Consider the following 56,005-nt stretch of genomic DNA (forward strand, 5'->3'; position numbering starts at 1 on the left):
TCCCCCTCCAGTCCCCACCCAACCTGCCGATAACCCTACTAACCGTATGCCTACCCCCCTGCATCACCACTCGATCGAGTCCACCACATGAACCCACTCTCCCTTCTAAAAAAAGCCCGGGCCGATCGTCAAGGCACCGCCACGCTCACCAGCACTGCCAACGACCTGGACGCCTCACTCACTGCCCTGCGTATCACCCCCACCCTGATCACCGGCTTTATCTCGCCGCATCTGGACATCGACGCCATCGCGGCCAAGCTCAAACGCCGTTTCCCCCAGTCCACCATCAGCCTATGCACCACCTCCGGCGAGCTGTGCAACGCGCCCGGTTCGCTGTATTGCGCCACTGGCGAGCGCTGGGACCGGGTCGTGTTGCAGTTGTTCGACGACAGTCTGATCGCCTCGGCCGAGGTGGTGATGGTGCCGTTGGAGTGTGAGGACATTCGCGGTGGCGGTAAGCGGTTGGGAATGCAGGAGCGGATTGCCAAGTTGGTGGCCAATATCAAGCGGGTGCAGGTGCGTACGTCGATCGATCATCGCGATACGTTGGCGTATGTGGTGTTCGATGGGTTGTCGGCGTCGGAGTCGTTTTTTATGGAGGCGCTGTATGAGTCGGGGCGGTTTCCGTGTTTGTTTGTAGGGGGATCGGCCGGGGGTAAGTCGGATTTCCAGAAGACGCTGATTCATGACGGCCAGCGCAGTTATCAGAACCATGCGCAGATCGTGTTTCTGAAGACGGCGGCCCATGTGCGATTTGGGGTGTTCAAGAGCCAGAACTTTAAACCGGCGGATTTGACCTTCAGTGTGCTGACGGCGTCGGTGGAGGACCGCACGATTGACCAAGTGATCGACAGCAGCGGCAATATCAAGAGCATGGTGCAGGCGCTGTGTGATGCGTTCAGTTGCGCGCCCCAGGCGCTGGAGTCGAAGCTGGCGGACTATTCGTTTGCGATTCGGGTGGGCAGTGAGTTGTTTGTGCGGTCCATCGCGCGTATCGACTTCGAACAGCAGATCGTGCAGTTGTTTTGCGACGTGGCGCCGGGCGAGGAGTTGGTGATGGTGCGGCGTACGCCGCTGCGGGAGGCGACGCGCCTGGACTATGAGCAGTTCCTGCGCGGCAAGGGAGGCCAGCCGGTGGCGGGGATTTTGAATGACTGCATCTTGCGCCGGCTGAACAACAGCGCCGAGCTGGGCAGCATGGCCGGCATTTTTGGGGATGTGCCGTTGGCGGGGTTTTCGACCTTCGGGGAGATTTTGGGCTTGAACCTGAACCAGACGCTGACGGCGATTTTCTTCTTCCGGGTGGCCAAGGGCGCGAGTTTCAGTGACGAATACGTGGACAATTTCATCGCCCATTACGGCGAGTTCAAGGCATTTTTCCTACGGCGCCAGGTGAAGAAGTTGGCAGGGTTGAACCATGTGGTGGTCAAGCAGATTACCGCATACAAGAACAATGACTTCAGCAATACCCTGAATACCCGCGGCCTGGACCGCAATATCCTGCCAGTCTTCGAAGGCCTGGCCGACTTGGGCCTGGTGTTGGCCCATGCCCAGCGTCAGCATGAGGACATCGCGTCGCAGCTCAAGCATTACTCCGGTGAGTTGCACGCCTCGATGGATGAACTGGTGGGCACGATTGGCCAGCAGAACACGGTGTCTGCCCAGGCCGGGGCCACGGTGGAGGGGCTGTCGAGCCAGGCGGATGTCGCGGTGGAGGGCGCGCGCACGCTGGCGGGGTCGAGTTTGCGTATCCAGTCGATTGTGCAGGTGATCCAGCAGATCGCCGGGCAGACCAACTTGCTGGCGCTCAACGCCGCAATTGAAGCCGCGCGCGCGGGCGACTTGGGCCGGGGCTTTGCGGTGGTGGCCGACGAGGTGCGCAAGCTGGCGGAAATCACACGCAAGAATGCGGCGGAAATTGGTGTGGATATCGACTTGTTGTCGAGTGAGATCCAGCGGGTGGCCCAGCAGATTGAAGACCAGTCCACCGGGGTGGGAGCGCTGCGGGAGATGTTGGATGTGCTGGAGGCGTCGAGCCGTGCAACGGAGGGTACGGCGCAACGGACCAAGACCATTGCGGATACGTTGACGGGGTTGACCCATGGGTAGGCGTTAACGGCAGGTAAAAATGGCGCGGGGCTCATGGCACTGAACGGGGATTCAGTGCATGATGCGTCGCTCATATCAAGGACGATAACAACAGTGAAAAACGCCCTCGCCTCCCTGCTATTGCTGTGCCTGACGGCTCCCGCCGTCGCCGCCGAAAACCCGGTCGGTTTCAAGACCGTCACCCTGCCCGATGCGCAAAACAACCGACCACTCGAACTGGTCGTCTGGTACCCCGCTACCACCACCGCCAAAGCCACGCTGATCGCCGACAGCGCGGTGTTCATCGGTGCCCTCGCCGTGCCCGACGCGCCGCCGGCTGCCGGTGAGCATCCGCTGGTGGTGCTCTCCCACGGTTATGGTGGTAACTGGGGCAAGCAGGTGTGGCTGGCCAGTGCGTTGGCGCATCAGGGCTACATCGTCGCGGCGGTCAACCACCCCGGCACCACCACAAAAGACCGCAACCCACAAACCGCCGCGCGGTTATGGCAACGTCCGGCCGACCTGAGCCGCGCGATTGACGCGGTGTTGGCCCAGCCGAAGCCATTTGGCGCGGTCGCGAATGGCCAGATTGCCGCCGTGGGCCATTCCCTTGGCGGCTGGACCGTGCTGGAAATCGCCGGGGCGCGCTTCGACCCCGATCTATTCAGCCGCGACTGCAGCGCCCACCCCAAGCTTGGCGGTTGCATGGGTTACCAGAAGATGAACCCCGCCGGCACGCCAGCCGGCAAGGCCCGGTTGGCCGCCGATTTAAGCGACAAACGCGTCACCGCCATCGTGTCCTTGGACCTGGGCCTGTCGCGCGGCTTCACCGACGCCAGCCTGGCTGCATTGCCGGTACCGACGCTGGTGATTGCGGGGGGCGTGCCGTCGGAGGATATGGACCCGCAGTTGGAGTCCGCCGACATGGTCAAGCGGCTGCCTGAAGCAACGACGAAGTACGTGGAGATCGCCGATGCCACGCACTTCAGCTTCATGTCGATCTGCAAGCCGGGGGGCATGGCGCTGATTGAGGAGAGTTCGCCAGGCGACGGCATGATTTGCCGCGATGGCGAGGGGGCTCGGCCGAGGGCGGTGATTCAGCAGCAGGTGGTGGGGCTGATCAGTGAGTTTTTACACCGATCGTTTCGACAGTAAAGCCGCCGTCGACCTTAGAGCCCGTGGCGCGACACGCGCTGACTATTTATGGTGTCCACCTCTATCTGGGTCCCCTACATACTGTTCTCTAAAAGGGTCCAGGCAACGTTTGTACAACACCGACCGGTTGAGGCAGAAACGCCTGACCCCGTCAGCCTTTGACGCGGTAAGCATCGAGCGCCTGCCGGATGACCGGCAGGCTGCCCGAAGCGATGCCGCTGAAATACGCAGCCCAACCCCGTCACATCGATAGCACTGATGATTACTATCGAACCGCTCGCCTATGGGGTGGTCAAGCCCGATTCCTATAATCGCCTCCCAGTTCTTCCCCTTCGCCTGGCCTCAGGCGACATCCCCCCTTGGAATCCAGCATCATGCCAAGCGCCCTCCAGGCCCCCAGCGGCCGTCCTGAACATAATCAACAAAGCGTGAAACAGCAGTGGCTGGCGATTCTCTCGGTCGCGGTGGGCGCCTTCGCCCTGGTGACCAGTGAGTTTCTGCCGGTGGGCGTGCTCAACGACGTCGCTGCCGACCTCGGTATCAGTGCCGGCCACGCCGGCCTGATGGTGACCCTACCCGGCATCATGGCCGCCCTCGCCGCGCCGTTTCTGTCGGTGAGCATCGGTGCCATGGACCGTCGCTACCTGCTGATCGGCCTGACGTTGATCATGATCATTGCCAACTCAGTCGTAGCCTTTGCCAGTGACTTCAACCTGCTACTGCTCGGACGCGTATTGCTGGGCATCAGCATCGGCGGGTTCTGGGCCACGGCCATTGCCCTCAGTGGGCGCTTGGCGCCCAAGGGTGTGGACGTCGCGAAGGCCACCTCGATCATCATGATGGGCGTGACCCTGGCCACCGTGCTCGGCGTGCCCGTGGGCACCTGGCTCAGCGGCTTGATGGGCTGGCGCATGACGTTCCTGGTCACCGCGCTGCTGGGCGTGCCGGTGCTACTGGCGCAGGTGTTCCTGCTGCCTCGGCTCACCCCGGAGAAGGCCATTCGCGTCAGCGACCTGCCGGCGTTGTTTATCAACCCACAGGCGCGGGTCGGGTTGATCGCGGTGCTGTTGATCGGCCTGGCGCACTTTGCGGCCTACACCTATGTCGCGCCCTTCTTCAAATACAGTTCCGGCTTCGACGGGCCGACGATTGGCTCGCTGCTGCTGCTCTTCGGCGTAGCCGGGGTGTTCGGTAATATCTTTGCCGGTTTCGCCGCCAACCGCAGCGTGCGTCACACCCTGTTGCTGGTGGCGCTGATGATCGGCACCAGCACCGCGCTGTTCCCTCACTTCGCCACGGGGATGACCGGCGCAGCGATGCTGATCGGGCTGTGGGGCTTCGCCTTCGGCGCCTTCCCGGCCTGTGCCAGTATCTGGATGTTTGTGGTGGCGCCCAAGGATGTCGAACGCGGCATGCCGCTGTTCGTCGCCTTGTTCCAAGTGATCATTGCCTTGGGCTCGTTCTTCGGCGGGCGCATCGTCGACCAACTGGGCAGCTCGGTTCTGTTGAGCCTGGCCACGGCACTGGTGGGCTGCGGTTTTGTTACAGTGCTGGTACTGGGGCGCAACATCAGTAATAGCCTCGCGGCCCAGCCTGGCTAAACCGAGGGACCATGAATACCGCCAACGCCGCTTCTTTCGCCTATCAGGCGGTGTACCGCTACCTTGTCGAGTTGATCGAGGCGAGCCCTTCGGCAGGCGAACGCCAACTGCCGTCCCTGCGCCACTTGGCCCGGCGCCTGGGCGTGTCGGTGTCGACCACCAAGTACGCCTATGCGCTGCTGGAGGATGAGGGGCGTGTCCAGGCCAGGCCCAAGCGTGGCTATTTCACCCGGGCCGTGCCGGCGCCGCTGTTGAGCGAAGGTTCGCCTGATTTGCTCGACCAGGTGTTCGCCAACGCCCGCCAGCCGGGCATGCTGGCCCTGAGCAGCGACGCCCCGGCGATGCTGCTGTCATTGGAAAACCCGCTGTTGATGATGGAGCGCGAACTGGCCCGCCAGTATCCGCGCTCCCCGACGCCGCTGTACCTGCCGTTCGGCGAGCCCGAGCTGCGTGCGGCGCTGGCCGCGCGCTACACCCAATCCACCCACCACTATTGGCAGGCCGAACAGGTGTATATCGGCTCGGACCTGCACAGCGTGCTGGACCTGTCGCTCAGCGCCCTGGCGTTGCGTGGCACGCTGGCGCTGGTGGAGTCGCCGTGTTCGTGGGCGGTACTGCGTCAGTTGCAGGCGGCGAATATCCGCGTGATTGAAATGCCCCTCGGCGCGGACGGGCGCTTCGACCTGCCCGCCTTCCAGGCACTGCTCGAGCGGGAGCCGATCCGCCTGGCGGTGCTGTCATCCAGTGTGAACGTGCCCCAGGGCGGCGTGATGCCGGCGCAGGATAAACAGCAGATCTGCCGCTGGCTGGCAGAGCGGGACATCTGGCTGTTCGAAAACGACACCTACGGCGAGCTGTGTTTCGAGCCGCCCGCCGCCCGCTATCGCGACTTTGCCGACCCGCAGAAACTGCTGGTGTTCTCGACCTTCGACAAGGTGATCGGCGCGGAGGCGCCCTACGCTTATGTGCTGTGTCGCGGGCAAGGGCCGCAGTTGCAGCGGGTGTTCCTGGAGCGTGGGTTTCGCCTGTCGCCGACCCGCCAGAAAGCGATCGCCAAGCTGTTCACCTCCGGGCGCATCGACCAGCACCTGCTGATGCTGCGCGCGGCCTTGCGGGAACGGATGACGCGCATGAAAGCCCTGCTGGAAACGCACGGCGAGTGGGACGTGGTCGAACCCCATGGCGGCGCGAGTTTCTGGCTGGAGGCCAGGCGCCCGGTCGACATGGGACAGGTGTTCGAACGCCTGCTGGCCCAGCGCGTCGTGATCGCTCCGGGGCAGTTGTTCAGCCCGCACGGCAGCTGGGCGCAGCATGTGCGCCTGAGCTACACCCTCGACTGGAGCAAGGATATCGCCCAGGCCGTGCAACTGTTGGCCCAGGCGATCCGTCAAAGCCCGTAGCAGTGCCGCGCTTCGGGGAAGCGGCCGTGACGCACGTCGTCGGCAAACCGCTCGCACGCGTCGCGGATCACCGCGCCGACATCGGCGTACTGTTTGACGAAACGCGGCAGGTGCTCGCCACCCAGGCCCAACAGGTCTTCGGTGACCAGCACCTGGCCGTCGCAGGCCGGTGAGGCGCCGATGCCGATGGTGGGCCTGTCCGAGTTCTGGGTAATCTGCCGCGCCACGCCTTCGGCCACCCCTTCCAGCAGCAGGCTGAAAGCGCCCGCCTCCAGGTTGGCGCGGGCGTCTTCGGTAATTACGGCGCCGGTTTCAGCCGTGAGGCCCTGGGCCTTGAACCCACCCATCACGTTGACGAACTGCGGCATCAGCCCCACGTGCGCCATTACCGGAATACCACGCGCCACCAGGAACGCCACGGTGCCCGCCAGCGCCTGGTTGGCTTCCAGCTTGACCGCATCGCAGCCGGTGCGCGCCAACACCTGGGCGCAATTGCGGAACGCCTGTTCATGGGATTCCTGATAGCTGCCAAATGGCATGTCGGCAATCACACAGGCCAGGCGCGTGCTGTCGACCACGGCGCGGGTGTGGCCGATGATTTCTTCGAGCTGCATGCTCAAGGTCGACGGCCGGCCATAGCCGACCATGGCCGTGGAGTCACCGACCAGAATGAAGTCCACCAGCGGATCGATCAGCTTGGCGATGGAACTGGTGTACGCCGTGAGGGAGACGATTTTCTGCTGGCCTTTCATGGCGACCAGTTGAGGCACGGTCATGCGTTTGGTACGGGTGTGGAGGCTCATGGTGTCTTCCCTATAGCGTTCGATACTCGGGGGTTGCGGGGCCCGAGTATTGGCGAAAGACACGGCGATTCAATGCACAGATCGGCGCTAAAAAGCGACCCAGGCAGCAGTCGCGGTTTTTTAAGCTGGTATCATCCGCGCACGTACACGCCAGGTAACAACCCATGAATCGCCAGAAAAAACTGCAACAGCTGTTCAAGGCCAAAGCCAAAAAGGCCAGCGCCAAATTGGCACCGAAATCCAAGGATAAGTACATCAGCAAGGCCGAGCGGGAAAAGCTGGCGACTGAGGCCGCTCAGGCGCCAGACATTTCCCCTGAGGATTAACTCAGCAACCGCTCAGCGCTTCGGGCCGGCGCTCACCGGCGAAGAAGAACGGCCGCAGGCGCACGCCCACGCCGTTGCCGATAAACGCCGCCACCAGCCACACCCAGCCATGCAGGCTGCCCGAGGCGATGCCGCTGAAGTACGCGCCGATGTTGCAGCCGTAGGCCAGGCGCGAGCCGTAGCCGAGCAGCAGACCGCCGATCACCGCCGCCACCAGCGAACGCGCCGGGATCTTCAGGCTGGGGGCAAAACGCCCGGCCAGGCCGGCGGCCAACAGCGCACCGAGGACGATGCCGATGTCCATGACGCTGGTGATGTCTTCCCACACCGGCGCAGCCAGGGCCTTGGCGTTGCCCGGCATTTGCCAGAACGCCCAGCTGGCCACGTCCACACCCAACCCGCTTGCCACCTTGGCACCCCACAGCGCGAACGCCGAGGTAATCCCCCACGGCCGCCCGGCGAGTGCCAGGGTGGCGTAGTTGAGCAGCGCCAGGCCAATCGCGCCCCACACCAAGGGCCACGGCCCGCGCAGGAAGCGGCGCAGGCCTTGGTGTTCGCTGGTGACACCTTCCTCAAGCTGGCCGTGGCGGCGTTTTTCCAGGCGCACGGTGACGGCCGCGATAAGCGCAAACATGGCCAGGCTGGCGAGCAACGCTGGCACCACGCCAAAGCTCTTGACGATGGACACCGCCGGGAATGCCGGCAACGCAAACCACCAGTCCACATGGTGGGTGGCGATCAGCGAACCGCAGATAAAGAACAACAAGGTCACCAGCATGCGCGCATTACCGCCGCCCACCGTGAACAGCGTGCCCGAGGCACACCCGCCACCCAACTGCATGCCGATGCCGAAAATAAACGCGCCGAACACCACCGACACCCCGGCCGGCGCCACCAGCCCGACCACCGGCTGCCCGAACAACGTGCCCGCCCCCAGCGCCGGGAAAAACAGCAGCACCGCCAGCGCGAGCATTACCATCTGCGCCCGCAAGCCAGCGCCGCGGCGATCATTGATGAACACGCGCCAGGCGGAGGTAAAGCCGAAGGCGGCGTGGTAAAGGGTCAAGCCCAGTGCAGCGCCGACCACCAGCAACAGCACCTGGCGCGAACCGACGCTGCTTTGCAGGAACAAGGCGCCCAGCACAAGAATGACAAAGGCCACCAGCGGCGCGACAGGCCTGCGCGCGGGGGTGAAAGGGAGAGAGGTGCTCATGGGGTATCTCGGTTTGTTTGAAGGGGGATTGCGAACGGGCGAGTATAGCCTGTGGGAGTTGTCGGGCTTAAGTGAGGCTGCGATAGCGATGTGTCAGGCAACATAGAGGTTGGCACTGCCGCCGTCATCGCAGCCTCGCCAGGGTTCGACAACGCCCACATTGGGCGTCACTGTGGCTGAGCACTGCGCCGGCCGCGCCATGTCAGTCATCGTCCCCCTGGCAACGACCACAACCTGGAATCAGCCTATGTGCATATACTCGCGGGCAGGGTGCGCCCCTTTACCCCATCTCCAGGTGACCTCTTGGCTAAAGACATCGAAAACCCCTGCGTCTCCACCTGCCAGCTCAGCGGCGACCTGTGCGTCAGCTGTGGGCGCAGCAAGGACGAGATCCGCAAGTGGAAACGCATGAAACGCCCCGAGAAAATGGCCGTCGTGCAACGCGCGACCCAACGCTTGAAAGCGTTGAAAAAAACCAAGTAAGCCGCTTGATCAGGAGCGCCCAACCGCCCCTGACACCGGAAGATTGCCCAGCAATTTGAGCCCGGTGCTTTTCACGAAGGTGGCGTAGTCCATCGGCTTCTGGATGCGCGTTTCGGCGTTGGGCAGCACGTAGGCCCAGGCGCGCTGGCTGGAGGCGTCGTACACCAGCTTGAACAGGCGCGTCGGCACCCAGACCTTGTTGTCGCCGATGGTGCTGTAGCCTGGGTCGAACAGCGGCCCGGTGAACACATACACGTCACCGCCCGCGCGCACCGCGAACTTGCGTACGTCGGCCTCGACCTTGCTCCAGATCTTGCGGTTGTTGGTGGGGTCTTGGGGCACCATGTTCGACAGCGCAAAGGACTGGGCCATGGCCCGGGCATTGGGTGCGTCGGCGGCCGGGGCCTGGTGGCCACGGTCCATGGCCGGGTGCTGGCTGCGGTAGTCGCTCAGCTCCGCGCGGCCGCTTTTGGGAATGCGCGGGTCGGCGTAGAACTGGTTGGTGCGCTCCTCGCCTTTGGCATTTTTCAACTGCGCGGTGTTCAGGCGTTCGACCACCACCAGTGGGGTCTTGCTGGTTTGTGAGTAAAGCACCGCAAACGTCTCGGAACACAGCGCCAACGGCTTCATCGACGCCGGGACGGTGGCCGTCTTGATCGGGGCAGCGCCAGGGAAGAGATCGGCGCAGCCATCGAATGAGGCACGTTGCTCGGTGGGGGTGTAAGGGTTGGCCAGACTGCGGGCGTCTACAGCGCTGGAAAACAAAACAAGGGCCGACAGCCCGACTGCGATGGTGCGTAGGTACATGCTTTAAATCTTATGGTGAGGGTAACGGATGAGCGCGAATGTTCGTGCGGGGCTTATGGACCCTGATTCGTGTGTTTGGTGCCGCGAGCCTCACGGATAAGGTTGAACCTCTCCTACACCCAGGGGCTCAGAACCCTACATCCTCGGGAGAAACCTATGACCCAGACCGCACTCGTCGTGGGCGCCAGCGGCATCGTTGGCAGCGCCATCACCCAGTTACTGCTCGAACACCAGTGGCACGTTGCAGCCCTGTCCCGTCAGCCCTCGCAGGTGCCAGGCGTGATTCCGGTCGCCGCCGACTTGCAGGACCCGGCATCGCTGCAACAGGCCCTGGCCGATCTAAAACCCACCCATGTGTTCATCACCACCTGGTCGCGCCAGGCCACCGAAGCCGAGAACATCCGCGTCAACGCCGCCATGGTGCGCAACGTGCTGGACGCCGTGCGCCCCGCCGGGAGCGTGCAGCATGTGGCGCTGGTCACCGGCTTGAAGCACTACCTCGGGCCGTTCGAAAACTATGGCAAGGGCAGCCTGCCGCACACCCCGTTCCGCGAAGAGCAAGGCCGCCTGGATGTGGAAAACTTCTACTACGCCCAGGAAGACGAAGTGTTCGCCGCCGCAAAAAAGGACGGCTTCACCTGGAGCGTGCATCGCCCGCACACCGTCACCGGCGTGGCGGTGGGCAATGCGATGAACATGGCGACCACCCTCGCCGTCTACGCCAGTGTCTGCAAACACACAGGTCGCGCGTTTGTATTCCCAGGCTCCCGCGTGCAATGGGACAGCCTCACGGACATGACCGATGCGCGGCAGTTGGCCCAGCAACAGTTATGGGCGGCCACCACGCCCGCTGCCGCCAACCAGGCCTTCAACGTCACCAATGGCGATGTGTTCCGCTGGAAGTGGATGTGGGGCCGGATTGCCGATTACTTCGGCGTGGCAGCGGCCGACTTCCCGGCCTCGCCCTCGCCGCTTGAGACGCAAATGGCCAATGACCAGGCCGCCTGGCGCCAGATCGCTGCGAAGCATGGACTGAAGGAGGCCGAGATGGATCGGCTGGTGTCGCCGTGGCACACCGACGCCGACCTGGGCCGGCCCATCGAGGTGGTCACGGACATGTCCAAGAGCCGGAAGATGGGCTTTACCGCTTACCAGGCCAGCGACCAGGCGTTCTTCGAGGTGTTCGACCAACTGCGCGCAGCGCGTTTGATCCCTTAATCCATCAGGGGCAGCGTCACCACAAATTCGCTGCCCTTGCCATGCCCCTCGCTCATGCCCGTCACGCTGCCGCCGTGTGCCTCGACCAGTTCACGCACCACCGTCAAGCCGATGCCCAGGCCGGCGCCGTTGAAACCGACGGCGTGAACATCCTGCACATAAGGGTCGAAAATAAACGGCAGGGCCTGGGCGGTGACGCCGATGCCGTTGTCGCTGATGCTTATCCTCAGCATCCCGGCCTGCGCGGTACAGAACACCTTGATGCGCCCGCCGATGGGCGTGTACTTGGCCGCGTTGGCCAGCAGGTTATGCAGAATCTGCGCGAGCCGCCCAGGGTCGCCGTTGATGCTCAAACTGGCGTCGGGAAGCTCGACATCCAATTGCTGCTGACGCTTGACCATCGCAGGGCTGCAGGCGTCGATTGCGGCGTTGAGGATGCGCAGCATATCCACCTGACGGCGGTTGATACGCAACTTGCCGGTGCTGGCGCGGGACACATCCAGCAGGTCGTCGACCAGTTGGGAAATATGCTGGACCTGCCCCTCGATCAGCTCACGCATGCGCGGCAACTGGTCGCTCGGCAACCTGACCATACGCTCGGCGATCAGGCTGATCGGCGTCAGCGGGTTGCGCAGCTCATGGGCGACCATGGCGAGAATGTTTTTCTGCTGGCCCAACGCTCGCTCGGCTGTTGCCTGCAGGTCCTGGGCGCTGAGCGCCGCGATCACCAGTTGCGCGTTGGCCTCGCGCAGTTCCTGGTAGAGGTGCTGCTCCTCCTGAGGAGGTCCCGCGACGGCGTCCGATTGCGCCAGCAGTATCGCCAGCACCAACTGCTGGTTGGCCTCGATCAGTTGCTCGACGTGCTGGGAGTCCACCAGGCGGCTGCTGGCGTCACTCAGTTGTTGCTGTAATGCCGCCAGTACCGCGCGGGCCTCAACCGTTTTCTGGCCGAGCAGGAAGAGTTCATGAGCGGCACTGGCCACTTCACGCTCGTCCTGTCCTTCGCCTTTACTCATGGCTCAGCTCAACCATTTTCGTCTCCCGCGCCCTGCGCGTGCGGATGCAATGCGGTTGGCCGCCCGCCGAGCAACCCTTCCTGGTCCGCAAGCCTTTCACCGATCTGCAGGCCATCGTCATTGATGTGGTATTGGCGCAGCTCATCGGAGTGCGCGCTGGCACGCACCTTGACCACGGCCATGATCCTCAGCAAGCGGCTGCGCACCTCAATGTAGCGCTGCACAATGATCGCATCGGTAAGGAACGCGGTGCCGTAAGGGCTGAAACGCAGGTCGGTGTAGCGGTCTTCAAGCTCCGAGGTCATCAATACGCTGACCCCGGCACTGGTCAGCGCCGTGACCATGCGCGACAGCGACTCACGGAAGTCCGCGCGAAAGGTCGGCGCCAGGGCCAGCTCGAAGCCCGACAGCGAATCGATGACCACGCGCGTGGCGTTCAGGCGGCGAACCTCGCTGAGCAGCAGGTGGACGATTTCATCAATGGACAAGTCAGGTGCGCGGCTGTCTACCAGACCGACTTGCCCACTGTGAATCAGGTTGGCCAGGGTGGCGTTCTGGGAGTGGTGGGGGCGCTGCTCGAACACTGCGATAACGCCGGTTTCACCCTGGCGCGCGCCTTCGGCGAGGAAGGTCGCCGCCAGGATGCTTTTGCCCGACCCCGAGGGCCCGGCCACCAGCAGCGAATAGCCCCTGGGCAGCCCGCCACCGAGCATTTCGTCGAGGCGTAGCACGCCCATTTTCAGGCGTTGGATAGGCCGCGCCATCGGCGCCTCGACCGGATTGAACGCGGCAGGCGCGAACACCTTGATGCCCGAGCTGGCGATACGAAAGGTGTGCAGCCCCGGCAATGTCGGCTGACCGCGCATCTTCATGATTTCCATCTTGCGCACCATCGAATTGCGCTCGACGCTCTGGCGCAGCCAGATCAAGCCATCGGCCACGGTGAAGATAGGGTTGGTGTCGGTTTCGGTGAAGTACTCACCGATCAGGAAGGTCGTCGCCTGCCACGTCGTCATCAACATGCCCAGTTGCTGGACGAACTGCGGCAAGTTGTTGTTGGGATTGTGCTGCGTCTGGCTGGCCAGCACCACCGAGCGGAAGGAGTCGACAAACACCAGCGACGGCGAATGCGCCTCCACCTCGCTGACAATGCGCCGCAGCACTTCGTCCAGGTTGCCGGCCAGTGTGTCGTCGGCCAGGTTGATATAGCGGATCGACTGGTTGATCGCCTCGCTGTCGAAAAAATCGAACTGCTGCTGATAACGCAGCATCTTCAGCGGCGGCTCGCCCAGTACGGTGAAAAACAGCGCCGGCCGCTCCGGCGTCGCAAGGGCAAACATCATTTGATGCGCCAGCGTGGTCTTGCCGCAGCCAGGCGGGCCCGCGATCAGGTTGAACGAAAACTCCGGCAATCCTCCGCCCAGCACCTCGTCCAGTCCTGGCACGCCGGTGGCCAGGCGGTTGATAGTTACTTTGGTGCTCATGGCGATTGTTCCTGGGAAGGGGTGTCGCTCGAGGAGGGCTCCCACACGTCGCGCAGCAAACGGGCGGTCAGCGAAGGCCCGATCAGCGTGGTCAGCAACGTGTAGAAAGTGGTCAGCAGTACTTCACCGAAGAACAGCGCATCGGCTTCAGTCTGCTCGATCAATAGGGCTTTGAGATCGCTCAGGTCGGGCGCCGCCTGCACGCGGTCGTAGGTGGCGGACAGGCGCGAATGGGTCTGGACGCTCAAGCGCAGGCTGCGACGCAGCAGCGCCACAGCACCTTGCTGCCCGATAATGGGCGTGAGTACTGCGTCGATATCCTGCAGGATCGAAACAATCGCCTCAGCGATGCTTGCAGGGTCAGCGGTAGGGCCAACACGGTGCGCCAGAGAAGCTACGATCTGGCGGCTCTCTTCGCTTAGCGTGGACATGACGGGCTTATATCCGATGAGTTGACACTGATCGTACACCCTATCGTGCCAGCCCGACGTTTTAATGGCCCACTGCCGCCTGCGTCGTGCGCCGACCTGGTCGGAAGCCATGGCCACGCGCCGCCCAGGCAATCACCAGCGCCACCGCGATCAACCCCAGCATTGCCCAGGGAAACGCCGCCACGCCCCAGCGGTCCAGCAACACGCCGCCTGCGACGCCGCTGCCGGCTATCGCGCTGTTCCATGCCACCACGTTCAGCGACAGCGCCACATCCGCGCCGTCCCCCGCCGCATCCGCCAGGGCGGTTTGCAGCAAGGTCGCGGCGCCGCCGAAGCTCAGGCCCCAGACCGCCACGCCGAGGTAGATCACCAGTGGCACATTCCCCAGCACGCCGAATAGCACGCTTACCGCCGCAAACGTCGCCAGGCTCACCAGCACGGTGTTGCGCAATAACGGTTCGACCAGTCTGGCCGTGAGCCAAATCCCCGCCAACGCAGCGATCCCGAAGACCAGCAACACCAGGTCCACACGCTCGGCCAAACCGGCCGGCGCCACGAACGGGGCAATGTAGGTGTACAGAATGTTGTGGGCCAGCATCCAACTGATCACCACCGCCAGCACAGGGCGCACGCCCGGCGTGGTCAGCACCTTGCGCAGCGACAGGCGTTGATGGGCGGGCTGCGGCGCGTAGTCAGGGACTTTCACCAGCACCCAGGCGATCAGCACCAGGCTCACGGCGGACATCAGGCCGAACGTGGTACGCCAGCCCACCAGGCCACCGAGCCAGGTGCCCAACGGCACCCCCAACGACAGCGCAATCGGCGTGCCGACCATCGCCAGCGCCAGTGCCTTGCCCTGTTGATGGGGCGCAACCATGCGCCGCGCGTAACCGGCCAGCAGGCTCCAGGCCAACCCCGCCGCCACCCCGGCAAAGAAGCGCGCCACCAGGGTCACGCCATAGTGGGACGACAACGCGGTGATGGAGTTGAACAGAAGGAAACCGACGATGGTCAGCAGCAGCACATTGCGCCGGCGCCAGCCGCGAGTGGCGATGGTCATGGGAATCACCGCCAGCACTGAGCCCAGTGCGTAGGCAGTGACCATCTGCCCGGCCATCGACGGGGAAATCCTCAGGCCGTCGCTGATCAAGGGCAACAGGCCGGCGGGCAGGGTTTCGGTGACGATGCAGATGAAGCCGGTCATCGCCAGGGCGAGCAACGCGCCGATGGGCAGGCGCTCGGATGCGGCCGATAAAGTGAGTGAGGGGGTCACGGTAAACTCCTTGGGCGAGACTTAGGTACTGATCGATATAAATGTTGCGGGCGATCGGTGCGCGTTGTCAACGACTTATGTATCGACTAGTATTTATCTCGTTTTCCCACCGGAGACCTGACATGGCACAAATGGGCCGCCCCCGCACCTTCGACCGCGAACACGCCGTGGAACAGGCCATGCACCTGTTCTGGCAGCATGGCTACGACGCCACCTCCCTGGCCCAGCTCAAGGCGGGTTTGGGTGGCGGGATCTCCGCGCCGAGTTTCTACGCGGCGTTCGGTTCCAAGGAGGCGTTGTTCGACGAGTGCGTAAAGCGCTACCTGGCGACCTACGCCCAGGTCACCGAATGCCTGTGGGACGAAACCCTGCCCCCGCGCCAGGCCGTCGAAACTGCGCTGCGCCAATCGGCGCGCATGCAGTGCGAAGACGGCCACCCCAAGGGCTGCATGGTCGCGCTGGGCGTGATGAGTGCGCCCAGCCCGGAAAACGCGCGGGTGGCCGACGGGTTGACCCAGTCGCGCCTGCGCACGCGGGCGGGAATTGTGGCGTGCGTGGAGCGCGCGGTTCGGTTGGGCCAGTTGCCGCAGCAGACCCAGCCCGCCGTGATGGCGAGTGTGTTTGACAGTTTTTTGCAGGGGGTGTCGATATTGGCGCGGGACAACGTGCCCCATGCCACCCTCGACGCCGCGATCAGCCAGCTCATGATGACTTGGGACATAGCTGCGTCCACCACGCCGCCTGTGGCGAGGGAGCTTGCTCTTATCAAAGGGGCCTGCTCGAATCCTGCGGGTTAACGTGCGTCCGCAGCCAGGCTGAGCGCGTGGATCTTGTCGACAATCTGCCGTGAAGCCTTACGGATCGCCGTCGTCGTGTTGCCTGCGATATGCGGTGTCAGTTGGGCATTGCCGATGCCTGCCAGTGGCGAGTCAAAACGGTCTTTTTCGTGGACAAAGGTATCGATGGCAACCGCTTTTATATGCCCGGGAAACGCGGTCATGAAGCTTGCCAACTGGGCTTCGTCGACGATGCCGCCGCGAGCGGTATTGATCAGTATCGAGCCTTGACGCATCTGCCTGAACTGGGCAAGGCCGAACAGGCCTTGGGTGAGCGGTGTCAGCGGTACGTGAATAGAAACCACGTCGGCCTCCCCCAGCAATTGCTCGAGGTTTTGCCGCCGCTCAAGCCCAAGGCTGTGCGCGACCTGCTGCGTAAAACGCTCTGAACCGCTGGCGATGACCTTGATACCGAGCGATCCCGCTTTGCGTGCGACGGCTTGGGCAATACTGCCGGTGCCCACCACCCCCAGCGTGAGTTCGCCGAATTCGGGGCCGGGCGCCAAGGTGCCCTTGGACCAGCGGCCGCGGTGCGTTTCGGCGTTGTAGTGGTCCAGGTCCCTGGATAAAAACAACGCCTGGGCGACGACGTATTCAGCGACCGCCGCCGCGTTGGAGCCCGGCGTGCTCAGTACGCTCACGCCACACCGCTCAGCCTCTTGCCGGTCGATATGGTTAACGCCTGTACCCGCTTGGGCGATGGCGCACAGCGGCGTTGGCAGGGCCGATGATGCCGCGGCGCGAATCAGTTCGCTCTCAATGGGAATATTCAGGCGCGTCTTGAACACGCTATACCCCCCGGCCTGAGTCACGGCGTCGATAAAAGCTTGCCTGTCGTGGCCATTGATCTCGGTGTACCGGATGCGCTCGCCATAGTGCTCGCGGATACTGTGTTTATCGGTGAAATAGTAGAGATTCAGGGTGACGACCAGGCCCAACTCAAGGAATCGGTCGACTTCCTCGAATAGCAACGGCGGGCCGGGAGCATCCAGTATCAGGGTGGTGAATGCCATACCTGTGAGCCTCTTTAAAGGGTGTTCAACCGCACCGATACACTAGCATCGCGCCACACTTGCTCTAAAACAACAACCGCGAAAAATCACAGCAGGCCTGCGCCAGCCGCGCCACGTCCTGGTTCAAGCCGAATTGGCGGTCCACCCGGTGCAATGCCACGTACTGGATACTCGGCAACTCCGGCTGCGTGACCAACGCGCGTAATGCGCCGTGCTCGATCAGGTGCGACAAACACGCCTTGGGCAGATAGCTCACGCCGATCCCCGACAGCGCCAACCCCACCTGCACCAGCAGGTTATGGCTGGTGAGCGTGCGCGGCATCTGCACGTTGTGCGCGGCCAGCCAACGCTCGTAGATCAAGCCGGTGCCCGACTGCGAACCCTGGGTCAGGACGGTGTAATCGGCCAGCACTTCCAGGCTTACGGGGTCGGGTTGGGGGATCAGGCCCGGCGCGCAGATCCAGGCGTTTTCCACGCTTTGCAGCGCAGTGCTGTGGAAGCGCGGGTCGCTGTAGACGTCCGGCACAATCACCAGGTCGAGTTGATCGCTTTCCAGCTTGCGAAACAGTTCGCTGCTCAGTTCCACTGACGGTTCGATCTGCACCTTGGGGTAGGCCTGACGCAACGCTTCCACCAGCGCCGGCAGCCAGGTCAATGCGGTGAGTTCGGTGACGCCGAGGCGAAAACGGCGCACCAGCACTTCGCGGGCGCTGACCCGTTCGAGCAGTTGGTCGCGGCTGTTGAGCAGGTCGCGGGCGTAGTCGAGCAGCTCACCGCCCTTCTCCGTCAGCCGGGCGTTGCGCTTGCTGCGGTCGAAAATCTCGACGTCGAAGGTGTCTTCCAACTCCTGGATGCGCTTGGAGATGGCCGACTGAGACATGTTCAGCTTGTTCGCCGCCGCTTCAAAGCTGCCGAGTTCGGCAATCCAGTACAGCGCTTCGATTTGCTTGAAGGTGATCATGGCGGCCAATTCATGAGAAAAAGCGATGCTATCACATCATAAAATATCGCTAAAACTCTTCGTTCATCACTCCTAAGATCCGGCCATAGCCCATCGCTATCTAACAATTCTGGAGATTTGCCATGTCCTTGCCCGGTTCACGCATCCTTCCCAACGCGCCCATGGCCCCCGCCGAACTGGTCGAGGCGTTTGCTCAGGTGGTCACGCCGCATATCAGCGACAACCTCGGCCGCCATATCGGCGCCCGTGGCCTGACGCGCTACAACCGCAGCGGCAAGCTGGTGGGCACGGCGATCACGGTCAAGACCCGCCCCGGCGACAACCTGCTGATCTACAAGGCCATGAGCATGCTGCAACCCGGCCATGTGCTGGTGGTGGACGGCCAGGGCGACACCAATAACGCGGTGATCGGTGAGCTGGTCAAGCTCTACGCCCAACAGCGTGGTTGCGTGGGGTTTGTGATCGACGGCGCGATTCGCGATGTCGCCAGCTTTGAGGATACCCCTTGCTACGCCCGCGCCGTGGTGCACACGGGCCCGTACAAAACCGGCCCCGGCGAAGTGAACGTGCCGGTGTCCATCGGCGGCATGGTGATCAACCCCGGCGACCTGCTGGTGGGTGATGAAGACGGCCTGGTCGCGTTCTCCCAGGCCGACGCCACCGAAGTGCTGCGCCGCGCCGCGCAACATGCCGAGCATGAAGAAGCGGTCAAGGCAGAGATCGCCAGCGGTGCGGTGCGCCAGAGCTGGATCGACAAGGCCCTCAACAATGCCGGCCTGGTGTGAAGGAGTCCGAGATGAGCACTGCATTTTTGTCGGACCGTGTCCTGGGCATCGCGCCCTCCCCCAGCATCGCCGCCAACGCCTTGGTCACCGAGTTGCGCGCCCAGGGCCGCGACATCGTCAACTTCACCGTGGGCGAGCCGGACTTCGACACTCCGGCGCATATTCTTGAAGCCGCCAGCCTGGCGATGCACAGCGGTGATACCCATTACACCGCCACCACCGGCACCCTCGCGCTGCGCCAGGCCATCTGCCTGAAACTGCAGCGCGACAATGATCTGGTGTACGGCCTGGATGAGGTGGTTGCCGGTTGCGGTGGCAAGCACATCATTTATCACGCGTTGGCCGCCACCTTGAATCGCGGCGATGAAGTCATCGTGCACACGCCGTATTGGGTCTCGTACCCGGACATCGCGCGGCTTAACGATGCCACACCGGTGATCATTCCCGGCGATGAAACCCTGGGTTTCAAGCTGTCGCCCGCCGCGCTCGAAGAAGCGATCACCCCACGCACCAAATGGGTGATCCTCAACAGCCCGAACAACCCCAGCGGCGCGGTGTACAGCGAAGCCGAGCTGTTGGCCCTGGCGCAGGTGTTGCGTCGTCATCCCCATGTGCTGGTGATGGCCGACGAGATCTACGAACACTTCGTCTACGGCGACGCCCGGCATGTGCCGCTGACACGCCTGGCGCCCGACCTCAAGCCGCGCACGCTGATCGTCAACGGCGCGTCCAAGGGCTATGCGATGACCGGTTGGCGCCTGGGCTTTGGTGCCGGGCCGGCGTGGTTGATCGCGGCCATCGCCAAGTTGCTGTCACAGACCACCACCTGCCCCAGCTCGTTGAGCCAGGCGGCAGCGGTGGCCGCGTTTGCGGGTGATCAGGCACCTATCGCCGCGATGCGCGGGGAATACCGGCAGCGCCGCGCACTGATGCTGGAGCGACTGGCGGGTATTCCCGACCTGAGCATCATCCCGCCCGATGGCGCGTTCTATGTGTTCGCCAACGTCAGCGGTCTGATGGGCAAGCTCACCCCCCAAGGTGATCGCCTCGACAGCGACACGCAACTGGTGGACTACCTGCTGCGCGACTACGGCCTGGCCACCGTCAGTGGCGCGGCCTACGGCATGTCGCCGTATGTGCGGCTGTCCTTCGCAAGCTCCCTGGACGTGATCGAAGAAGGGTGCCGTCGCCTCAAAGACGCATGCCACGACCTGCGCTGACGGCCACCCGTAACACCCGGCGACCAGCGGACGGCCGCCTTTTGACTGCCTAGAACAACAACTTAAAAATCATTGATCTCAAATGAGGCACTCCCATGCACACGCCCCGTATCGCGCTGGTCTGGCAAATCATGATCGGCTTGCTCGCCGGTATCGCCATTGGTGCCCTGCTGCACCGCTTTCCCGAATCCCGGCCGTGGCTGGTGGACAATGTCCTGCAACCGGCGGGCGACATCTTTATCAAGCTGATGAAAATGATCGTAGTGCCCATCGTGTTTTCCTGCATGGTGGTGGGCATTGCCGGGCACGGTGACGGAAAATCCCTGGGCCGTATCGGGGTCAAATCCCTGAGCTATTTTTTCTGCATCACCACCCTGGCGATCATCATCGGCCTGGTCATGGGCAACCTGCTCAAGCCCGGCGCCGGCACTGAACTGTCCAGCCTGCACGCGGCGAATATCACCCTGCCCACCAGTACCGGCGCCGGTCATAGCCTGGGGCAGATCATCGTCGGCATCATCCCCGACAACGTGGTCAACGCCATGGCCCAGGGCAGCCTGTTGTCGGTGCTGTTTTTTGCGGTGATGTTCGGCCTGGGCGTGGCGCGCTTGCCCGCCGAGCGCAAAGACCCGGTCATCGCGCTGTTGCGTGGCGTCAGCGACGCGATGTTCAAGGTCACTTCGATGATCATGGCCTACTCGCCCATCGGCGTGTTCGGCATGATCGCCGTGACCGTGGCCAACTTCGGCTTCAGCTCGTTGCTGCCGCTGGCCAAGCTGATCATGGTCAGCTATGTGGCCATCGCCTTCTTTGTGCTGGTGGTGCTCAACCTGGTGGCGCGTGTATGCGGGATCAACCTGTTCGCACTGATGCGCCATATCAAGGATGAACTGGTGCTGGCCTTCTCCACCGCCAGCTCGGCGGCGGTGATGCCGCAACTGATGAAAAAACTCGAGACCTACGGCGTACCCCCTTCGCTGGTGAGCTTTGTGGTGCCGGTGGGTTACTCGTTCAACCTCGACGGCGCCTCACTGTTCCTCGGCATCGGCACCCTGTTCGTCGCGCAGTTGTACGGCATTGATTTGAGCCTGGGCGATCAGGCCTTGCTGGTGGTGACCATGGTGCTCACTTCCAAAGGGGCGGCCGGGGTGCCGGGGTTCATGTTCGTGATTCTCTCGGCCACCCTCGCCAGCGCCGGTCTGCCGTTGGAAGGCATCGCGTTTATCGCCGGGGTGTATCGCTTGATGGAGATGCCGACCACCGCACTGAATGTGCTGGGCAATGCGTTGGCGCCGTTGGTGATTGCCAAGTGGGAGGGGCGTGAGGTGCGGGCTGGGCATGAGTCGAGTGGGAGAAATGTTCCCTCGCTGTAATGTGAACGCTACGAATAAAGGCGCTCCGGAGAGCGCCTTTATTCATTCCAGCCTTACTGCTCGCTGATGGATTTCACCTCAGCCTTGGCAGCACCGCCAATCGCAATGCGCTTAGGCTTGGCTTCCTCCGGAACCACCCTGAGCAGGTCGATGCTCAGCAACCCGTTGGCGAGTTGCGCGCCCTGCACTTCAATGTGGTCGACCAGGCGGAACGACAAACGGAACGCGCGCTGGGCGATGCCTTGGTGCAGGTAGGTGATGCCCTCGTTGTGTTCGCGCTTGCCACCGGCGACGGTCAACACGCCTTTTTCCACCTGGATCTCCAGGTCATCCTCCACCAGGCCTGCGGCCGCGATGACGATCCGGTAGTGATCTTCACCGTGCTTTTCGACGTTGTGAGGTGGGTAGGTGGTACCGGCCTCGCTGCGAAGCGCCGATTCAAAAAGGTCGTTGAAACGGTCAAAACCGACGGAATGACGGAACAGTGGGGCCAACGAAAGAGTAGTAGCCATTGCAAAATCTCCTGAGTTTTCTCCAAGTGATTTGAGACGCGACCCGTATTCGGCATCGCGTAAAACCTAAGTAGGTTCAGGGGGGGAAATTTCAAGCACGGCCACAAAAAAAATTTTATCCGGCGCTGCGATCATTTCAAACAGGCTGACGCACCGGCGAGCAAGAAACGCGCTGGAGTCGCCGTAGATCGCCGCCATCATCCGCCAGCGCCGATCCGGTTGGAGAGGCGCTCATATTGCGCGATTGCCAATCAGAACGCGACGATGAGGACATTGTGGAGGAAGCTGAAGGGAGAGCGGGCACTTGCGCCCAACGTTTGATGCCTATGGTCAAATCCCAAGCAAAAACAGCCTGCATCGCTGCAGGCTTTTCCCTATCTGGCACTCTTAGACTAAATAACTGATTTGAATTGAAATTAAGCCTAGTGCTTAAAATTCATACCCATACGATCATCCTAAGACTACAGCTGGGCCCTTTTTTGTACATAAACCAAAACCACTTGGTCAGGCCGGGGAACGCGCAAGGCCGCGATCATGGAGATGAGGCTGTGGGTTTCCCTGCGGCAGTTTGCGTCTCCACGTCCCAATGATTCGCGAAAGACTGAACGAGTCAGGGCACATGCTTTCGAAAAACTGAGCGCTTTAAATTTCGAAACGCAAGGAGAGACCTCATGCCTGAAAAAAGCTTCGTTCCATCAGTTAAACGTAAAGGCGCGAAGGACTCGGCTTTCGGCTCAGACCTGGCAGATACAGGTTTAACCGATGACGAACGAGTCGTTAGGGAAGATGAATTACTTGGCGATGAACCGCGTGTAGAACCCGGCCCATCCGACTTGGAAAGACTCAAGGATAAAAGCTAGTCCCTTTGATTTTCGGTGCGTCCAACATTCGAAAATACGACACTTATTGCTTGAGTTTTAATTTAGGGAGGTGCCACGCATGCGCCAGCAAACCTCATTTGTATTCGATCTGGATGGCACGTTGACTGATAGCGTTTACCAGAACGTCTTTGCGTGGAAAACCGCGCTCGATTCAGAAGGCATACCGTTGGCCATGTGGCGAATTCACAGAAAAATCGGTATGAGCGGTGGGCTGATGCTCAAGACGTTAGCGCGTGAAACAGGACTGGAAATCAAACCAGACCAAGCTAAAAGGCTGAGCGATAAACATGATAAAGCCTACAAAGATCTGCAGGGCCAGATAAGCGCGCTCCCTGGCGCTGTCGAGCTTCTCGATACTTTGAACCGCGATCAGTTCAAGTGGTGTATTGCTACCAGCGGTGGGATGGATACTGCAGCGATAAATCTGAAGGCATTAGGCTTGGATATAGCAGAGGTCAATCTCATCACCCGTGATGACGTTAAATATGGCAAGCCCGATCCAGACCTTTTTCTCGCCGCTGCATCCAAACTCGATGTACCCATCGAAGAATGCTTGGTGATAGGCGACGCCATCTGGGACATGCTTGCCGCACGCCGCTGTAAGGCCACCGGTATAGGGCTGCTTTCAGGTGGTTACGACACAGGAGAGCTTGAACGTGCAGGTGCACTCCGAGTCTACGAGGATCCTCTGGCACTGCTGCAGCACCTAGACGAGGTAGCTTCCCGTCCGTGAGCCATATGCAGGCACGCGGCTTGAATTGATGTGCTCCCCCGCTCGGCGGCGACGTTGAAGTTCCTGCGTGCAGGCATGCCAGACGATTGATCGGATGGTGCTCCAGTGTCGCTCACAATCAAGCATCCGGGGCATTGGATGCTCCCAATACAACCGCGCGCCCTGACACTCGTACAACTTCGACAAGTTAACGCTGCGATAGACAGGCGAAGCGCTTACAAGACTAACCAGGCTCCACTGGCGCGGGTAGCGCGACTCTTGAACACGCGAAAAGCAGCATGCCTACGAGGATCAAGGCCCCTCCCCGCATCCATGTTTCCAAACTTTGCTGACTGAGCAGTACCAAGCACGAGACGATAGCAATTACCGGAACCCACGTAGGCACCCGAAAGTGATCTTCCGCAACCTCGTCGCGGCGCAGGATTAACACGGACAAATTAGTGCAGAGAAATACGAACAGCAGGAGCAGGACGACGGTTTCAGCCAATGTAGCTAGAGTTCCCGTCAGCGTGAGTCCAATAGCTACGAGGGTGGTAGCGATGATTGCTATCCACGGGGTGCGTCTCTGAGGCAGCACTCTGCTCAGCGCCTTTGGCAAGAGCCCAAGGCAGGCCATGCCGTAAGTTAGACGGCTGGCCATGATCATCGTAAGGAGCGCACCATTGGCCACCGCGATCAATGCAATGAAGGCGAAGACGCGAGGCGGAATGTTTAAACCTGACGCCCGAACCACTTCAAGAAGGGGAGCCGAGGTTGCCACCAGCTTTTCCATGGGCAGTACGGAAGATGCGGCGACTCCGACAGCCATGTAGACGACTCCGGCGGTTACCAATGCGGCAAATAACGCGCGCGGGTAAACGTTTCTAACGTCTCGAATTTCTTCCGCTAGATTGGCGGATGTTTCGAATCCTACAAACGAATAGAAGGCGATCAATGCCGCCCCCAAAACGGCTAACATCGGGCTGACCCCTGGCTTGAACTCCAGGCTGCGACCCAAATCTGCCTCGCCTGTGCGGAAATACCACGCTGCGGCGACAACGACCAAGAGAAGGCCTGACAGCTCAATAACTGTCATCACTAGGTTGGCTCCAAGGGACTCTTTAATCCCCCTTGCATTCAGGAGCGCGATAACGACAAGGAACAGCAGCGCCGCAATGTGAGGTGGTACCTGGATGAACGCCGCTAGGTAATCGCCCGCAAACGCCAAGGACAAACCTGCCGCGCTTGTGACAGCAGCAGAAAGCATGCAAAAGCCCACGAGAAAAGAAATGAGTGGTGACCCGAACGCTTTCTCAGCGAAAACCGAAGCGGCGCCCGCGTGAGGGTATTTTGTCACCAGCTCTGCGTAGGAACCGGCAGTAAGCATCGCGAAAAACAGAGCGAGTAGCAGGGGCACCCATATTGCGCCACCTACCTCTCCCGCAATTGTCCCGGCAAGGGCATAAACGCCCGCCCCGAGAACATCGCCGAGAATAAATAGAAACAGCATCGGGCCGGTGACGGCGCGGCGAAGGGAGGTCTTGGGGGTCAAGGTCTTCACGTTAAACTTCCTGGCTTGAGGTTGAGACAGCCGATCACCGGGCTGATAGCTAGGTGGCTTCACTCTCAAGCAATGGAAATTCGCGTATGACTAAAGTTCACATATCTTGCCGAGGGGTCGGGTATCGTCCAAAGCCTCCACGCAGAGACCAACTACTACGTAGTCTCCAAAGTGGAACCATTCCGTCAGGCTAGATATGTCTGCATAGAGCCAAGGGGTGGTGGGAATTGCATGAACTCTGGGGGGAACAAACGTTACGGTGTTTGATTCGATCTCTATCACGATCTCCTCATCATTCCTTAGGGTCTATAACGATCAGTAGGACACTAATGGGCAACAGGCAATCGATACTCATTCGGCAACTCAACCAAGGCGACGCCCACGATTATCTGAAGGACTACTCGGCACGATCATTTGATTATGATTTTATCCGTCGCGACCGGCGGCATAAGGCGCACGGAAATGACTGAAATAGCACCTGTCGTCGGCAATTTCCCCGCAGATAAAAACTTTCTTTGCTTGGCAGATATCCATATCGCTGCCACTGCATGGGGTGCTGAAAAGCTATCTAAGCGACAAGGCACGCATTAAATTAAATCGACTGAAGGGACTCTCGAATGAGTGGATTGCGCAAAGCCTATAGGGTCAACACGATGAGCATGGCGTTGTTAGCGCCCATTCTCGTCGCATGTACGGGTAACAATTCGCCCTCTAATGTAATCGCGCCTGGAGATACCAAATCGCCCGCCACGCAGTCCCTTGATGCCGGTGCTGCACTACTTCAATCACGTCCGCCGATAGACGCGTTGAATGCGTATCTGGATGGCTTCCATTTTTACAACGGCCACATGAACGCCCAGATGGAGGCGCACCACTACTGCGCGATTCTCAACGAGGAAGTTATCCAGTGCGTGATCTACGATGGCAATCGTAAGGACGCCAAGCTGATGGGGGTCGAGTACATCATCAGCGAACAATTGTTCGCAGGTCTTCCCAAAGCCGAACAAGCGCTTTGGCACAGTCATGTTCACGAAGTGAAATCAGGTCAGCTCGTAGCGCCTGGGATCCCTGAGGTAGCCGAGCATGCATTGATGGAAAAACTCGTCCATACCTACGGCAAGACGTGGCACACCTGGCATACCGACCTCAATAAAGACCTGCCCCTTGGCGTTCCTCAGCTCATGATGGGCTTTACAGCAGACGGGCAAGCGGATCCACAGATGGTTGCAGATCGGGATCGTCGATTCGGGTTAGATAGCGCGCAGAAGAAGAAAGCTCGAGCGGACATACCGACGCCCGTCGTTGCGCCAGGCGCAGATGCATGGAACCAGGGCAAGATTTTTCAAATCGTTGATCCTACGGACACTCCCCACCAGCACTGATGTTCATCGCAAATATGACTGACCCCAAGGACTCTTACCCTCACCTGCCGCCTTCACTTAAGAAGTGAGAAGGCGGCATCCCGCTCATCGTTCGGGTGCGCGCCCCGAACGATCTAACGAGAGTCTGCTGTCCTGATTCGCATAGTTTCGACGATGTAGACGAGCCAACTGACCTGGTTGTGCAGAGGGTCGGCCCGTACGTGGATCATTGATCAAACACTTCGCGTAGGCAAAAGGACCGCAAGCGTCCGGGGAAGTCATCTACCCGATCCCTGCGATGACTGGATGTGTACGGCAACGTCTTTCAGCAGACTTTTGCGTAGGTATTCACCCCTCACTAGCCCGCAAAAACTATATTCGCTAGCTCTTAAATCACTGTCGATTTCTCGGTGGAGACGTCGGTGTAGTCCGCTTACGATAGTGCGATCTGCATCTGTCTTCTCTCACCGGGGTACCACTGAATGACGCCACTAAGTGCGGTTTTCCGCAACCTTCACCAAGATAATTTGTTGGTACTCGCCAACGTGAGCGATGCTGGCACCGCACGTATTGTCGAGAGCGTAGGGAGTAAGGCAGTCGCGACCAGCAGCGCCGCCGTTGCTTGGGCGCATGGATACCAAGATGGCAATCAACTTCCCCTAAAACTGCTGACTACTACAGTTGAGTCAATGGTTCGAGTGCTTACAGTCCCCCTCACGGTCGATGTCGAAGGGGGCTATTCCGACGACCTTGAGTCGGTTGCTAAAGTTATTGATTGCGTAGTTAGGGCTGGAGCCGTTGGAATCAACATTGAGGACGGAGCAGGCGGCACCGATCTGATTTTGCGAAAAATCGAAGTGGCAAAGAAGGTAGCAAGCAAGCATGGAATCGATCTGTTCGTGAACGTACGAACTGACGTTTATCTGAGGTGTTTGGTAGAGCCAGCGCGACAATTGGCAGAGACCCTCTTCCGTGCATCGCTGTTCGAGCAAGCAGGTGCAGACGGCATTTTTGCAGCCGGAATGGTTGAGCAAAACGACATTGCTACACTATGCGAGGCAACGCGGCTACCCGTCAACCTGCTTTCCTGGAACGGCCTACCCGGCTTGGATGAATTGGCGAGTCTAGGCGTCAAACGGCTAAGCGCTGGTTCCAGCATTGCTGAATTCTTATGTGGCGCCAACAAGGCTCTCGCCAAGAGCTTCTTGCGAACGGGAAAGCTTTTTGAGTATCCATTGGACGCATATACCTACGGCGACCTGAATAGCCTCATGGCAGCAAAAAAACACCTAAGCGAAAAGTAATCGTCGACCTACTAATCTGTGATTCGCATGAAAATCGCCGCTGTTTCCCGCACCTCGAGAGCGATTTTCACACCCATTCGAGGACGAGGCTACGGTCTATGAGATCTTACAATCACGCTCTTCCGCCCAGAAGCGAGATGGTGAATGCGATGCTATGCAGCGACACCGCCTACGAGGGCGTTTTTTTCACTGCTGTCAAAACTACAGGTATTTTTTGCCGCCCTACATGTGGTGCACGTAAGCCAAAGCCCGAGAATGTAGAGTTTTTTTCACAGGCCAACGAAGCGATGGCAGCAGGTTATCGGCCTTGCTTGCGATGCAAGCCATTGAATCTCGCGGCTTCCGCGCCAGGTTGGGTCAAGGGGCTACTGGCCTCTGTCTCTGCATCACCTGACGCTCGCTGGAGTGATGCTGAACTAACTACGCATGGTATCGATCCGTTACGCTTACGCAGGTGGTTCAAACAAAATTTTGGCATGACTTTTCATGCATGGATGCGTTCTAGAAGGCTCGGTGTCGCCCTAGGCCGGATTTCTGCGGGCGAAACGCTGGATAACACAGCATTTGACTTAGGATACGAGTCATTGAGTGGTTTTAGAGATGCTTTCAAAAAAACATTTCAAATGCCACCCGGTAAGGCAGCTGAAACGTCGCTCCTGCTTTATCGTCATCTGACTACACCGTTGGGCCCAATGATTGCCATGGCAGAGGAACGAGGTTTGGTACTCCTCGAATTTCTTGACCGCCCGGCCCTAACCGCTGAATTAAACGAACTGCGTGGGCGTCATGGGTATTCAATTGCGCCTGGCGAGCACCTCTACATCAAGCAGATCGAAGTTCAACTAAAACTTTATTTTGATGGAAAGCTAAAAAGTTTTTCAGTACCGCTCCATATGCCAGGCAGCTCTTTTGACAGGCTTGTGTGGGCAGAGCTTCTAAAAATCGACTATGGAACCATTTCAACCTACGGTGCCATCGCTAGGGGCATCGGTAAGCCAGGTGCAAGCCAAGCAGTGGGCAATGCAAATGGACACAATCGCTTATCTATTGTCGTGCCCTGCCACCGTGTCATAGCGACAAACGGTGCACTCGCCGGATATGGCGGAGGACAGCCCCGGAAAGAGTTTTTACTGCGTTTGGAGAAGACTGCTTTGCAAATGACTCAACAGAACGAATTCCTGTTGGATTAGCTGCTAATCGGAATATACGCAGACACAACTTAAGAGTTCCGGAAACACACCCTCCGAACTCCAGAACTAATTGCGTAAGTCCCCACGTGTCAGCAGGTTGATTCCACATCACCTATTTCCCAACGATGCAGGATTGAGTGATACGCGATGAGACATCCCGGGCTAACCACAAGGCGTGTTGGGCAGAACCTTAAGATCAGCTATTGTCGCACCAGTTTAAGCTTGGCTTCTAACGTATCAGCGAGTGTTCTAAATGCAATCAATACTACGCTTCAGGACTATCACGTTTGGTCTGATGCTTTTTGCAAGCCAAACTCATGCAGATGCGCTGGTAAGCGAAGAACGGCTCTTATTGCCGATCCAGATCGACTCCCATATTGAGAAAATCGAAGCATTAATCGTCCGTCCCGTAAAGGAGGGAAAGTTCCCCATCGCACTGATTGTTAACGGCTCGGCGGCAACATCTCCGTCCGCCGCACATGCCGATTGGCTTGCTCATATCGCCCACGACTTTGCGCACCGTGGCTGGCTTGCCGCATCTATTGTATGGCCCGGCTATGGCCGTTCGACCGGAAGCTTCATGAATGAAGGGGGAACTTGCACCAATCCCAACGTGGCACGATTTCTCGATGCGCATGGCAAAGAGCTTGGCGCCGCATTGGCGGCTGTGCGTGAGCGTCCAGATGTAGATCCATCCTTGGCAGTAGGTGTTGGTATCTCTATCGGCGGAGCTTCAATGCTAGACCTCGCGGCTCAACCAAGTCACCCATTGACGGCGGTAATTAACATCTCTGGCGGCGTTTACCACTACACAAATGTGGGCTCCGCCGACTCTAATTGCTCGTTATATCAAACTGATCTTGTGCGAAACCTCACGAAATTCGGCAAAGACAACCCAACGCCAACGCTCTGGATTTACGCCGAGAATGATCCGTTTTTCAGCCCAGATCTTGTAGGTCGGATGATCGCGGGTTATCGCTCGGGGGGAGGTAACGCTGAGCTGGCGTCGCTACCCCCATTCGGTAAGGATGGGCACTCGCTCTACAAACAAGAGGCCAATACACTTTTAAAGCCTCATATCGAAGATTTTCTCAGGAGCAACCGGTTTCCTGCCATGGACGACAGCGCATTAATGCCGCTGCTTTCGAAGCTGGTCCCCGAAGACCGTGCGGGCGCTGAGGCTTATCTTCAAAGCGTTACCGAGAAAGCCATGGCAATGTCTAAGGAAAGTAGCAGCATTTATTGGTACTACGGCGCGCGCTCACTCAAGACAGCACGAAAGCAGGCACTTAGCAATTGTCGCAAGGCAACTGGCAAGCCCTGCCAGCTCGTTGCGCAAAATATGGAATTGATTGATGGCTGGCAAGATGTGGTTTCCCCATTGGGGAAATGACGAGCAGTTTGGCGTATCGACCATATCGCGCTGAGTAACCAACGCAAGCGGAGCGCGCAGGCTGGCACAGCCGAAGGCGTGAAGGATGGACGCCCGCAGGGCCGAGATACGGCGGAACGCGGGAGCTCGGTTTACGACAGCCTGGCCGCGCACAGCGGCTCGCCAACAAAGGTAAGTCAGTCAGATCTTGCGGCTCGACTAAATAGCGCCACCGTAATGGGCCGAACAAAACTTGCAGAGCAACTGCCCTCCTACAAGGCTGCCCTATCTACTCAGCCGGGCTTTTGCTACGAACGAAGCTCATTCCACGTAACGCAGCCAAAGATGCGTCCGACCGGAGATCGCCTGCGCAACTTTGGCAACAAGTGCCCGTAGGTTTTCATCGCTAGTGTTGTAGAGCGTACAGAAGTCTTTGGCTACGACGTTAGCAAGGGATGTATCAGGCGGTTCAGCACGAATGAAGCCGATGTAAGAAGCACCCACGCCCATCAACTCATAGCCATGCGCTTCTGAAAAATGACGCGCAACCGAAAAGTTTTTCGCAGGATCCAGATCCGAAGTGAAATAGCCATTCGGAAAAGCCGCGAGTGCCTGGCAAGACTGCTGAACGGGTACCAGGAGAGCTGAAAGGGGCTGCTCTAGAAGAGAGATAGGGTTGTTCTGGTAACCGATCCACTCCTGCAGGGCCTGCTCATCCAGCGTCAAACCATGAGCACAAGCATCTTCAAAAGACGTGCCTGCAACCAGCCGTGTGAAATTGCGAAGGCAGATCGCGAACTCCGCTTTCGTCGTCGGATAGCCTATGTATTCACCCTGCTCGAAGCACTCTGGAGGCAAGCCCGCGATGTCCTGCTCCGATGCATCGTCCATCCCTAGGTTATTGCGCACATGGCCCGAGGTGTAGCGGGCTTGGTGCAGATCATCGAGCGAGAACAGAGTTTTAAAGCCTGGGTGCGCCTCAGCAATCTTACGACGAGCTTCGGTCAGATCTTGAAAGCTGGTAATCCCGCTCACGCCGTACTCATCGCATGTACCTATAGACGGGTTGTCACGCATGCCATTACCGCGAAATTCGATATCCATAAACTGTGGTCTGCTCCATGTCGCTATTGAATCGAATGGGTAATTCTGAGCGTTCTAAGATCATCATATGAAGATCTGCTTCCAAGCGACAATATGACTGGGTTTGACTCCCCTATCGTCAAACGGCAGCATGCGATACTCACTGTCACGTTCGCATCCTGAGGTAATGATGTTGATGTGTGGAGACCTTGATGGATTGTTGGAACGTGTTCACAACGAACAATCGTTTTTAGTCTTCATTGAAGCGCTTGGTGCTGAATTTGCCCAGGAGCGTACGTTGACTATTCCATCCTCCCCCACGGAGCTGGAGCAAGTGGCTGGGAAAACAGCACCATCGATTCGTTTCTTAAAGCAGCTTCCGCTTGGGCAATCGGCAGTAACAGGTGCCCCCCCCCCAATTCTAGCCGGATCATTAGCAATGGAAGAAGAGCGCGGTTATCCAGACATCATAGCGGAGGACTGCTGGAATGAATGGCAACGTCTACGCTCCCTGTGATTGGAATCTGTACCAATGCTCGGTAGGTGACCTTCGAGCCAGTGCAGAGAAAGAATTGGTTTGCAACGCAGATCCATCCAATAAATTGTAGAGGTAACATGATGGATAGGAAGCAGACTGTAGAGGTCAGTCAGGACATTGAAGCGTCAGTTTGGCGAACTGCTAATTGGCTGAACAAACCGAGCCTTTACCAGACCTTTACTGACGGCAGCTTGGAGATGGTTACCGACTCCCACACCGACTTCTGGCGTGAAACGCACTACGGATTCATACGCGACAGCGGACATTTCTTAGGGTTTGCAACCTTAGGAAGCTTTACGGCTCAGGTCAGAATTAACGCCGATTTTCGCGAGCTTTATGATCAAGCGGGAATTATGGTCAGGCTCAATGAGGAGACCTGGCTCAAGGCAGGGATAGAATTTAACGATGGAATGCCAATGATCAGTAGCGTGCTGACACAAGGCACGTCGGATTGGGCGCCCAGCTGCTTTTCTGGCGACCCGACCGATTTCTGGCTTCGTGTCACCGTTTCCGATGGAGTGCTGCGCTTGCAATACTCCATGGACGGCATAACCTGGCCATTGCTCAGGCTTGCACCGTTTCCAAAGGCGGAACGCTATATGGTTGGCCCTATGTGCTGCACACCGGAACGGCAAGGGTTGAGGGTAAAGTTTTCTGAATGGTCTTTGAGTCAGCCTCTCGGGCGAGACCTGCATGATTTGAGCTAGTCAATATGTCGAGCAGACAGGTCAAGCAGATGACTTGCCCGGACGCATACGTTGCATCGGCCATGGGGTCAATTCGGCGTCAGCGCAAACACACGTTATCCCCATTTACTTGGACGACATCAAATTTGTGGGAGTCCCGGTGGACCTCATTGGCGTCCGTTTCAAATTCGATCCGCAAGACCCCGATTAGCGCGAGAAACCCGACAAAGAGATCGTTGAAAAATTGATTGATAAGCTGACCTGATAGTCCTGCGACGAGGCCGTGGATATCACTGATAGTCGATTGGAGCCCGAGCGCTAATATCAAGACGATGACTTGGCCGAACGCTTACCGTTCCTATGCTACTGCCTAGGAACGATTCATACGCGAGAAGGCCAACCACCGAGTCAGTCGGTGCGCGCAGTGAACGTCAGCTAAGTGTCGGCTTGAGCCCTTCGCGACAATCAGAAATCGGCCATTGCAAGTCCTTCACTGTGGAAAGACAAGGATGGCTAATCAAAGTAACGGTCGCTAACCGGCGCGAACCTGACGATTCAAGTCAAAATTTACCGGATCTGGTACAGCACAGCGGCCCCTGGCTTGGGTTCGAAAGCGGGCACAGTGTGCTGCTCAAGTGGCATACCCTTGGTATCCCAAACCAAGGTGTCCGATGGGAATTCGTCCTTGCGGGTCATGACGTCGATCTGCTTGACGATCACCTCCGAGCTTGCTTGCACATCGGGGTTCCATTCGAAGACCCCCACTCTACCGTAGAACACAGCCGGCGCGTCGGCGTCAAGGCGCCGGTCGGGGCACATGACCAAACCGCGGTCAAGCATGACCCGCAACGCGCCTACAGGCACCGCCTTTACCGTGGGCGTGGTCCGCTCGGTGCTGTGACCTGGGCAGATATTGGCCGAGCGAGTAACCATATCCTCGACCACTTCACGATCGGATTGGGCCTCCGCCGAAATGGCAACAGCAGACAGCGCAAGCACGACAAGGTTTGACTTCCAGGACATGCGAAACCTCCTATGAAAAAACCAACGCTGCGGACTACCCCATATAAGAACAGTCCGTTGGCATTGGGGCATACTTGAAGACTACCACGACATTTAGTCTGTTCCACTTATGGATTGCCTGGTAAATCAGACGGTGATCACGTCTGAAGAAATCGTCCGCAGAGAGGACGTCCGCGATGAGGTCCCATGTGGAATTGTCGAGCATCAGGCCAGCAATCACGCCTTGCTCGGCCTCATGTCGACGACAGAGACAGCTGATTATCCAGATCGATGAGCAGGGTACGGATCCCTGCATCGGCGCAGAACGCGCCCAGATTGACGCCAACCGTGGTTTTACCCGGCCCGCCTTTGGTTGAAACGACCGCAGTGACTTTCATGATATTTACCTCGGAATCGTAGGATTTGAGATGCATTCATGCGGGTCACGCTGTGCGCTTTGATCACCCCGGAAAAATCCAAGGCAAAAAAAAGCCTGCATCGCTGCAGGCTTTTCCCTATCTGGCTCCACGACCTGGACTCGAACCAGGGACCCAATGATTAACAGTCATTTGCTAGCTGTTAGTCGCAACGGTGCCACGGAAGAACGTGGTGGAGAGATAGGGTTGCTGCATAGCGTGAGCCGCATGAACGCAGCACGCCACGAAAGTTAGTCGTGGTTGGATTGGGTCGTCAAAGCGTGGCAAAGCAATGAGGTGTAGGAAAAGGAGGCGGCGGCAGTCAGCTCATGGACCGACGCCCCCTGTGTTTCGATGGCAGAACATTCAGGTAAACACCACTCGGCCCAGCGTTAATGACGCGACTTGCAGCTTACAACTGAAAATCCCCGAGCGAGCACTTCAAACCCTGTGCCTCCATAGGCTTTCAGACTGTATTTAACGCCCTCAAGCTGATCAGCTGAGACATCCTCCATTTCAAGTTCGCTTAAGTAAAAACTTCCACACACATCAGGAACGCTTAAGCGACGAACCCCCGTAAACTCTAAAACAACTTCAAACTCCGACTACTTAGACGCATAAAGCATCTCCAGACTAAACTTGTAAGTTTCAACCGCCTCCCGTATTTTCACGCTGCAAGCTGAGCCCCTTTATTAAATTTAGATTATAAAAATCAAAATCGGAAATAATGAAAAGCTTTTCAACGCCCTCACAAACCCTTTCAACTGCCCGCCTATTTTCTCCTAGTCATCAGGACGCATATCAGGCCTGATCCCTTAGCATTCTAATATCTCTCCAAACCTGAAGAGAAGAGGAAATATTCACTTGAAAAATTGAGGTCAGCCCCTGAGGAATCCCCACAAATCTACTCCAGTCTCTGAGCTTGCCGGTGCACTTCATCGCGCAGCGATAGCTCCATATCCGCCAATTTCGAGCAGGACAATCCGATGGTGGAGCATCTCAAGTATTCGAGGCCGAGACGCCAGAGTGAGAGCACCGGTTTCTGCCTGATGCTGTTGCTCTGGAAGTGAAGTGAGCATTTTCCAGTAGAACGGCGGACGTTCATGTTGCAGCTGAACGTGACCGAGCACGCGATCCAAACGTTTGATCGAATGCTTGGTGTAAGCTCTGCTGGGCATAAATCTGCCCAGATCAGTCAGCGTCAGACGGCGCCGGTACAGCAAAGCGCTGACGCAGCTCATCAGAGCGTTCAGGCGCTTGCGGTGCAGAGTGGGGAGTGGGGAGTGGGGAGTGCTTGGAAAAATGCCTTGTGTAAGAATCGTACGACCTGCATGAGTCTCGGGTATTGGTTTGCCTGGCGACTACCAAACTGCCCGACTCATGCAGGCCACTCAAGATATCTAACTGACCTGCAAGAAAGTTTTGTGGGGATTCCTCAGGATCTGTCCCATTTCCCGCAAAATCAAATAATCGTGCTCCCCCAACATTCTTTTATTATAGTGCAACTTTACGTCAACTACTGCTAACTCTTAAAATCAACATAAACTGACTTAATCAACGCATCAACCTCGTAATCACCAATATCCGGAACATAAAAACTCAATCCAAGTTCGCGTATCTTGAAGCCGGATGCACTAACATCAATTCGTACATTTTCTTTAATCAACAACTCACTCAAAAAAGAGTAACGCCCTCCTACAACCTTTATATTATTGAAATAAAACTCACTACCTCTCAAAAACTCGGCACCTTCCAAGCGGTCATCAGCATCATAATAGACATGAACTCGATGCACACTATAGTCTTCCGTTTCATTTCCATCATCCGCTGTTTTTTTAAAAGCAGAAAAATCATCTCCCAACACCTCGCGCACCTTTTCACGGCTCATCCCTGATTGAAGAGGACCAACACAGCCGACTGAAATAAACTTTAAGAGCATAATTTGTTACCTCTTAAAGTCGTTGGGATCCAGTTTTGATGCGTATTCAAGCATCTGCTTGATGCCCTCATCATACTTATTACCAAACTGACGCCTAATATCATCGATATCCATTTGCATAGCCTCTTTAAGCTTCCCCTGACTAAGCAGTTCTTCTTGCTTGGCTCGATAAGCTTCAGCTGGCTTTGAGCCACCGTAGCTTGAAGTTTTTTCGTGATCCGCTGAGTCCATTTTTATTGCAGGACCATTTTTTGTGCTGATGGGAGCTCCCTTGTAGCAGCTCTGAGCAGGACAATGAAGCATAGGCTGGAGATGTCTACGGTGCCGGAGGCAGTCCAGAAAGATGGTCGGCATATACATGGGTTTCTAATAACCACTCCACCGTAAGGGTTTGCTCACGCACGCAGGTAATTAAAAGTTCCGCGCTTTTGCAAGAGGTGTGACCTGATGTGGGATCGTAATCGAGCACAGAGTCGATAATGGCGCAGTGCCCTGTAGTCGGGTCACTGACAACATAGCTGTAGGTATACGTAGCGGAGTCAAAAAAGCTTCTACATGTGGTTTCATGATGAAATTCTCTTTTCGATATACGAAGTGGAGTGCTGATCTACCAACGAGCTCTGGTAAGGAACCGTGATCAGTGCTTCGTACCTAAACCACCACGGGCACCTTCAGGCGCCCGTTAGTGTGCAACGGTTGTCGCTCAGCAACGGTTACAGGTTTTGATGCCTAGCAACGTATAGACAGGGCAGAAACGGAAAATGCCAGTGGCCAGCGGCACTAAACCTATCCAACCCCACACGCCGATCACACCGGACAAACTCAGGCCAATGAGAATCAGACCGACGACAATGCGCAGGCTACGGTCAATGGTTCCAATGTTCGCTTTCATGGCGATCTCCCGATCAATGGCTGCGCTGGGTCTCCAGCGCAGTAAAGAACATGCTGGCCACCATGGCCAACATGAATACGATCACTTGCCAGCGTCCTGTCAGCAGAGTTGCCACTGCGGGGCTGGGGCAACAGCCTCCCCCAGTGGTGGTGGCTCATCCACGGTCAGAGTTGGCGCACCTTCTTCGAAGTGCAGCGTGCAGCGATAGTTTTGCTGTTGCTCCAAACGCAAATTCACACGAGTGCTGTCGTTCATGAGTCCTAGCCTTCTTGACGGTAGGTTCAATCCAGTTCCGCAGTAGCGGCCCAGAAAATGGGTCAGTGCGGCGACCGAGATAAATACCATCAGAAGAACCATTGCCGCCGGATCTGGCAGTCATGGATTAGCTGAAAGCTTTTCAGGACAGCCCTTAACAGGCGGGCAAGTGCCCCGCCCACTTGATCTACTGAATAGCTTTTACCAGCAACGCCACTGCAACCCCCGCAGATACGAGGGCAAACCCTTTTTGTAAGTTTGGCCCCGACAGTTTGGCAGCGACCAAGCGCCCGCAGATCATGCCGGCTAATGCTCCAATGGAAAATGGAATGGCAACAGCCCACTGTAAGTGCCCAGCTGCCGAGCTTGCAGCAACGCCGGAAATTGAAACCAGCGCAATAACGGCCAGAGACGTTGCAAGCACTGACTGAGCGGTCAAATTGGTGTAGCGCTGGAGGGCCGGCACCATCACAAAGCCACCGCCCACGCCGAGCAAGCCAGAAAGCCCGCCGGCGACAATTCCAGAGACGGCGAGTGCCCATGCACACGGACCAGTCCAGTTAAGCTTTCCTCGGTCGACGTCCAATAGACAAGGTGGTGGTTTGGAGGTGACGGGGGGCTTGGACTCCGTGGACGGCGCGAGCGATCGTTGATAGACCCGAAACGCAACGTACATCAGCACGAAGGCGAACATGATCGTCAATGGACGGTTAGGCGTGCGCTGCGCTAGCCAAAGGCCGAGGGGAGAACAGACGATCCCCGCGCCTGCAACTAAGAGCGCGGCTTTATAACGGACGGTACCGTTTTTGAGTCCCATCACGGCACCCAGGGTCGCGGCTAAACCGACAGCCAGTAAACCGATTGGCCCAGCCTCGGCCATGCTCAACCCCGCCCCAAACACCAGCAATGGAACCGCCAGTATTCCTCCGCCAGCGCCGGTCAGCGCCAGAATGACTCCAACAGTAAGCCCGAGCAGTAAGACGATGATCATCTCAGTCTCCTTGCTTTCAGGTCTGGTTTCATACGTCAGCCATCTCAGGTTTGGCCATCCATTCACGACCCTTGAGCATTCCCTTCCAGTACAGCGGTGGAAGAATTCGCTCCTTAAGCAGCCATGCCAGCCTCGATGGCCGGGTACCGTCAATCAGCCAGGATGGGAAACTGGGGGCGACCTTGCCGCCATAGGTGAACTCCGCCAGTACGATCTTGCCGCGTTCAACCGTCAGCGGGCAGGAGCCGTAACCGTCGTAATGGGCACTGCCTTTTGCTTTACCCATTGCAGCCAACACATTATGGGCAACAACGGGAGCCTGCTTGCGTGCAGCCGCTGCGGTTTTGGCGTTGCTGGAGTTGGCGGCGTCTCCCAGCGCGTGAATATTTACCCAGGTTTTATGACGCAGAGTGACAGGGTCGACATTGATCCAGCCGGTCGCATCAACAAGAGGGCTGACTCGGACAAAATCCGGCGCAATCTGCGGTGGCACAACATGAAGGAGATCGAAGTCGCGCGTAACAAGATGGGCGCTGCCATCCGGACTAACGCAGTTGAATGTTGCAGTCCGCGCGGGACCATCCACGCTGGTGAGCGTGTTGCCGAAATTCAGGTCGATACCATAAGCAGTGATGTATTCCATCAGTGCGGGCACATAGTCGGGAACTCCGAACAACACCGCGCCGGCGCTGCAAAACTCGATCTCGACGTTGTCCAATACACCGGTACGTTTCCAATGATCGGCAGAGAGGTACATTGCTTTTTGCGGCGCCCCGGCACATTTGATCGGCATGGGTGGTTGCGTGAAAATGGCTCGCCCGCCGTGAAGTTGCTGCACCAGCTCCCACGTATAAGGGGCAAGTTGATACAGGTAGTTTGACGTCACGCCATTGCGGCCCAGGGTGTCCGACAAACCCTCGATTGCATGCCAATTGAGCTTCAGGCCAGGGCACACGATCAGTTGCTCGTATTTGACGACTCTGCATCCATCAAGAATGACGGCATTTCTCTCGGGTTCGAAAGCGGCGACCGCCGACTTGATCCAGTGCACTCCTCGGGGGATGGTCGTACCCATCGTGTGGGCAGTTTGGGGCGCATCGAAGACACCACTGCCGACAAGTGTCCAGCCTGGCTGGTAGTAGTGCACATCTGCCGGGTCGATTATGGCAACGTCGAGTCGCGGATCTCGCGCCAGTAAACTGGATGCGGTCGCGATACCCGCCGCACCGCCCCCGATGATGACCACGGTATGCTGCGCCTCAGCCACTTCGACCGGTGTGCGCCCCTGATTCGCAATCCGGCGAATGACGCCTTTCATATCAAACCCGGCTTTTTTAGCTGTCTCGACGATGTGTGGCAGGGGGTGTTGGCCCGCTTGTGACAGTGCCCACATCGTTGTCGAGCGCATGCCGGAACGGCAATAGGCCAACACCGGTTTTGGAAGCGTTTCAAGCAGCTTGCCGAAGGCAATACCTTGCTCGTCGGTTACTTTTCCTGATTCAGCGGGAAGGTAGTGCGCCTCAATACCGATCGCTTGGGCCGTACGTTTTATTTCGGCAAATAAGGGCTGATCGCCGCCTTCGCCATCGGGACGGTTACACACTATTGCGCGAAAACCGGCTTCTTTTAGTTCAGCTAATTGGTTGGGAAAAATCTGTTCTGATACCGACAGTCCAGGCGCAAGGCAGCGAATGTCCATAAAGGTCTCCGTTATGGATATTTTTCTTATAGGTTTTTTAGGGGAGGCAACGTCAGGCGACGTTGAGTGGGATTTTCAGGTAGCGCGTCCCGTTCGCTTCAGGCTCAGGCAAGTGCCCGGCTCGCATGTTGACCTGCACCGATGGCAGGATCAGCGTTGGCATGTCCATCGATGCATCACGCTTTGTACGCATCGCCACAAACTCCTCCTCACTGATCCCATTACGCACATGAACGTTGTGCGCGCGTTGGTCTGCAACGGTACTGACGAACTGCACCTCGCGGCCCTCTGGCTGGTAGTCGTGGCACATGTACAGCAAGGTATTGGCTGGCAGACTCAGTACCTTGTTGATTGACTGGAACAACGTACGCGCATCACCACCGGGAAAATCACAGCGTGCGGTACCGTAGTCCGGCATAAACAAGGTATCGCCGACGAATGCAGCCGTTTCGGCCCCATTGCTGATCACATAAGTCATACAGGCTGGTGTATGGCCCGGTGTATGGAGCGCGTGGCATTGCAGCGTGCCAATGGCGAACAGTTCGTCATTAACGAACAGGTGATCGAACTGGCTTCCATCGCGGGCCATGTCACGACCTGTATTGAACAGAGTGCCGAACACCTCTTGCACCGTCGAAATCTGGCTGCCGATCCCTATTTTTCCACCGAGCTTTTCCTTCAGGTATGGCGCTGCCGTCAGGTGGTCTGCGTGGACGTGAGTCTCAAGAATCCAGTCGACCTTCGCATTGAGTTCGTTCACCCTCGCAATCAACTTGTCGGCAGACGTTGTGGCGGTGTGGCCGGATTTAGGGTCATAGTCAAGTACGCTGTCCACTAAGGCGCAGTGGTTGGTCGCTTCATCCAGCACGAGGTAGCTGACGGTATTGGTAGCAGAATCGAAGAATCCTTCGACGTGAAGTTTTACGCTCATGACCTGTCTCCTTAGGGGGCTTCTCTCGAGCCGCTCACACTAAGGACTGACATAGCAATAAACCTGCCAAGGCCGCGCCGTGCGAAAAATAGTGGTTATCTTATTGATTTTAATAACTTTCATATTTTTACTAGGAAATTTGTTTTTTTAAAACTCTGAAATTCGCTGCCATTGGCAGTGCCTGTTGACAGAGCTGGCAGTGCCACAACAGGATGGTGGATTATCAGGAGCCACCATGAAGACCATCCTGCCCGCCCCGGACAACTCACTCCCACACCCGGATCAAGTGCAGTCGCTTGTTTCGTTTCTTGAGCACGAACCCCAGCCGATGATCGTGCTCGATCCGGAGTACAACATCCTCGCTGCCAACACTGCCTATCAGCGCCAGTTTGGCAGCGCTGACAAATCCTTTATCGGTCATAAGTGCTATCAAATCTCACACCATTACGACGTCCCATGTGATCAGGCGGGTGAGAATTGTCCGATGAAAAAGGCGCAGGAATTGCGCGGGCCGGATCGTGTTTTGCACATTCACCACACGCCTCGGGGGCCTGAGCATGTCGACGTCGAATTGCGGCCGATCCTAGACGAGCACGGAGTAATTACTGCGTATGTGGAGCGTCTCACACTGGTCCGAAGCGCCTCAGCGCGCCCCAGCAACGAAGGGCTGGTGGGCTGTTCACCAGCGTTTAACCTCGCCCTGTCTGAGCTGCAGCGGGTCGCACCATCAATGCTGCCGGTACTGCTGTTAGGCGAGTCAGGTACGGGCAAAGAGTTGTTCGCTCGCGCGGTACATGAAACCAGCGAGCGGGCCACTGGACCCTTTGTAGTCGTAGATTGCTCAGGATTGACCGAAACGTTGTTTGAGAGCGAGCTGTTCGGCCATGAAAAAGGAGCATTCACCGGTGCGACCACGCGCAAACCTGGTTTGGTCGAAACTGCCCAGGGCGGCACGTTGTTCCTTGATGAGATTGGCGATGTTCCACTGGCAATGCAGGTGAAACTGTTGCGCCTGATCGAATCGGGCACCTATCGCCGTGTCGGCAGTGTCGAGACCCTTCACGCCAACTTCAGGTTAATTGCTGCGACCCACAAACCACTGGAAAAAATGATGGAGAGAGGTGAGTTCAGGCAGGACCTGTACTACCGCATCAGCGCTTTTCCAATTCTGTTACCCCCCTTGCGTAACCGAGTTGAAGACATTGGTTTGCTCGTGAATTCGTTTTTACAACGTGCCGGTATAGGCAAGCGCCGGCTGACGATAGATGCGGATGCTCTGACACAATTGCAACGGCTTTCCTGGCCCGGCAATATCCGTGAGTTACGCAATGTTCTAGAAAGAGCCAGTCTATTCGCTGACGATGGAGTGATCCGCTCCATACATTTACCCCAGCCCAGCGTCGTGATACCTCCTCAGCCTTCGACGTCCCCTCCTTTAGACGGCAGCACGCTGGTACACGCACTCGCGACGTTTAAAGGTTCCCGCCGCGAGCTGGCCAAGCAAATGGGGATTAGCGAGCGTACGTTGTACAGACGACTGAAAGAACAAGGGTTGGCCTAGTCGCTAGCGCTCACACCCCACGACTGCCAATGACTGCCACTCTGGCAGATTGGCAGCGTATTAACCTGCCATGGCATCCACTGCCTTGGCGGATTCACTAATAAGTTACTGTTATTAAACGATAAAAATAACAAATCCTCCCTTGGCACGCCGTGTGCTAACTGCATAGTCATGAACATTTCCGACAAACGACTGCGGCGCCATCTGCTCACAGCAGTACTGATCAAGTTACTGGTGCTGACAGTGCTGTGGTGGCTGTTCATCCGGGATTCGCACGTCAGCGTCGACTCGAACGCCATCGGCGACAGGTTCGGTGTACCCACCTCGACTCAAGGGGCAAACAAGTGATTTCAGAACAACTGGTGGATCTGTCTCGGCTGCAGTTTGCAGCCACTGCGCTTTACCACTTTCTTTTTGTACCGCTCACGGTTGGCATGGTGTGGCTGCTGGTCATCATGGAAAGCGTCTATGTGATGACCGGGAATGTCATCTGGAAAGACATGACGCGCTTCTGGGGCAAGCTGTTCGGCATCAACTTCGCCCTCGGGGTGACTACGGGTATCACCCTGGAATTTCAGTTCGGTACCAACTGGGCATATTACTCGCACTACGTCGGCGACATCTTCGGTGCCCCACTGGCCATCGAAGGCTTGATGGCGTTCTTCCTCGAATCGACCATGATCGGCCTGTTTTTCTTTGGTTGGGATCGTCTGAAGAGAGAGCATCACTTGCTGGTCACACTACTGATGGCGATCGGTACAAACCTTTCAGCATTGTGGATTTTGATCGCCAATGGATGGATGCAGAACCCGGTGGGTTCAGAGTTCAGTTACATCACCATGCGCATGGAGATGGTTGATTTTTGGGCGGTCGTTTTCAACCCGGTTGCGCAGGCCAAGTTTGTGCACACCGTCTCCGCCGGTTACGTCACCGGCTCGATGTTTGTGCTGTCGATTTCCAGTTGGTATTTACTCAAGAATCGTGATGTCGAGTTTGCCAAGCGCAGCTTCCGGGTGGCGGCCGCCTTCGGTCTGGCATCAGTGCTCAGCGTGATCGTGCTGGGTGATGAGTCGGGTTACACGGTGGGTGAAGCGCAGCAAACCAAGCTGGCAGCCATGGAGGCGATGTGGGAAACAAAGCCTGCGCCAGCGGGCCTGACACTGGTGGCCAGCATCAACGAAGCCGAGTCTAAAAATAACTGGGAAGTTGAAGTGCCATGGGTAATGGGCTTGATTGGCACCCGGTCAGTCAGCAAGCAAATTCCAGGCATACATGACATTAAGGAAAAAAACCGCGCTCGAATTCTACGCGGCATTACCGCCGTCAATGCGCTTGAGGCCCTAAGGGCCAACCGCAGCGATTCGGTGGCCTTCCAGACATTCGAAGAATACAAAGCCGATCTGGGCTTTGGCCTGCTGCTTAAAAAGTATGTCGAAGACGTTAACCAGGCTACGCCGGCCATTATCGAAAAAGCTGTAAACGATACCGTACCGCGCGTGACACCTATGTTCTGGGCGTTCCGGATCATGGTCGGCCTTGGCTTTGCCATGCTTATGCTCTTCGGGCTTGCCTTCTGGAGCACCCTGAAGTCGACCTGCACGCGAAACCGCTGGTTACTGCGTTGGGCACTTTGCATGCTGCCTGCGCCATGGATTGCCTGCGAGTTGGGCTGGTTCGTCGCTGAATACGGCCGTCAGCCATGGACCATCTACGGCGTCCTACCGACCCACATGAGTGTTTCCACCCTCAGCGTCAACAACCTCTATGGCTCGCTGGCGGGATTCATCGTTTTCTACACCGTGCTGCTGGTGGTTGAAATGTTCCTGATGGTCAAGTTTGCCCGTCAAGGTCCTGGCAGCCTCGGTACCGGCCGTTATGTTCACGACGCCCATTTGAAGGAACTCCACCATGCTTGATTACTTCACCCTGAAAATTATCTGGTGGGCGCTGGTCGGCGTGCTGCTGATCGGCTTCGCCATCATGGACGGTCACGATATGGGGGTTGGCACGCTACTGCCCTTTGTTGGCCGCAACGACCTGGAGCGACGCGTTGTTATCAACACCGTTGGTCCGCACTGGGATGGCAATCAGGTTTGGTTCATCACTGCGGGCGGCGCATTGTTCGCGGCGTGGCCTGTGGTGTACGCCACCGCATTCAGCGGATTCTATTGGGCGATGATTCTGGTCCTATGGGCGCTGTTCTTTCGCCCGGTAGGTTTTGACTATCGCAGCAAGATTCACAATTCCACTTGGCGCAGCACCTGGGATTGGGGGCTTTTTGTGGGTGGGGCCGTGCCGCCCCTGGTGTTCGGGATCGCGTTCGGCAACCTGTTGCAAGGTGTGCCGTTCCACTTCAACGATCTTCTAGTGTCGACTTATACCGGCAGTTTCTGGCAACTGCTAAATCCCTTTGCGCTTCTGACCGGCGTGGTGAGTAGTGCAATGATCACCTTGCAGGGCGGCGCTTATCTGGCACATCGCACTGAAGGTGTTATCCAGGCCAGGGCAATCAAAGGTGCGGTGGGGGCGGCAATCGTATTGGCGTGCTCGTTTACAGCGGCCGGCATCTGGCTGCAATGGATCGACGGTTATCGCATTACATCGTTGGTTGATACCGCCGGACTGCCCGATATTCTTAACAAGTCCGTGGTGCGCGAAGCGGGCGCCTGGATGGCTAACTATGGTCATTATCCGTTGTTGTGGCTGTTGCCCGTACTGGGATTGGTTGGCGCAGCAGGTGCCGCCATGTTGCTGATGATGCGTCGCACACTTTCGGCGTTTGTTGCCTCATCGCTTGCGGTGATCGCAGTCATCAGCACGGCGGGTGTGTCGATGTTTCCATTCATCATGCCGTCATCAACAGTACCTGCGGCAAGCCTTACCGTGTGGGACAGCGTCTCCAGTCATTTAAGTCTAGCCATCATGTTCTGGGCCACGTTGATCTTCATGCCACTTATCGTGATTTACACCTCGTGGGCGTATCGCGTTATGCGGGGCAAGGTCACCGTTGCACACATCAAAGCCAACGAACATTCAGCCTACTAGTGCCAGCAAAGGAGTAAAGACTATGTGGTATTTCGCCTGGATGCTGGGAGTCGGTTTTGCATTGCTACTGGCTATATTGAATGCGATGTGGGGCGAGAACGAAGGTGGCCGAGCCTTGAGCGACAATGAGGAGACGCGGACATGATGCCGCGTGTCGCTAACGCTCCACCCTCCTCACGGATCAATGTGCTGAGTCTGGTTATCGCTGTTGCGATCATGCTCGCCTGTACGCTCTATCCCCCCATGATGGCGGCCCCCGATGGGAAAGCTGACCATGTGCTGGCTACTGCGTTGTTTGCGGCCATGAGTGTGGCCTTCGTGAGAGGTGTGGGTTTTGTCCCGCGGATGCTCGTCTGGCGTTGGCTTTTTTCAGGCTGGACCTGCTTTGCGGCACTTGCGCTTGCTGGCTGGGTAAAGTTTCTACAATGAGGACCGACGACATGAGTGAACTCTTGAGTGTCCCATATAAAGACAGCGCTAGTATTTATCTCCAGTTAGGGGGTGAATCAGGCGTCCGTAAACTCGTCAACCGCTTTTACGAGCTGATGGATACGCTATCTGAAGCGCGAGTGGTGCGCCTGATGCATCCATCGAGTCTCGCCGACAGTGCTGACAGTCTATTTAAGTTCCTCAGTGGCTGGTTTGGCGGCCCACCGTTGTTCCAACTGGAGCGAGGCCACCCGCGTCTGCGCATGCGGCATGCCCCCTTTGCAGTCGGTACTGTTGAACGCGACGAATGGATGCTGTGCATGCGTCAGGCAATTGATGAGCAGGTGAATGACATAGCGCTAAATAGCAAGCTGCAACGTATGTTTTCCGAAATGGCCGATCATATGATTAATACTGATGGGCAAAATACAGGTATTGCGACACGCGTCTGAGCGTCGCGCTTATTTTCAGTGTCCGTACGGTTGTTAACGGCCATGCAAACACCGGATGATAATAGTATTGCTACGCCCGAAACCTGGTGCCCTGGCTTACCGGTCATCGTACCGCCACCGAAGACTGCCGAGGCCGCCGAAAATCGTGCCGCCGAAGGTTACGATACGATCGATTGGCACTACTCGACCTAGTCGCTGTAACTTCTTCGGGGTTTTCTTGAAATAAACGGAGTAATCATCTGGCGCGTATCTATGCCCAGATGGTTTTCCAATCCTGTCTCACCCAGCAGAATAATCACCTCTCTTAATTGGATCTTTAAAATATCATGATAAAGAATGCCCATGACCTAGTAACTGAGGCGAAAGCACTGATCGAAGAAGTCGCCATCAAAGACGCAGACCAGGCTATCCAGGATGCAGATGTGCTTATCGATGTGCGTGAAGCGGATGAGTATGCTGCTGGACATATTTCAGGTGCGATACATGCGTCGCGAGGCATGCTGGAATTTAAACTTACTAACGACAGCGCGCTAAGCTCTCGAGAGCTTAAAGTTGTGCTTTATTGCAAGACAAGTGGCCGTGCCGCACTGGCGGCCGCATCAATGAAAAATATGGGCTACCTGCATGTGAGGTCGATCAGCGGCGGATTTGATGCCTGGGTTAGTGCAGGAAAGCCGATTGTAGGTCCGTATCTGCCCACCTTTGATTAATCCTATAGTTCCAAATAGATTTGGTGCTATTGAGGGCAAGAGGGGGTAGCGTGATAAGTCTGGTCTAGATAAGTAGTGTATCTCTCGAATATAGAGCCAGGCTTTATCTGTATTTTAATAAGTACAGAGGCTGAATTTGTACCCGCGCATCTACGTGATGCCACGTGCGTCATGATCAGTATTTTTCACAATTTCTGACAAATCAGCTTGCAAGGTGTCTAGGGAATCCGGGGCGATTCAGGTTCCACCGGGCGCCTCATGCGATAGCGCATAAAACGACGAAAGCGACGGCTGATTATCCAGATCAATGAGCAGGGTACGGATCCCTGCATCGGCGCAGAACGCGCCTAGATTAACGCCAACCGTGGTTTTACCCGGCCCGCCTTTGGTTGAAACGACCGCAGTGACTTTCATGATATTGACCTCGGAATCGTAGGATTTGAGATGCTTTCATGCAGGTCACGCTGTGCGCTTTGATCCCCCCGGAAAAATCCAAGGCAAAAAAAAAGCCTGCATCGCTGCAGGCTTTTCCTATCTGGCTCCACGACCTGGACTCGAACCAGGGACCCAATGATTAACAGTCATTTGCTCTACCAACTGAGCTATCGCGGAATGCGCCGTATGTTACTGATTAAAAAGGAGAAGTCAAGCCTTCCCTGAGATCCTGGACGATGAATCCGGATGACCGGTTGAAAGCTGCTGCTCCTTGGCCAGTTCCAGCCAGGCGCGCACGGCGGGTGGCAAGTGGGCGCTGGCGCGCCAGGCCAGGGCGATGTGCCAGTCGGTGTGGGGTTCGTCGAGAGGGATCAGGGCGATGCCCGCGTGTTGGTGCTTGTGCGCCAACATGCGCGGCAGGAAGGCGACGCCGAGGCCGGCCGCGACCAGGTCAACGATGAAGTCGATCTGTCCGCTGCGCGCCGCCACGCGGGGTATCACGCCTTTGCGCTCGCAGGCGGCCAGAATCTTGGCGTTCAGGGCGAAGCCGGCTTCGAACAGGATGAACGGCGAATCCGCCAGGTCGGCGAAGTCAATGCGTTGACGTTGGGCCAAGGGGTGGCTCCTGGGCAGTACGGCCATCAGCGGTTCGTTGCGCACGGGCTGATAATCGAAGCCTGCATCGACCGGCAGCAGCAATGCAGCTAGGTCGACCTCCCCCACCTCCAGGCACTCGCGCAGTCTTTTGCTGCCGTATTCGGTGAGTTCGATGTCGATGTCCGGGTAACGACTGCGATAGGTGGCAAACATCGTCGCAAACAGCACCCCACACCCCACCGGTGGCAGGCCTATGCGCAACACACCGCGCTTGAGGCCGCGCAGGTCGTTGATCTCCGCGACCAGGTCATGGTGTTCGGCGAGCAGCACCAGGGCGCGGCGGTAGGCGATCTCACCGGCGGCGGTGAGTTCGTTGCGATGGCCCAGGCGGTCGAGCAGCGGCATGCCGAGTTCCTCTTCCAGAGTCTTGACCGCCTTGCTCACCGTGGATTGGGTCAAGGCCACTACCTCGGCGGCCTGGGAGAATCCGCCCTGGCGTACCACTTCGACGAACGTGCGCAACGTTCTCAAGTTCATAGGTATTCCTTCAGCGACTGACTACTAGCGATAAAAGTTGTTTTTATCATGACAGATATTTGCCTATCCTGACCCGCCCAGCCTTGTGGAGACACGCTTAATGATTATCTCGTCCGCCTCCGACTACCGCGCAGCGGCCAAACGCAAGCTGCCGCGCTTCCTGTTCGACTACATCGACGGCGGTGCCTACGCCGAGCACACGATGCGCGCGAACAGTTCGGACCTGGCCGAGATCAGCCTGCGCCAACGCGTGCTGCGCAATGTCGATAACCTCAGCCTCAAGACCACGCTGTTCGGCCAGGCCCTGGACATGCCGGTCATCCTCAGCCCTGTCGGCCTGACCGGCATGTATGCGCGGCGCGGCGAAGTACAGGCGGCGAAGGCGGCGGCGAACAAGGGCATCCCCTTCTGTCTGTCGACGGTGTCGGTGTGTTCGATTGAAGAAGTGGCGGCGCAGAGCCCGCAGTCAATTTGGTTCCAGCTGTATGTGCTCAAGGACCGGGGCTTTATGCGCAATGCCCTGGAGCGGGCCCAGGCAGCTGGGGTCACCACCCTGGTGTTCACCGTGGACATGCCCACGCCCGGGGCGCGCTACCGCGATGCCCACTCGGGCATGTCCGGGCCTTTCGCGGCGCAGCGGCGCATGTTGCAGGCCGTCACCAAGCCACAATGGGCATTCGACGTAGGGCTCATGGGCCGCCCCCATGACCTGGGCAATATCTCCAAGTACCTCGGCAAACCCACCCACCTGGAAGATTACATCGGCTGGCTGGCCAATAACTTCGACCCCTCCATCAGTTGGAAAGACCTGGAGTGGATCCGCGAATTCTGGAAAGGCCCGATGATCATCAAGGGCATCCTCGACCCCCAGGATGCCAAGGACGCGGTGAGTTTCGGCGCCGATGGCATCGTGGTCTCCAACCATGGCGGCCGTCAGCTGGACGGTGTGCTGTCCACTGCCAAGGCCTTGCCACCGATTGCCGATGTCGTGGGCGATGACCTGACAGTGCTGGTGGACTCCGGCATTCGTTCCGGGCTGGACGTGGTGCGCATGCTCGCCCTGGGCGCCAAGGCATGCCTGCTCGGACGCGCCACCGCCTATGCACTGGCCGCCGATGGTCAGCGCGGGGTAGAGAACCTGCTGGACATCTTCGCCAAGGAAATGCGTGTGGCCATGACGTTGACCGGTGTCACGTCCATTGACCAGATTGACTCCAGCACGCTGGTGCAATCAGTCAAATAGCTGACGTCATTGCTTAACGACTGTTTTTTACTTTAAAAACGCTCTTTGATTTGTAAGGACTTTTATTTATTTAAACGAAATGGCACGAATCTCGCTCTAACACCTTCCAAGCAGGTCAAGCGATGACAAGACGTGTGGCAGTGCCCAGGGGTTATAACCCCTGGTAAAGCGGTCTAAACTGTTTCCAATGTTTTACGGAACTGAAGGAACAGTAAGACGCCTGGCATTCGCCACTCTCATCCAGCCTGTAAGACAGCTAAGTGCTTAGAGGCCGTTTGCTTATGAAAACACCAACCCAGACCAACGCAGTTGACTTCGACAGTGCCAAATTGCAACGCCTGGGCTTTGGTCAGCCATCACTCGTACCTCGCCGCCCGACAACCGTCGTACAACTTCGCCAGCAACTGGGGATGCAATTGCAGACCAGCCTGGAACCGCAGCGCCTCCTCGCGGTGTTTTTCCGTGAGATCCAGCGCCTGGTACCTCTGGATGCCCTGCAATATCGCCACGAAACCAGCGACCTGCGCCTGGAGTTCGGCCACCGCGGCCACCATTCGGTGAGCTACAGCCTGAGCCACGAAGGCGAGCACCTCGGCGAGCTGATCTTTCGCCGCAACCAGCGCCTGCTGGAAGAGGAACTCGGCCAGCTCGAATCACTGCTGTCGACCCTGCTCTACCCGATGCGCAACGCCCTGCTCTACCGCGCCGCCACCCGCAGCGCCCTGCGCGACCCGTTGACCGAAACGGGCAACCGCATTGCCATGGACCAGACCCTGCAACGGGAAATCGACATGGCGCGTCGGCACCTGAACCCGCTGTCCTTGCTGATGCTGGACATCGACCACTTCAAGATCATCAACGATACCCACGGCCATGCGGCCGGCGATAACGTATTGCGCACGGTCGCCGGGGCAATCAAGAGCCAGTTGCGTAACGTGGACATGGTGTTTCGGTTTGGCGGGGAAGAGTTTCTGATCCTGCTGTCCAACACCGGACGGGATGCGGCGGCCATGGTCGGTGAACGCCTGCGCCAGGCGGCAAAGGCCCAGGATTATTGGGCGGATGGAACACGGATCGAATTGACGGTGAGCCTCGGTTGTTCGACCCTGCTGGCCGCTGAGTCGGCCGACAGCCTGTTGCGCCGCGCCGACAGCGCCTTGTACGTGGCCAAGCGCGAAGGCCGTAATCGCCTGGCAATGGCGGGGTAAAACCCCGCCATCCCCGTTACATCACGCTTCGCTGGCGACACGCAACGGGCGCTCACGCACAGCAGCGCTCGCAGGTTTTTCTTTCTCCAGGCGCATGCAACGTTCCAGGAACAGGTACATGTAGTCGTAGCTCTTGCACACGGCTTGGCGCAACTCTGCCTGCAGTTCCTTGGTCGGGTTCATCCCGGCCAGGGTGCAGATGATTTCCAGGGCTTCCCAAGGATGGGCGTCGTCGTACTGGGCGTGCATCTTCAGCCACTTCATCGCACGCTTGCGGTCTTCCTCGGGAAAGGCCGCCGCATATACGCCGGTGGAGCACACCACTGCCGACCACTCTCCCGTCGCGCCCTCGATCGCATAGTTGGTCGCGGCAACAGCCACAATCAACGAATCGGCCGAGCTGGTGTGCCAACACCAATGGCTCAGCGCATGCAGCTCCGGCGGCACGTTCTGGGCCTGCAACTCTTCGAGGCTGACGCCGTGGGCACGCGCCCAATGGACCCAATAGTCCGCGTGGTTCAGCTCCACACGGATATTGCGCATCAGCCAACGTCGCGCCATGTCTTCCCCTGGATGGCGGGCAAACTTGGTCTTGGTGAGGTTCTGTGCCATGTACAAGGCAAACTGTTCCACCACGGGCCAGCCACCGATCAGGTAGTGACGCATGGTTTTGGCGCTGAGCGTGTTGTCACGCATGCGTTGGTACAGTTCGTGTTCGACAACCCGGCGCTTGCTCTCGCTGCAGTCCTGGATCAATTGCTGAGCCCAGGCGGGGTAACTTGAGGCTTCCATAAGCGGACCGGTTCTGCTGAATGTGTCGATCACTATTTAAGGCTCCTTTTTAAGTGTGATTTACAGACCGGCAAATGTTTCAGCGGAATGTGCCGGGCGCCCTGAATAACAGAGGCTGCGGTCGCACAGGTCGACGCAAGCTATCAAAGGTAAACAATTGCGGTCGTTCAATCAGGTAGCCCTGAGCGTAATCCACACCGATGTCGAGCAAAGCCTGCTCGATCTGCAGTGTTTCAACAAATTCGGCAATTGTGCGCTTCCCCATGACGTGGCCGATGTGGTTGATCACTTCGACCATCGCGCGGTTAATCGGGTCGTCCAGCATATCCTTTACGAAACTTCCATCGATCTTCAGGAAGTCTACAGGTAAATGTTTCAGATACGCGAATGAGGACATTCCGGCGCAGAAGTCATCGAGGGAAAAGAAGCAACCTAAGGCTTTGAGTTCATTAATAAAGCGAATGGCACTGCCCAGATTCGCAATAGCGCTTGTTTCAGTTATTTCAAAACAAATCATTTCTGGCGGAATGCTGTAAGCCTCGAATTTCTCACGTAAAAAGCCGAGAAAATCATCGTCGCCAATCGTAATGCCTGACAGATTGATCGCACACATCGCCATAGGCCGGCCCGGGTGCTCGTGCATGCAGCGGGCAATGATCTTGAATACGTTCTCCACCACCCAACGGTCCAGGGAGGTCATCAAACCATAACGCTCGGCAGCCGGGATGAAGCTGTCGGGCAGAATGATCCGACCCGCCTCGTCGTGCAGGCGCAGCAGGATTTCAATGTGCCCATTGCCGCCGTCGGTCAACCCCAGGGGCGCAATTTCCTGGGCATACAGGCAAAACCGGTTCTCCTCCAATGCCATGTGCAGGCGTTGCACCCAGGCCATCTCGCCAAAGCGCAGGGACAGTTCGGAGTCATCGGCGTGGTACACCTGCACGCGATTGCGGCCTTTTTCCTTGGCCATGTAGCACGCCATGTCGGCGGCACGCAGGGAGGTTTCCAGGGTGGTCGGCGTGCTCGATATGTGTACCAGGCCGATACTCACGGTGGTCATGAACGGCCGCCCCTTCCACACGAAATGCAGGTTTTGAACGGTATGGCGCAGGCTCTCGGCGACTTTTTCCGCCACCGCCGCCGGACAGTTCTCCAGCAGGATGCCGAACTCGTCGCCCCCCAGGCGCGCCAGGGTGTCGCCTTCGCGCAGGTCCGATTGCAGCAGCGCGCAGATATGCCGTAGCAACTCGTCGCCCGCCGCATGGCCGCAGGTGTCGTTGACCAGCTTGAACTGGTCGAGGTCGAGAAACATCAATGCATGTCGCCCGCCCTGGTGCTGCCCTGCCCTGTGCAGCACCTGTTCCAGGCGGTACTCGAACTCGCGACGGTTGGCCAGGCCGGTCAAAGCGTCGTGCGTGGCCTGCCACGACAGGTTGGCGATGTACTGACGCTCCTGGGTCATGTCATGCAGTACCAGCACTGCACCGCTGACCTTGCCGCCGCTGAGGATCGGCGCCCCCACCAGGGTGACGGAGACCGTGCTGCCGTCCAGGCGCTGGATGGTTTTCGAATGCTCGCTGCCGCCCCTGAACCGGCCCTTGACGATGTGTTCGATCAGGGTGAAGCCATCCGGCTGTGCATCGTCATCCAGCAGGTTGAACAGTGCCGCCAGGGGCAGGCCTTGGGCCTGGGCCGAATTCCAGTGGGTCATGGCCTCGGCTGCCGGGTTCATATAGGTAATGGTCCCGTCGACATCGGTGGTGATCACCCCATCGCCAATCGACTCCAGGGTGATCTGTGCGCGCTCCTTCTCGGCCTGCAGCGCATTGGCGAACGCATGACGCTGGGTCAGCAGCTTATGGGTACGCAACAGCGCCAGCACAATCAGGCCCAGGGCCGTCGCCAGGTTGGTGATCAGCAGCAACCGCAGGATCATGCGCGAGCCTTCACCCAAGGCGTCGCTGAAGGCTTTGGCGGCTGGGGTCACACCCTCGTTGATGGCAGTGATACGGGCTTTCCACTGCCGAACATCGTTGGGATTGACATGGTCGGCATTGATCGCTTGGTGCATCTCGCGAGCCAGGTCGTCCAACTGAACCAGGTAGCCATCGCCCACGGTCCACAGTTCAATGGCTTTTTCCAGGTAGCTGAAATGCCGAAAATTCAGGTACAGCCAGATCACGCTGGAAACATCGTCCGGGTGGTTGCCGCCCTTGAGGATACCCAGGCGCGCGGCAGCCAGGTCAGGGCTGGGACTGTCCAGGGCGATGCGCAGTTCATGGCCGCCCTGGGGCACGGCAATGGCCTGCTGGTATTTGAGGTATGTGCCTGCGTCGCGATTATCGGCGTACAGCGTCAGGTAATAGATGGCGTCTTTCTGGCCCTTGGACCACAGGCTCTCGCCGGCCACATAGCCACGCACCGCTGAAAGCACGTAGAGGCTGACGCAACCCAACAATGCCTGGAACAGCACGACGGCAATAAAGGGCCAGACAATGCCCAGTAACCGAGGCGTTCCGAAAGTCCGCTTTTGCTTCATGAAGTCCCTTGCACATGCACTGCTGAATACGCACGCAAACACCCACTTCCGATAGCACAGCCTAGGCTAAATCAACGTACTTGCTGCAAGTGCCCATAGAGTTTGGCGTAAAGACCGCCATCGGCGATCAATTGCTGATGATCGCCATCCTCGGCAATATGACCGCCGTCAAACACTAACACTCGATCAGCTTGTTTTACCGCCGACAGACGGTGGGCGATGATCAGTGTAGTACGCCCACTGAGGAACCGTGCCAGCGCCTGGTGCAGGTTGTATTCGGTGGCGGCGTCCAGAGCGGACGTGGCCTCGTCGAGTATCACCACCTTGGGTTCGGCCAGGACCATGCGCGCAATCGCCAGGCGCTGACGCTGGCCGCCGGAAAAGCGCACGCCGGAACGCCCCACCACACTGTCCAAGCCCTGGGGCAATGCCTTGACTGTAGCCTCCAGCTGGGCGATTTCCAGCGCCTGCCAGCAAGCCTGGTCACTGCGCTCACGGCCCATGGTCAGGTTGGCGCGCACGGTGTCGTTGAACAGCGCCGGGTGTTGCAGCACCACCGCGACGTGCTCGCGAATGGTCTCCAGGCCAATCTCCTGCTGGGTGGCACCGCCAAAACGGATACTGCCCGCCTGCGGTGTGTAGAGCCCGAGCAACAGTTGCACCAGGGTGCTTTTGCCACCGCCGCTGGCGCCGACAATCGCCACCTTCTCACCGGGCGCGATGACCAGGTTCAACTGGTCGAGTACCAGGTCTTCGCCGTAGCCGAAGTCCAGGCCGCGCACTTCGATGCCCACGGTTTCGCGCCCGGTGAACGGGTCTGCACCGCCGGCGTACTGCGGCTCATCGGCGCGCGCCAGCAGCTCGTTGATCCGCGTCAGCGCCCCGCCCGCCGCGTAGTAGGCGTATTGCAGGTTCAGCAGTTGCTCCACCGGGCCGATCATGAACCACAGGTAACTGAACACCGCGAGCATCTGGCCGATGGACAGGTCGGAAAACAGCACGGTGAGCATCGCCGCCGCACGGAAGATGTCGATACCAAACTGGAACAGCAAGCCACTGGCGCGACTGGAAGCGTCGGTTTTCCATTGCGAATGAATGGCGTAGTCACGCACTTCCTGGGCTCGCTGGCCGAGGCGCCCGAGGAAAAAGCCCTGGCGGTTGCCGGCGCGCACTTCCTGGATGGCATCCAGGGTTTCGGTCAGGGCCTGGGTAAAGCGCGAGGTACTGTCGTTCTCCAGCTTCTTCAGATGCTTGACGCGCTTGCCCAACTGCACCGTGGCGTAGATCACCAACGGGTTGAACAGCAGGATCAGCAACGCGAGTTGCCAATGCATCCACACCAGGATCGCCGAGGTGCCCACCAGGGTCAGCATGGCCACCAGGAAGCGGCTGAGGGTTTCGCCGACGAATTTGTCCAGCGTGTCCAGGTCGGTGACCAGGTGGGTGGTGACCGTACCGCTGCCCAGGCTTTCGTATTCGCCGAGGGAGATGCGCTTGAGTCGCTCGATCAAACGCACGCGGATGCGATACACAATGTCCTTGGCCAAACGCGCAAACAGTCGCGCCTGCACCACGTTAAACAGCAGTGCGCCACACCGCAGGGCCAGGGTGATCAGCAGCATCAGGCCGATATAACCGGCGGCTTT

The 56,005-nt window shown here is 58.0% G+C and carries 56 protein-coding genes, 1 tRNA gene and 5 pseudogenes (1 of these 62 cut by a window edge); 32 read left to right on the forward strand and 30 right to left on the reverse strand.

The features are described 5' to 3' along the window. The first annotated feature begins 87 nt into the window (after positions 1 to 87). From HCF10_RS21920 to HCF10_RS21940, 5 genes are all read left to right on the forward strand, one after another. A complete protein-coding gene (locus HCF10_RS21920) occupies positions 88 to 2,109 on the forward strand; it encodes a methyl-accepting chemotaxis protein (protein ID WP_145336405.1) in 2,022 nt (673 codons plus the stop codon). Between the two features lie 93 nt (positions 2,110 to 2,202). Then, the gene (locus HCF10_RS21925) at positions 2,203 to 3,243 is read left to right on the forward strand and encodes an alpha/beta fold hydrolase (protein WP_167656395.1); all 1,041 of its coding nucleotides are present in this window, start codon (positions 2,203 to 2,205) and stop codon (positions 3,241 to 3,243) included. A 48-nt stretch (positions 3,244 to 3,291) separates the two neighbouring features. Further along, complete coding sequence (locus tag HCF10_RS32115; RefSeq protein WP_145336407.1) at positions 3,292 to 3,405, forward strand: DUF2569 family protein; 114 nt, start codon at positions 3,292 to 3,294, stop codon at positions 3,403 to 3,405. Between the two features lie 212 nt (positions 3,406 to 3,617). Beyond that, entirely contained in the window at positions 3,618 to 4,844 is a 1,227-nt protein-coding gene (locus HCF10_RS21935) for an MFS transporter (protein ID WP_131699832.1), read from the forward strand. A gap of 11 nt (positions 4,845 to 4,855) precedes the next feature. After that, positions 4,856 to 6,244 (forward strand): aminotransferase-like domain-containing protein, encoded by a 1,389-nt coding sequence (locus HCF10_RS21940; RefSeq protein WP_167656396.1) that lies wholly within the window; start codon positions 4,856 to 4,858, stop codon positions 6,242 to 6,244. Here HCF10_RS21940 and panB read toward each other — a convergent pair. Next, positions 6,232 to 7,047: a 3-methyl-2-oxobutanoate hydroxymethyltransferase gene (panB, locus tag HCF10_RS21945; RefSeq protein WP_131699834.1), complete on the reverse strand. Its 816-nt coding sequence runs from the start codon at positions 7,045 to 7,047 to the stop codon at positions 6,232 to 6,234. The genes HCF10_RS21940 and panB overlap by 13 nt on opposite strands. 164 nt (positions 7,048 to 7,211) lie before the next feature. On the opposite strand from panB, the gene HCF10_RS21950 reads away from it, so the two are divergent. Then, a complete protein-coding gene (locus HCF10_RS21950; protein ID WP_082340928.1) occupies positions 7,212 to 7,373 on the forward strand; it encodes a DUF2986 domain-containing protein in 162 nt (53 codons plus the stop codon). A 1-nt stretch (position 7,374) separates the two neighbouring features. On the opposite strand, the gene HCF10_RS21955 is transcribed toward HCF10_RS21950, so the two are convergent. Then, positions 7,375 to 8,586 (reverse strand): YeeE/YedE family protein, encoded by a 1,212-nt coding sequence (locus HCF10_RS21955; protein WP_167656397.1) that lies wholly within the window; start codon positions 8,584 to 8,586, stop codon positions 7,375 to 7,377. A gap of 303 nt (positions 8,587 to 8,889) precedes the next feature. Here HCF10_RS21955 and HCF10_RS21960 point away from each other — a divergent pair, with 303 nt between their 5' ends. Next, positions 8,890 to 9,069 (forward strand): DUF1289 domain-containing protein, encoded by a 180-nt coding sequence (locus HCF10_RS21960; RefSeq protein ID WP_167656398.1) that lies wholly within the window; start codon positions 8,890 to 8,892, stop codon positions 9,067 to 9,069. A gap of 9 nt (positions 9,070 to 9,078) precedes the next feature. Here HCF10_RS21960 and HCF10_RS21965 read toward each other — a convergent pair whose 3' ends face one another. Beyond that, positions 9,079 to 9,876 carry a DNA/RNA non-specific endonuclease gene (locus HCF10_RS21965; protein ID WP_167656399.1) on the reverse strand — a complete coding sequence of 266 codons (798 nt, stop codon included), beginning with the start codon at positions 9,874 to 9,876 and terminating at the stop codon, positions 9,079 to 9,081. Between the two features lie 156 nt (positions 9,877 to 10,032). Between HCF10_RS21965 and HCF10_RS21970 the strand changes: the two genes are divergently transcribed. Further along, entirely contained in the window at positions 10,033 to 11,094 is a 1,062-nt protein-coding gene (locus HCF10_RS21970; RefSeq protein ID WP_167656400.1) for an SDR family oxidoreductase, read from the forward strand. On the opposite strand, the gene HCF10_RS21975 is transcribed toward HCF10_RS21970, so the two are convergent. The 4 genes from HCF10_RS21975 to HCF10_RS21990 form a co-directional block, all read right to left on the reverse strand. Then, positions 11,091 to 12,110 carry a sensor histidine kinase gene (locus tag HCF10_RS21975; protein WP_167656401.1) on the reverse strand — a complete coding sequence of 340 codons (1,020 nt, stop codon included), beginning with the start codon at positions 12,108 to 12,110 and terminating at the stop codon, positions 11,091 to 11,093. The genes HCF10_RS21970 and HCF10_RS21975 overlap by 4 nt on opposite strands. An 8-nt stretch (positions 12,111 to 12,118) precedes the next feature. Next, positions 12,119 to 13,594, reverse strand: coding sequence for an ATPase domain-containing protein (locus HCF10_RS21980; protein WP_167656402.1), 1,476 nt, complete (start codon positions 13,592 to 13,594; stop codon positions 12,119 to 12,121). Further along, positions 13,591 to 14,025 (reverse strand): hypothetical protein, encoded by a 435-nt coding sequence (locus HCF10_RS21985; protein WP_167656403.1) that lies wholly within the window; start codon positions 14,023 to 14,025, stop codon positions 13,591 to 13,593. Before HCF10_RS21985 ends, HCF10_RS21980 begins: the two co-directional genes overlap by 4 nt. A 61-nt stretch (positions 14,026 to 14,086) precedes the next feature. Further along, on the reverse strand, positions 14,087 to 15,298 hold the full coding sequence (locus tag HCF10_RS21990; RefSeq protein WP_145336422.1) for an MFS transporter: 1,212 nt from the start codon (positions 15,296 to 15,298) through the stop codon (positions 14,087 to 14,089). Positions 15,299 to 15,420: 122 nt separating this feature from the next. Here HCF10_RS21990 and HCF10_RS21995 point away from each other — a divergent pair, with 122 nt between their 5' ends. Further along, entirely contained in the window at positions 15,421 to 16,095 is a 675-nt protein-coding gene (locus HCF10_RS21995) for a TetR/AcrR family transcriptional regulator (RefSeq protein ID WP_131699843.1), read from the forward strand. On the opposite strand, the gene HCF10_RS22000 is transcribed toward HCF10_RS21995, so the two are convergent. Then, the gene (locus tag HCF10_RS22000; RefSeq protein WP_167656404.1) at positions 16,092 to 17,147 is read right to left on the reverse strand and encodes an NAD(P)-dependent oxidoreductase; all 1,056 of its coding nucleotides are present in this window, start codon (positions 17,145 to 17,147) and stop codon (positions 16,092 to 16,094) included. The genes HCF10_RS21995 and HCF10_RS22000 overlap by 4 nt on opposite strands. Before the next feature lie 64 nt (positions 17,148 to 17,211). Beyond that, positions 17,212 to 18,108, reverse strand: a complete 897-nt coding sequence (locus tag HCF10_RS22005) for a LysR family transcriptional regulator (protein ID WP_145336426.1) — start codon at positions 18,106 to 18,108, stop codon at positions 17,212 to 17,214. Between the two features lie 122 nt (positions 18,109 to 18,230). On the opposite strand from HCF10_RS22005, the gene HCF10_RS22010 reads away from it, so the two are divergent. The 3 genes from HCF10_RS22010 (at position 18,231) to HCF10_RS22020 (ending at position 21,486) form a co-directional block, all read left to right on the forward strand. After that, positions 18,231 to 18,893 carry an RraA family protein gene (locus tag HCF10_RS22010; RefSeq protein ID WP_131699846.1) on the forward strand — a complete coding sequence of 221 codons (663 nt, stop codon included), beginning with the start codon at positions 18,231 to 18,233 and terminating at the stop codon, positions 18,891 to 18,893. An 11-nt stretch (positions 18,894 to 18,904) separates the two neighbouring features. After that, positions 18,905 to 20,113, forward strand: a complete 1,209-nt coding sequence (locus HCF10_RS22015; protein WP_167656405.1) for a pyridoxal phosphate-dependent aminotransferase — start codon at positions 18,905 to 18,907, stop codon at positions 20,111 to 20,113. A gap of 95 nt (positions 20,114 to 20,208) precedes the next feature. After that, entirely contained in the window at positions 20,209 to 21,486 is a 1,278-nt protein-coding gene (locus HCF10_RS22020) for a cation:dicarboxylate symporter family transporter (RefSeq protein WP_145336430.1), read from the forward strand. A 53-nt stretch (positions 21,487 to 21,539) separates the two neighbouring features. On the opposite strand, the gene HCF10_RS22025 is transcribed toward HCF10_RS22020, so the two are convergent. Then, entirely contained in the window at positions 21,540 to 21,998 is a 459-nt protein-coding gene (locus tag HCF10_RS22025) for an Hsp20 family protein (RefSeq protein WP_053130927.1), read from the reverse strand. 671 nt (positions 21,999 to 22,669) lie between these two features. Between HCF10_RS22025 and HCF10_RS22030 the strand changes: the two genes are divergently transcribed. Continuing rightward, positions 22,670 to 22,858 (forward strand): hypothetical protein, encoded by a 189-nt coding sequence (locus HCF10_RS22030; protein WP_131699849.1) that lies wholly within the window; start codon positions 22,670 to 22,672, stop codon positions 22,856 to 22,858. A gap of 79 nt (positions 22,859 to 22,937) precedes the next feature. Further along, positions 22,938 to 23,612 carry an HAD family hydrolase gene (locus HCF10_RS22035; RefSeq protein ID WP_167656406.1) on the forward strand — a complete coding sequence of 225 codons (675 nt, stop codon included), beginning with the start codon at positions 22,938 to 22,940 and terminating at the stop codon, positions 23,610 to 23,612. 223 nt (positions 23,613 to 23,835) lie between these two features. Here HCF10_RS22035 and HCF10_RS22040 read toward each other — a convergent pair whose 3' ends face one another. Beyond that, complete coding sequence (locus HCF10_RS22040) at positions 23,836 to 25,101, reverse strand: APC family permease (protein ID WP_167656445.1); 1,266 nt, start codon at positions 25,099 to 25,101, stop codon at positions 23,836 to 23,838. Between the two features lie 704 nt (positions 25,102 to 25,805). Between HCF10_RS22040 and HCF10_RS22045 the strand changes: the two genes are divergently transcribed. From HCF10_RS22045 to HCF10_RS22060, 4 genes are all read left to right on the forward strand, one after another. Continuing rightward, positions 25,806 to 26,534 (forward strand): OBAP family protein, encoded by a 729-nt coding sequence (locus tag HCF10_RS22045; RefSeq protein WP_371920974.1) that lies wholly within the window; start codon positions 25,806 to 25,808, stop codon positions 26,532 to 26,534. 461 nt (positions 26,535 to 26,995) lie between these two features. Then, a complete protein-coding gene (locus tag HCF10_RS22050) occupies positions 26,996 to 27,817 on the forward strand; it encodes an isocitrate lyase/PEP mutase family protein (protein ID WP_167656407.1) in 822 nt (273 codons plus the stop codon). Between the two features lie 98 nt (positions 27,818 to 27,915). After that, positions 27,916 to 29,007: a bifunctional transcriptional activator/DNA repair enzyme AdaA gene (locus HCF10_RS22055; RefSeq protein ID WP_131699853.1), complete on the forward strand. Its 1,092-nt coding sequence runs from the start codon at positions 27,916 to 27,918 to the stop codon at positions 29,005 to 29,007. A gap of 253 nt (positions 29,008 to 29,260) precedes the next feature. Beyond that, positions 29,261 to 30,400: a hypothetical protein gene (locus tag HCF10_RS22060; protein ID WP_131699854.1), complete on the forward strand. Its 1,140-nt coding sequence runs from the start codon at positions 29,261 to 29,263 to the stop codon at positions 30,398 to 30,400. Between the two features lie 300 nt (positions 30,401 to 30,700). On the opposite strand, the gene HCF10_RS22065 is transcribed toward HCF10_RS22060, so the two are convergent. Next, entirely contained in the window at positions 30,701 to 31,483 is a 783-nt protein-coding gene (locus tag HCF10_RS22065) for a DUF4253 domain-containing protein (RefSeq protein WP_167656408.1), read from the reverse strand. A 175-nt stretch (positions 31,484 to 31,658) separates the two neighbouring features. Between HCF10_RS22065 and HCF10_RS22070 the strand changes: the two genes are divergently transcribed. Both HCF10_RS22070 and HCF10_RS22075 read left to right on the forward strand, forming a co-directional pair. After that, positions 31,659 to 31,979, forward strand: a complete 321-nt coding sequence (locus HCF10_RS22070) for a hypothetical protein (protein ID WP_167656394.1) — start codon at positions 31,659 to 31,661, stop codon at positions 31,977 to 31,979. Between the two features lie 101 nt (positions 31,980 to 32,080). Beyond that, positions 32,081 to 32,707, forward strand: coding sequence for a DUF1349 domain-containing protein (locus HCF10_RS22075; RefSeq protein WP_167656446.1), 627 nt, complete (start codon positions 32,081 to 32,083; stop codon positions 32,705 to 32,707). 546 nt (positions 32,708 to 33,253) lie between these two features. Here the strand turns inward: HCF10_RS22075 and HCF10_RS22080 are convergent. From HCF10_RS22080 to HCF10_RS32120, 4 genes and pseudogenes are all read right to left on the reverse strand, one after another. Next, positions 33,254 to 33,709: a hypothetical protein gene (locus HCF10_RS22080; protein ID WP_131699855.1), complete on the reverse strand. Its 456-nt coding sequence runs from the start codon at positions 33,707 to 33,709 to the stop codon at positions 33,254 to 33,256. Positions 33,710 to 33,821: 112 nt separating this feature from the next. Further along, positions 33,822 to 34,004 (reverse strand): annotated as a pseudogene (locus HCF10_RS22085) (DnaB-like helicase N-terminal domain-containing protein); the annotation flags it as partial. Then, positions 33,949 to 34,086: pseudogene (locus HCF10_RS22090) on the reverse strand (ParA family protein); the annotation flags it as partial. The pseudogenes HCF10_RS22090 and HCF10_RS22085, both read right to left, overlap by 56 nt. A 922-nt stretch (positions 34,087 to 35,008) precedes the next feature. After that, positions 35,009 to 35,173: pseudogene (locus HCF10_RS32120) on the reverse strand (IS4 family transposase); the annotation flags it as partial. Positions 35,174 to 35,207: 34 nt separating this feature from the next. Here HCF10_RS32120 and HCF10_RS22095 point away from each other — a divergent pair. Beyond that, positions 35,208 to 35,630: a hypothetical protein gene (locus HCF10_RS22095; protein WP_167656409.1), complete on the forward strand. Its 423-nt coding sequence runs from the start codon at positions 35,208 to 35,210 to the stop codon at positions 35,628 to 35,630. Here HCF10_RS22095 and HCF10_RS22100 read toward each other — a convergent pair. The 8 genes and pseudogenes from HCF10_RS22100 to HCF10_RS22135 form a co-directional block, all read right to left on the reverse strand. Next, complete coding sequence (locus tag HCF10_RS22100; RefSeq protein ID WP_167656410.1) at positions 35,627 to 36,043, reverse strand: hypothetical protein; 417 nt, start codon at positions 36,041 to 36,043, stop codon at positions 35,627 to 35,629. The two genes, HCF10_RS22095 and HCF10_RS22100, sit on opposite strands and share 4 nt — an antisense overlap. 6 nt (positions 36,044 to 36,049) lie before the next feature. Then, positions 36,050 to 36,274 carry a hypothetical protein gene (locus HCF10_RS22105; RefSeq protein ID WP_167656411.1) on the reverse strand — a complete coding sequence of 75 codons (225 nt, stop codon included), beginning with the start codon at positions 36,272 to 36,274 and terminating at the stop codon, positions 36,050 to 36,052. 97 nt (positions 36,275 to 36,371) lie between these two features. Beyond that, positions 36,372 to 36,610, reverse strand: a pseudogene (locus tag HCF10_RS31510) (MBL fold metallo-hydrolase); the annotation flags it as partial. 136 nt (positions 36,611 to 36,746) lie between these two features. Next, positions 36,747 to 36,935, reverse strand: a complete 189-nt coding sequence (locus HCF10_RS22115; protein ID WP_145336439.1) for a YgaP family membrane protein — start codon at positions 36,933 to 36,935, stop codon at positions 36,747 to 36,749. A 99-nt stretch (positions 36,936 to 37,034) separates the two neighbouring features. Further along, entirely contained in the window at positions 37,035 to 37,190 is a 156-nt protein-coding gene (locus HCF10_RS31105; RefSeq protein ID WP_178116744.1) for a hypothetical protein, read from the reverse strand. Positions 37,191 to 37,377: 187 nt separating this feature from the next. Continuing rightward, on the reverse strand, positions 37,378 to 38,181 hold the full coding sequence (locus tag HCF10_RS22125; protein WP_167656412.1) for a sulfite exporter TauE/SafE family protein: 804 nt from the start codon (positions 38,179 to 38,181) through the stop codon (positions 37,378 to 37,380). A gap of 28 nt (positions 38,182 to 38,209) precedes the next feature. After that, on the reverse strand, positions 38,210 to 39,880 hold the full coding sequence (locus HCF10_RS22130) for a bifunctional protein tyrosine phosphatase family protein/NAD(P)/FAD-dependent oxidoreductase (RefSeq protein ID WP_167656413.1): 1,671 nt from the start codon (positions 39,878 to 39,880) through the stop codon (positions 38,210 to 38,212). A gap of 52 nt (positions 39,881 to 39,932) precedes the next feature. Continuing rightward, entirely contained in the window at positions 39,933 to 40,811 is an 879-nt protein-coding gene (locus HCF10_RS22135; protein ID WP_167656414.1) for an MBL fold metallo-hydrolase, read from the reverse strand. A 235-nt stretch (positions 40,812 to 41,046) separates the two neighbouring features. Here HCF10_RS22135 and HCF10_RS22140 point away from each other — a divergent pair, with 235 nt between their 5' ends. The 9 genes from HCF10_RS22140 to HCF10_RS22180 all read left to right on the forward strand — a co-directional run bounded on the left by HCF10_RS22140 (position 41,047) and on the right by HCF10_RS22180 (position 47,008). Then, a complete protein-coding gene (locus HCF10_RS22140; protein ID WP_145336447.1) occupies positions 41,047 to 42,372 on the forward strand; it encodes a sigma-54 interaction domain-containing protein in 1,326 nt (441 codons plus the stop codon). Between the two features lie 171 nt (positions 42,373 to 42,543). Then, positions 42,544 to 42,720, forward strand: coding sequence for a cytochrome oxidase putative small subunit CydP (gene cydP, locus HCF10_RS22145; protein WP_167656415.1), 177 nt, complete (start codon positions 42,544 to 42,546; stop codon positions 42,718 to 42,720). After that, entirely contained in the window at positions 42,717 to 44,288 is a 1,572-nt protein-coding gene (locus tag HCF10_RS22150; protein ID WP_145336449.1) for a cytochrome ubiquinol oxidase subunit I, read from the forward strand. The genes cydP and HCF10_RS22150 overlap by 4 nt, the downstream gene beginning before the upstream one ends. Continuing rightward, positions 44,281 to 45,417, forward strand: coding sequence for a cytochrome d ubiquinol oxidase subunit II (gene cydB, locus HCF10_RS22155; protein WP_145336451.1), 1,137 nt, complete (start codon positions 44,281 to 44,283; stop codon positions 45,415 to 45,417). The genes HCF10_RS22150 and cydB overlap by 8 nt, the downstream gene beginning before the upstream one ends. Before the next feature lie 22 nt (positions 45,418 to 45,439). Then, positions 45,440 to 45,562: a cytochrome bd-I oxidase subunit CydX gene (gene cydX, locus HCF10_RS22160; protein ID WP_081044185.1), complete on the forward strand. Its 123-nt coding sequence runs from the start codon at positions 45,440 to 45,442 to the stop codon at positions 45,560 to 45,562. Then, positions 45,559 to 45,846: a cyd operon YbgE family protein gene (locus HCF10_RS22165; RefSeq protein ID WP_167656416.1), complete on the forward strand. Its 288-nt coding sequence runs from the start codon at positions 45,559 to 45,561 to the stop codon at positions 45,844 to 45,846. Before cydX ends, HCF10_RS22165 begins: the two co-directional genes overlap by 4 nt. Before the next feature lie 11 nt (positions 45,847 to 45,857). Continuing rightward, complete coding sequence (locus HCF10_RS22170; RefSeq protein ID WP_145336455.1) at positions 45,858 to 46,298, forward strand: group II truncated hemoglobin; 441 nt, start codon at positions 45,858 to 45,860, stop codon at positions 46,296 to 46,298. A 42-nt stretch (positions 46,299 to 46,340) separates the two neighbouring features. Further along, entirely contained in the window at positions 46,341 to 46,490 is a 150-nt protein-coding gene (locus HCF10_RS32125; protein WP_167656417.1) for a hypothetical protein, read from the forward strand. A 137-nt stretch (positions 46,491 to 46,627) separates the two neighbouring features. Further along, positions 46,628 to 47,008: a rhodanese-like domain-containing protein gene (locus HCF10_RS22180; RefSeq protein ID WP_167656447.1), complete on the forward strand. Its 381-nt coding sequence runs from the start codon at positions 46,628 to 46,630 to the stop codon at positions 47,006 to 47,008. Positions 47,009 to 47,251: 243 nt separating this feature from the next. Here HCF10_RS22180 and HCF10_RS22185 read toward each other — a convergent pair. The 3 genes and pseudogenes from HCF10_RS22185 to HCF10_RS22195 all read right to left on the reverse strand — a co-directional run. Further along, positions 47,252 to 47,422: pseudogene (locus HCF10_RS22185) on the reverse strand (ParA family protein); the annotation flags it as partial. A gap of 122 nt (positions 47,423 to 47,544) precedes the next feature. After that, positions 47,545 to 47,620 (reverse strand) — tRNA-Asn (locus HCF10_RS22190). Positions 47,621 to 47,653: 33 nt separating this feature from the next. Next, positions 47,654 to 48,577 carry a LysR family transcriptional regulator gene (locus tag HCF10_RS22195; RefSeq protein ID WP_131699856.1) on the reverse strand — a complete coding sequence of 308 codons (924 nt, stop codon included), beginning with the start codon at positions 48,575 to 48,577 and terminating at the stop codon, positions 47,654 to 47,656. A gap of 100 nt (positions 48,578 to 48,677) precedes the next feature. Between HCF10_RS22195 and lldD the strand changes: the two genes are divergently transcribed. After that, positions 48,678 to 49,820, forward strand: coding sequence for an FMN-dependent L-lactate dehydrogenase LldD (lldD, locus tag HCF10_RS22200; RefSeq protein WP_145336461.1), 1,143 nt, complete (start codon positions 48,678 to 48,680; stop codon positions 49,818 to 49,820). 281 nt (positions 49,821 to 50,101) lie between these two features. Next, positions 50,102 to 51,028 carry a GGDEF domain-containing protein gene (locus HCF10_RS22205; protein WP_167656418.1) on the forward strand — a complete coding sequence of 309 codons (927 nt, stop codon included), beginning with the start codon at positions 50,102 to 50,104 and terminating at the stop codon, positions 51,026 to 51,028. Between the two features lie 21 nt (positions 51,029 to 51,049). Here HCF10_RS22205 and HCF10_RS22210 read toward each other — a convergent pair whose 3' ends face one another. The 3 genes from HCF10_RS22210 to HCF10_RS22220 form a co-directional block, all read right to left on the reverse strand. Beyond that, positions 51,050 to 51,820 (reverse strand): TenA family transcriptional regulator, encoded by a 771-nt coding sequence (locus HCF10_RS22210; RefSeq protein ID WP_205885841.1) that lies wholly within the window; start codon positions 51,818 to 51,820, stop codon positions 51,050 to 51,052. 79 nt (positions 51,821 to 51,899) lie between these two features. Beyond that, the gene (locus tag HCF10_RS22215) at positions 51,900 to 54,359 is read right to left on the reverse strand and encodes an EAL domain-containing protein (protein WP_131700402.1); all 2,460 of its coding nucleotides are present in this window, start codon (positions 54,357 to 54,359) and stop codon (positions 51,900 to 51,902) included. Between the two features lie 71 nt (positions 54,360 to 54,430). Continuing rightward, positions 54,431 to 56,005 carry the 3' portion of an ABC transporter ATP-binding protein gene (locus HCF10_RS22220; protein WP_131700401.1) on the reverse strand. The gene runs 228 nt beyond the window's last position, so 1,575 of the gene's 1,803 nt are visible here — the last part of the coding sequence; its start codon lies beyond the right edge, outside the window; its stop codon occupies positions 54,431 to 54,433.

Source organism: Pseudomonas sp. B14(2022) (genome assembly GCF_012030485.1).
In the GTDB taxonomy this organism is placed as follows: Bacteria; Pseudomonadota; Gammaproteobacteria; order Pseudomonadales; family Pseudomonadaceae; genus Aquipseudomonas.

Coding starts and splice junctions, on each gene's coding strand:
- HCF10_RS21920 (WP_145336405.1), top strand. CDS start 88: ATGAACCCACTCTCCCTTCTAAAAAAAGCCCGGGCCGATCGTCAAGGC.
- HCF10_RS32115 (WP_145336407.1), top strand. CDS start 3,292: ATGGTGTCCACCTCTATCTGGGTCCCCTACATACTGTTCTCTAAAAGG.
- HCF10_RS21935 (WP_131699832.1), top strand. CDS start 3,618: ATGCCAAGCGCCCTCCAGGCCCCCAGCGGCCGTCCTGAACATAATCAA.
- HCF10_RS21940 (WP_167656396.1), top strand. CDS start 4,856: ATGAATACCGCCAACGCCGCTTCTTTCGCCTATCAGGCGGTGTACCGC.
- panB (WP_131699834.1), bottom strand. CDS start 7,047: ATGAGCCTCCACACCCGTACCAAACGCATGACCGTGCCTCAACTGGTC.
- HCF10_RS21950 (WP_082340928.1), top strand. CDS start 7,212: ATGAATCGCCAGAAAAAACTGCAACAGCTGTTCAAGGCCAAAGCCAAA.
- HCF10_RS21955 (WP_167656397.1), bottom strand. CDS start 8,586: ATGAGCACCTCTCTCCCTTTCACCCCCGCGCGCAGGCCTGTCGCGCCG.
- HCF10_RS21965 (WP_167656399.1), bottom strand. CDS start 9,876: ATGTACCTACGCACCATCGCAGTCGGGCTGTCGGCCCTTGTTTTGTTT.
- HCF10_RS21970 (WP_167656400.1), top strand. CDS start 10,033: ATGACCCAGACCGCACTCGTCGTGGGCGCCAGCGGCATCGTTGGCAGC.
- HCF10_RS21975 (WP_167656401.1), bottom strand. CDS start 12,110: ATGAGTAAAGGCGAAGGACAGGACGAGCGTGAAGTGGCCAGTGCCGCT.
- HCF10_RS21980 (WP_167656402.1), bottom strand. CDS start 13,594: ATGAGCACCAAAGTAACTATCAACCGCCTGGCCACCGGCGTGCCAGGA.
- HCF10_RS21985 (WP_167656403.1), bottom strand. CDS start 14,025: ATGTCCACGCTAAGCGAAGAGAGCCGCCAGATCGTAGCTTCTCTGGCG.
- HCF10_RS21995 (WP_131699843.1), top strand. CDS start 15,421: ATGGCACAAATGGGCCGCCCCCGCACCTTCGACCGCGAACACGCCGTG.
- HCF10_RS22000 (WP_167656404.1), bottom strand. CDS start 17,147: ATGGCATTCACCACCCTGATACTGGATGCTCCCGGCCCGCCGTTGCTA.
- HCF10_RS22005 (WP_145336426.1), bottom strand. CDS start 18,108: ATGATCACCTTCAAGCAAATCGAAGCGCTGTACTGGATTGCCGAACTC.
- HCF10_RS22010 (WP_131699846.1), top strand. CDS start 18,231: ATGTCCTTGCCCGGTTCACGCATCCTTCCCAACGCGCCCATGGCCCCC.
- HCF10_RS22015 (WP_167656405.1), top strand. CDS start 18,905: ATGAGCACTGCATTTTTGTCGGACCGTGTCCTGGGCATCGCGCCCTCC.
- HCF10_RS22020 (WP_145336430.1), top strand. CDS start 20,209: ATGCACACGCCCCGTATCGCGCTGGTCTGGCAAATCATGATCGGCTTG.
- HCF10_RS22025 (WP_053130927.1), bottom strand. CDS start 21,998: ATGGCTACTACTCTTTCGTTGGCCCCACTGTTCCGTCATTCCGTCGGT.
- HCF10_RS22030 (WP_131699849.1), top strand. CDS start 22,670: ATGCCTGAAAAAAGCTTCGTTCCATCAGTTAAACGTAAAGGCGCGAAG.
- HCF10_RS22035 (WP_167656406.1), top strand. CDS start 22,938: ATGCGCCAGCAAACCTCATTTGTATTCGATCTGGATGGCACGTTGACT.
- HCF10_RS22040 (WP_167656445.1), bottom strand. CDS start 25,101: ATGCTGTTTCTATTTATTCTCGGCGATGTTCTCGGGGCGGGCGTTTAT.
- HCF10_RS22045 (WP_371920974.1), top strand. CDS start 25,806: ATGAGCATGGCGTTGTTAGCGCCCATTCTCGTCGCATGTACGGGTAAC.
- HCF10_RS22050 (WP_167656407.1), top strand. CDS start 26,996: ATGACGCCACTAAGTGCGGTTTTCCGCAACCTTCACCAAGATAATTTG.
- HCF10_RS22055 (WP_131699853.1), top strand. CDS start 27,916: ATGAGATCTTACAATCACGCTCTTCCGCCCAGAAGCGAGATGGTGAAT.
- HCF10_RS22060 (WP_131699854.1), top strand. CDS start 29,261: ATGCAATCAATACTACGCTTCAGGACTATCACGTTTGGTCTGATGCTT.
- HCF10_RS22065 (WP_167656408.1), bottom strand. CDS start 31,483: ATGGATATCGAATTTCGCGGTAATGGCATGCGTGACAACCCGTCTATA.
- HCF10_RS22070 (WP_167656394.1), top strand. CDS start 31,659: ATGTGTGGAGACCTTGATGGATTGTTGGAACGTGTTCACAACGAACAA.
- HCF10_RS22075 (WP_167656446.1), top strand. CDS start 32,081: ATGGATAGGAAGCAGACTGTAGAGGTCAGTCAGGACATTGAAGCGTCA.
- HCF10_RS22080 (WP_131699855.1), bottom strand. CDS start 33,709: ATGTCCTGGAAGTCAAACCTTGTCGTGCTTGCGCTGTCTGCTGTTGCC.
- HCF10_RS22095 (WP_167656409.1), top strand. CDS start 35,208: ATGTTGCAGCTGAACGTGACCGAGCACGCGATCCAAACGTTTGATCGA.
- HCF10_RS22100 (WP_167656410.1), bottom strand. CDS start 36,043: ATGCTCTTAAAGTTTATTTCAGTCGGCTGTGTTGGTCCTCTTCAATCA.
- HCF10_RS22105 (WP_167656411.1), bottom strand. CDS start 36,274: ATGGACTCAGCGGATCACGAAAAAACTTCAAGCTACGGTGGCTCAAAG.
- HCF10_RS22115 (WP_145336439.1), bottom strand. CDS start 36,935: ATGAAAGCGAACATTGGAACCATTGACCGTAGCCTGCGCATTGTCGTC.
- HCF10_RS31105 (WP_178116744.1), bottom strand. CDS start 37,190: ATGAACGACAGCACTCGTGTGAATTTGCGTTTGGAGCAACAGCAAAAC.
- HCF10_RS22125 (WP_167656412.1), bottom strand. CDS start 38,181: ATGATCATCGTCTTACTGCTCGGGCTTACTGTTGGAGTCATTCTGGCG.
- HCF10_RS22130 (WP_167656413.1), bottom strand. CDS start 39,880: ATGGACATTCGCTGCCTTGCGCCTGGACTGTCGGTATCAGAACAGATT.
- HCF10_RS22135 (WP_167656414.1), bottom strand. CDS start 40,811: ATGAGCGTAAAACTTCACGTCGAAGGATTCTTCGATTCTGCTACCAAT.
- HCF10_RS22140 (WP_145336447.1), top strand. CDS start 41,047: ATGAAGACCATCCTGCCCGCCCCGGACAACTCACTCCCACACCCGGAT.
- cydP (WP_167656415.1), top strand. CDS start 42,544: ATGAACATTTCCGACAAACGACTGCGGCGCCATCTGCTCACAGCAGTA.
- cydB (WP_145336451.1), top strand. CDS start 44,281: ATGCTTGATTACTTCACCCTGAAAATTATCTGGTGGGCGCTGGTCGGC.
- cydX (WP_081044185.1), top strand. CDS start 45,440: ATGTGGTATTTCGCCTGGATGCTGGGAGTCGGTTTTGCATTGCTACTG.
- HCF10_RS22165 (WP_167656416.1), top strand. CDS start 45,559: ATGATGCCGCGTGTCGCTAACGCTCCACCCTCCTCACGGATCAATGTG.
- HCF10_RS22170 (WP_145336455.1), top strand. CDS start 45,858: ATGAGTGAACTCTTGAGTGTCCCATATAAAGACAGCGCTAGTATTTAT.
- HCF10_RS32125 (WP_167656417.1), top strand. CDS start 46,341: ATGCAAACACCGGATGATAATAGTATTGCTACGCCCGAAACCTGGTGC.
- HCF10_RS22195 (WP_131699856.1), bottom strand. CDS start 48,577: ATGAACTTGAGAACGTTGCGCACGTTCGTCGAAGTGGTACGCCAGGGC.
- lldD (WP_145336461.1), top strand. CDS start 48,678: ATGATTATCTCGTCCGCCTCCGACTACCGCGCAGCGGCCAAACGCAAG.
- HCF10_RS22205 (WP_167656418.1), top strand. CDS start 50,102: ATGAAAACACCAACCCAGACCAACGCAGTTGACTTCGACAGTGCCAAA.
- HCF10_RS22210 (WP_205885841.1), bottom strand. CDS start 51,820: ATGGAAGCCTCAAGTTACCCCGCCTGGGCTCAGCAATTGATCCAGGAC.
- HCF10_RS22215 (WP_131700402.1), bottom strand. CDS start 54,359: ATGAAGCAAAAGCGGACTTTCGGAACGCCTCGGTTACTGGGCATTGTC.